Origin of the sequence: Mycobacterium lehmannii, assembly GCF_002245535.1 — a bacterium.
Lineage (GTDB): Bacteria > Actinomycetota > Actinomycetes > Mycobacteriales > Mycobacteriaceae > Mycobacterium > Mycobacterium lehmannii.
In genome coordinates this window covers 170,019-225,997 of the sequence record NZ_NKCN01000002.1, presented here as the reverse complement: position 1 = coordinate 225,997, position 55,979 = coordinate 170,019, and the positions used below count along the sequence as shown (strand labels likewise).

At 67.8% G+C, this 55,979-nt stretch carries 59 protein-coding genes (2 of these 59 cut by a window edge); 24 read left to right on the top strand and 35 right to left on the bottom strand.

Translation table 11 applies throughout. The features are described 5' to 3' along the window. Both CEX87_RS03535 and CEX87_RS03530 read left to right on the top strand, forming a co-directional pair. Positions 1-421, top strand: partial view of an Rv3235 family protein gene (locus CEX87_RS03535; RefSeq protein WP_064426879.1) — the 3' portion only. 101 nt of this gene lie to the left of the window's left edge; 421 of the gene's 522 nt are visible here — the last part of the coding sequence; its start codon lies beyond the left edge, outside the window; its stop codon occupies positions 419-421. Positions 422-437: 16 nt separating this feature from the next. After that, positions 438-911, top strand: a complete 474-nt coding sequence (locus CEX87_RS03530) for an SRPBCC family protein (RefSeq protein ID WP_064394737.1) — start codon at positions 438-440, stop codon at positions 909-911. Here the strand turns inward: CEX87_RS03530 and secA are convergent. The 3 genes from secA to CEX87_RS03515 form a co-directional block, all read right to left on the bottom strand. Then, complete coding sequence (secA, locus tag CEX87_RS03525) at positions 908-3,727, bottom strand: preprotein translocase subunit SecA (RefSeq protein WP_064428564.1); 2,820 nt, start codon at positions 3,725-3,727, stop codon at positions 908-910. The two genes, CEX87_RS03530 and secA, sit on opposite strands and share 4 nt — an antisense overlap. A 164-nt stretch (positions 3,728-3,891) precedes the next feature. Then, positions 3,892-4,527 carry a ribosome hibernation-promoting factor, HPF/YfiA family gene (gene hpf / locus CEX87_RS03520; protein WP_198957156.1) on the bottom strand — a complete coding sequence of 212 codons (636 nt, stop codon included), beginning with the start codon at positions 4,525-4,527 and terminating at the stop codon, positions 3,892-3,894. A gap of 325 nt (positions 4,528-4,852) precedes the next feature. Beyond that, positions 4,853-5,482: a ComF family protein gene (locus CEX87_RS03515; RefSeq protein WP_064428563.1), complete on the bottom strand. Its 630-nt coding sequence runs from the start codon at positions 5,480-5,482 to the stop codon at positions 4,853-4,855. Between the two features lie 51 nt (positions 5,483-5,533). Here CEX87_RS03515 and CEX87_RS03510 point away from each other — a divergent pair, with 51 nt between their 5' ends. Next, entirely contained in the window at positions 5,534-6,841 is a 1,308-nt protein-coding gene (locus CEX87_RS03510; protein ID WP_094286213.1) for a DUF2252 domain-containing protein, read from the top strand. A 108-nt stretch (positions 6,842-6,949) separates the two neighbouring features. Here CEX87_RS03510 and lpqB read toward each other — a convergent pair whose 3' ends face one another. The 6 genes from lpqB to CEX87_RS03485 all read right to left on the bottom strand — a co-directional run bounded on the left by lpqB (position 6,950) and on the right by CEX87_RS03485 (position 13,278). Next, entirely contained in the window at positions 6,950-8,701 is a 1,752-nt protein-coding gene (lpqB, locus tag CEX87_RS03505) for an MtrAB system accessory lipoprotein LpqB (RefSeq protein WP_198957155.1), read from the bottom strand. Between the two features lie 2 nt (positions 8,702-8,703). Continuing rightward, a complete protein-coding gene (mtrB, locus tag CEX87_RS03500; protein ID WP_094285984.1) occupies positions 8,704-10,350 on the bottom strand; it encodes an MtrAB system histidine kinase MtrB in 1,647 nt (548 codons plus the stop codon). Between the two features lie 73 nt (positions 10,351-10,423). After that, on the bottom strand, positions 10,424-11,110 hold the full coding sequence (gene mtrA / locus CEX87_RS03495) for a two-component system response regulator MtrA (protein WP_064345844.1): 687 nt from the start codon (positions 11,108-11,110) through the stop codon (positions 10,424-10,426). A 79-nt stretch (positions 11,111-11,189) separates the two neighbouring features. Then, a complete protein-coding gene (locus CEX87_RS03490; protein WP_094285982.1) occupies positions 11,190-11,822 on the bottom strand; it encodes a dTMP kinase in 633 nt (210 codons plus the stop codon). Then, a complete protein-coding gene (locus CEX87_RS27185) occupies positions 11,816-11,953 on the bottom strand; it encodes a hypothetical protein (RefSeq protein WP_158220757.1) in 138 nt (45 codons plus the stop codon). Before CEX87_RS27185 ends, CEX87_RS03490 begins: the two co-directional genes overlap by 7 nt. A 47-nt stretch (positions 11,954-12,000) precedes the next feature. Next, complete coding sequence (locus CEX87_RS03485) at positions 12,001-13,278, bottom strand: lipase family protein (protein ID WP_066811202.1); 1,278 nt, start codon at positions 13,276-13,278, stop codon at positions 12,001-12,003. 173 nt (positions 13,279-13,451) lie between these two features. Between CEX87_RS03485 and CEX87_RS03480 the strand changes: the two genes are divergently transcribed. Both CEX87_RS03480 and CEX87_RS03475 read left to right on the top strand, forming a co-directional pair. Further along, the gene (locus tag CEX87_RS03480; protein WP_094285980.1) at positions 13,452-14,138 is read left to right on the top strand and encodes a DUF899 domain-containing protein; all 687 of its coding nucleotides are present in this window, start codon (positions 13,452-13,454) and stop codon (positions 14,136-14,138) included. 111 nt (positions 14,139-14,249) lie between these two features. Then, positions 14,250-14,594: a heme-binding protein gene (locus CEX87_RS03475; protein WP_066810369.1), complete on the top strand. Its 345-nt coding sequence runs from the start codon at positions 14,250-14,252 to the stop codon at positions 14,592-14,594. Between the two features lie 88 nt (positions 14,595-14,682). Here the strand turns inward: CEX87_RS03475 and ahcY are convergent, their stop codons facing one another. The 6 genes from ahcY to CEX87_RS03445 form a co-directional block, all read right to left on the bottom strand. After that, positions 14,683-16,140, bottom strand: coding sequence for an adenosylhomocysteinase (ahcY, locus tag CEX87_RS03470; protein WP_064394810.1), 1,458 nt, complete (start codon positions 16,138-16,140; stop codon positions 14,683-14,685). 135 nt (positions 16,141-16,275) lie between these two features. Further along, on the bottom strand, positions 16,276-16,953 hold the full coding sequence (locus CEX87_RS03465) for a TetR/AcrR family transcriptional regulator (protein WP_094285978.1): 678 nt from the start codon (positions 16,951-16,953) through the stop codon (positions 16,276-16,278). A gap of 22 nt (positions 16,954-16,975) precedes the next feature. Beyond that, complete coding sequence (locus CEX87_RS03460; protein WP_064394752.1) at positions 16,976-17,155, bottom strand: rubredoxin; 180 nt, start codon at positions 17,153-17,155, stop codon at positions 16,976-16,978. Positions 17,156-17,181: 26 nt separating this feature from the next. Further along, positions 17,182-17,343 (bottom strand): rubredoxin, encoded by a 162-nt coding sequence (locus CEX87_RS03455; protein WP_064394753.1) that lies wholly within the window; start codon positions 17,341-17,343, stop codon positions 17,182-17,184. Continuing rightward, a complete protein-coding gene (locus CEX87_RS03450) occupies positions 17,340-18,560 on the bottom strand; it encodes an alkane 1-monooxygenase (protein ID WP_064394754.1) in 1,221 nt (406 codons plus the stop codon). The genes CEX87_RS03455 and CEX87_RS03450 overlap by 4 nt, the downstream gene beginning before the upstream one ends. A gap of 188 nt (positions 18,561-18,748) precedes the next feature. Then, positions 18,749-20,215 carry an amino acid permease gene (locus tag CEX87_RS03445; protein WP_064394755.1) on the bottom strand — a complete coding sequence of 489 codons (1,467 nt, stop codon included), beginning with the start codon at positions 20,213-20,215 and terminating at the stop codon, positions 18,749-18,751. Positions 20,216-20,269: 54 nt separating this feature from the next. Between CEX87_RS03445 and CEX87_RS03440 the strand changes: the two genes are divergently transcribed. Both CEX87_RS03440 and CEX87_RS03435 read left to right on the top strand, forming a co-directional pair. After that, on the top strand, positions 20,270-21,640 hold the full coding sequence (locus CEX87_RS03440; protein WP_064426889.1) for an FAD-dependent oxidoreductase: 1,371 nt from the start codon (positions 20,270-20,272) through the stop codon (positions 21,638-21,640). A gap of 43 nt (positions 21,641-21,683) precedes the next feature. Continuing rightward, a complete protein-coding gene (locus CEX87_RS03435; RefSeq protein WP_064417285.1) occupies positions 21,684-22,634 on the top strand; it encodes a DUF808 domain-containing protein in 951 nt (316 codons plus the stop codon). Between the two features lie 3 nt (positions 22,635-22,637). On the opposite strand, the gene manA is transcribed toward CEX87_RS03435, so the two are convergent. The 4 genes from manA to CEX87_RS03415 all read right to left on the bottom strand — a co-directional run bounded on the left by manA (position 22,638) and on the right by CEX87_RS03415 (position 26,859). Continuing rightward, positions 22,638-23,864, bottom strand: a complete 1,227-nt coding sequence (gene manA / locus CEX87_RS03430) for a mannose-6-phosphate isomerase, class I (RefSeq protein WP_064394758.1) — start codon at positions 23,862-23,864, stop codon at positions 22,638-22,640. Positions 23,865-23,868: 4 nt separating this feature from the next. Continuing rightward, a complete protein-coding gene (locus tag CEX87_RS03425) occupies positions 23,869-24,978 on the bottom strand; it encodes a hypothetical protein (RefSeq protein WP_064394759.1) in 1,110 nt (369 codons plus the stop codon). Beyond that, entirely contained in the window at positions 24,975-26,372 is a 1,398-nt protein-coding gene (locus tag CEX87_RS03420) for a phosphomannomutase/phosphoglucomutase (protein ID WP_064394760.1), read from the bottom strand. Before CEX87_RS03420 ends, CEX87_RS03425 begins: the two co-directional genes overlap by 4 nt. 67 nt (positions 26,373-26,439) lie before the next feature. Next, entirely contained in the window at positions 26,440-26,859 is a 420-nt protein-coding gene (locus CEX87_RS03415) for a DUF3499 domain-containing protein (RefSeq protein WP_064345814.1), read from the bottom strand. Positions 26,860-27,016: 157 nt separating this feature from the next. On the opposite strand from CEX87_RS03415, the gene CEX87_RS03410 reads away from it, so the two are divergent. Continuing rightward, complete coding sequence (locus CEX87_RS03410; RefSeq protein WP_064394761.1) at positions 27,017-27,439, top strand: metallopeptidase family protein; 423 nt, start codon at positions 27,017-27,019, stop codon at positions 27,437-27,439. 9 nt (positions 27,440-27,448) lie between these two features. Here the strand turns inward: CEX87_RS03410 and CEX87_RS03405 are convergent, their stop codons facing one another. Continuing rightward, the gene (locus CEX87_RS03405; protein WP_174523632.1) at positions 27,449-27,718 is read right to left on the bottom strand and encodes a WhiB family transcriptional regulator; all 270 of its coding nucleotides are present in this window, start codon (positions 27,716-27,718) and stop codon (positions 27,449-27,451) included. Positions 27,719-28,157: 439 nt separating this feature from the next. Between CEX87_RS03405 and cofD the strand changes: the two genes are divergently transcribed. The 3 genes from cofD to CEX87_RS03390 are packed head-to-tail and all read left to right on the top strand — an operon-like array spanning position 28,158 to position 31,089. After that, positions 28,158-29,177, top strand: a complete 1,020-nt coding sequence (gene cofD, locus CEX87_RS03400) for a 2-phospho-L-lactate transferase (protein ID WP_064394763.1) — start codon at positions 28,158-28,160, stop codon at positions 29,175-29,177. Beyond that, the gene (locus tag CEX87_RS03395; RefSeq protein WP_094285976.1) at positions 29,174-30,556 is read left to right on the top strand and encodes a coenzyme F420-0:L-glutamate ligase; all 1,383 of its coding nucleotides are present in this window, start codon (positions 29,174-29,176) and stop codon (positions 30,554-30,556) included. The genes cofD and CEX87_RS03395 overlap by 4 nt, the downstream gene beginning before the upstream one ends. Further along, positions 30,553-31,089: an NUDIX hydrolase gene (locus CEX87_RS03390; protein ID WP_094285974.1), complete on the top strand. Its 537-nt coding sequence runs from the start codon at positions 30,553-30,555 to the stop codon at positions 31,087-31,089. Before CEX87_RS03395 ends, CEX87_RS03390 begins: the two co-directional genes overlap by 4 nt. Positions 31,090-31,141: 52 nt before the next feature. Here the strand turns inward: CEX87_RS03390 and manB are convergent, their stop codons facing one another. From manB to rfbD, 3 genes are read right to left on the bottom strand one after another with little or no spacing between them, the layout of a single operon-like run. After that, entirely contained in the window at positions 31,142-32,218 is a 1,077-nt protein-coding gene (manB, locus tag CEX87_RS03385) for a mannose-1-phosphate guanylyltransferase (protein WP_064394765.1), read from the bottom strand. Then, positions 32,215-33,102 carry a glycosyltransferase family 2 protein gene (locus tag CEX87_RS03380; protein WP_094285972.1) on the bottom strand — a complete coding sequence of 296 codons (888 nt, stop codon included), beginning with the start codon at positions 33,100-33,102 and terminating at the stop codon, positions 32,215-32,217. The genes manB and CEX87_RS03380 overlap by 4 nt, the downstream gene beginning before the upstream one ends. An 18-nt stretch (positions 33,103-33,120) precedes the next feature. Next, complete coding sequence (gene rfbD, locus CEX87_RS03375; RefSeq protein WP_094286212.1) at positions 33,121-34,011, bottom strand: dTDP-4-dehydrorhamnose reductase; 891 nt, start codon at positions 34,009-34,011, stop codon at positions 33,121-33,123. A gap of 67 nt (positions 34,012-34,078) precedes the next feature. On the opposite strand from rfbD, the gene CEX87_RS03370 reads away from it, so the two are divergent. From CEX87_RS03370 to CEX87_RS03360, 3 genes are all read left to right on the top strand, one after another. Beyond that, positions 34,079-35,545: an LCP family protein gene (locus CEX87_RS03370; protein WP_198957145.1), complete on the top strand. Its 1,467-nt coding sequence runs from the start codon at positions 34,079-34,081 to the stop codon at positions 35,543-35,545. Positions 35,546-35,556: 11 nt separating this feature from the next. Continuing rightward, positions 35,557-36,285 (top strand): TIGR03089 family protein, encoded by a 729-nt coding sequence (locus tag CEX87_RS03365; RefSeq protein WP_094285968.1) that lies wholly within the window; start codon positions 35,557-35,559, stop codon positions 36,283-36,285. A gap of 66 nt (positions 36,286-36,351) precedes the next feature. Beyond that, on the top strand, positions 36,352-37,785 hold the full coding sequence (locus tag CEX87_RS03360; protein ID WP_094285966.1) for a multicopper oxidase family protein: 1,434 nt from the start codon (positions 36,352-36,354) through the stop codon (positions 37,783-37,785). 7 nt (positions 37,786-37,792) lie between these two features. On the opposite strand, the gene CEX87_RS03355 is transcribed toward CEX87_RS03360, so the two are convergent. The 3 genes from CEX87_RS03355 to CEX87_RS03345 are packed head-to-tail and all read right to left on the bottom strand — an operon-like array spanning position 37,793 to position 40,733. Beyond that, the gene (locus CEX87_RS03355; protein WP_066810387.1) at positions 37,793-38,956 is read right to left on the bottom strand and encodes an acyl-CoA dehydrogenase; all 1,164 of its coding nucleotides are present in this window, start codon (positions 38,954-38,956) and stop codon (positions 37,793-37,795) included. A gap of 51 nt (positions 38,957-39,007) precedes the next feature. Continuing rightward, on the bottom strand, positions 39,008-39,520 hold the full coding sequence (gene purE / locus CEX87_RS03350) for a 5-(carboxyamino)imidazole ribonucleotide mutase (RefSeq protein WP_094285964.1): 513 nt from the start codon (positions 39,518-39,520) through the stop codon (positions 39,008-39,010). Further along, the gene (locus CEX87_RS03345; protein WP_269845527.1) at positions 39,513-40,733 is read right to left on the bottom strand and encodes a 5-(carboxyamino)imidazole ribonucleotide synthase; all 1,221 of its coding nucleotides are present in this window, start codon (positions 40,731-40,733) and stop codon (positions 39,513-39,515) included. The genes purE and CEX87_RS03345 overlap by 8 nt, the downstream gene beginning before the upstream one ends. Before the next feature lie 103 nt (positions 40,734-40,836). Between CEX87_RS03345 and CEX87_RS03340 the strand changes: the two genes are divergently transcribed. Further along, positions 40,837-41,514, top strand: coding sequence for a GtrA family protein (locus CEX87_RS03340; protein ID WP_064394773.1), 678 nt, complete (start codon positions 40,837-40,839; stop codon positions 41,512-41,514). On the opposite strand, the gene CEX87_RS03335 is transcribed toward CEX87_RS03340, so the two are convergent. Both CEX87_RS03335 and CEX87_RS03330 read right to left on the bottom strand, forming a co-directional pair. Then, on the bottom strand, positions 41,469-41,987 hold the full coding sequence (locus CEX87_RS03335; RefSeq protein WP_064394774.1) for a PH domain-containing protein: 519 nt from the start codon (positions 41,985-41,987) through the stop codon (positions 41,469-41,471). The two genes, CEX87_RS03340 and CEX87_RS03335, sit on opposite strands and share 46 nt — an antisense overlap. Before the next feature lie 20 nt (positions 41,988-42,007). Next, positions 42,008-42,814, bottom strand: coding sequence for a biotin--[acetyl-CoA-carboxylase] ligase (locus CEX87_RS03330; RefSeq protein WP_094285962.1), 807 nt, complete (start codon positions 42,812-42,814; stop codon positions 42,008-42,010). Positions 42,815-42,958: 144 nt separating this feature from the next. Between CEX87_RS03330 and CEX87_RS03325 the strand changes: the two genes are divergently transcribed. From CEX87_RS03325 to CEX87_RS03295, 7 genes are all read left to right on the top strand, one after another. Then, complete coding sequence (locus tag CEX87_RS03325; RefSeq protein WP_064417293.1) at positions 42,959-44,599, top strand: acyl-CoA carboxylase subunit beta; 1,641 nt, start codon at positions 42,959-42,961, stop codon at positions 44,597-44,599. Between the two features lie 38 nt (positions 44,600-44,637). After that, entirely contained in the window at positions 44,638-44,916 is a 279-nt protein-coding gene (locus CEX87_RS03320) for an acyl-CoA carboxylase epsilon subunit (protein ID WP_094285960.1), read from the top strand. Further along, positions 44,913-45,554: a Maf family protein gene (locus CEX87_RS03315; RefSeq protein ID WP_094285958.1), complete on the top strand. Its 642-nt coding sequence runs from the start codon at positions 44,913-44,915 to the stop codon at positions 45,552-45,554. Before CEX87_RS03320 ends, CEX87_RS03315 begins: the two co-directional genes overlap by 4 nt. Positions 45,555-45,591: 37 nt before the next feature. Continuing rightward, complete coding sequence (locus tag CEX87_RS03310) at positions 45,592-46,488, top strand: sulfurtransferase (protein WP_064394779.1); 897 nt, start codon at positions 45,592-45,594, stop codon at positions 46,486-46,488. Then, positions 46,485-46,898 carry a SufE family protein gene (locus CEX87_RS03305; protein ID WP_064394780.1) on the top strand — a complete coding sequence of 138 codons (414 nt, stop codon included), beginning with the start codon at positions 46,485-46,487 and terminating at the stop codon, positions 46,896-46,898. Before CEX87_RS03310 ends, CEX87_RS03305 begins: the two co-directional genes overlap by 4 nt. A gap of 201 nt (positions 46,899-47,099) precedes the next feature. Then, on the top strand, positions 47,100-48,902 hold the full coding sequence (locus tag CEX87_RS03300; RefSeq protein WP_064417298.1) for an acetyl-CoA carboxylase biotin carboxylase subunit: 1,803 nt from the start codon (positions 47,100-47,102) through the stop codon (positions 48,900-48,902). A 50-nt stretch (positions 48,903-48,952) separates the two neighbouring features. Then, entirely contained in the window at positions 48,953-49,282 is a 330-nt protein-coding gene (locus tag CEX87_RS03295; RefSeq protein ID WP_064394782.1) for a hypothetical protein, read from the top strand. Between the two features lie 27 nt (positions 49,283-49,309). Here CEX87_RS03295 and CEX87_RS03290 read toward each other — a convergent pair whose 3' ends face one another. Next, on the bottom strand, positions 49,310-49,846 hold the full coding sequence (locus CEX87_RS03290; protein WP_064394783.1) for a nucleotidyltransferase family protein: 537 nt from the start codon (positions 49,844-49,846) through the stop codon (positions 49,310-49,312). Positions 49,847-50,130: 284 nt separating this feature from the next. Here CEX87_RS03290 and CEX87_RS03285 point away from each other — a divergent pair, with 284 nt between their 5' ends. Next, positions 50,131-50,568 (top strand): STAS domain-containing protein, encoded by a 438-nt coding sequence (locus CEX87_RS03285; protein ID WP_064394813.1) that lies wholly within the window; start codon positions 50,131-50,133, stop codon positions 50,566-50,568. Here the strand turns inward: CEX87_RS03285 and CEX87_RS03280 are convergent. Both CEX87_RS03280 and CEX87_RS03275 read right to left on the bottom strand, forming a co-directional pair. Next, on the bottom strand, positions 50,539-51,261 hold the full coding sequence (locus CEX87_RS03280) for an RNA polymerase sigma factor SigF (RefSeq protein ID WP_276019014.1): 723 nt from the start codon (positions 51,259-51,261) through the stop codon (positions 50,539-50,541). The genes CEX87_RS03285 and CEX87_RS03280 overlap by 30 nt on opposite strands. A gap of 62 nt (positions 51,262-51,323) precedes the next feature. After that, positions 51,324-51,755 (bottom strand): ATP-binding protein, encoded by a 432-nt coding sequence (locus CEX87_RS03275; RefSeq protein WP_064394785.1) that lies wholly within the window; start codon positions 51,753-51,755, stop codon positions 51,324-51,326. Positions 51,756-52,020: 265 nt separating this feature from the next. Here CEX87_RS03275 and CEX87_RS03270 point away from each other — a divergent pair, with 265 nt between their 5' ends. After that, a complete protein-coding gene (locus tag CEX87_RS03270) occupies positions 52,021-53,040 on the top strand; it encodes a DNA topoisomerase IB (protein WP_094285956.1) in 1,020 nt (339 codons plus the stop codon). Here the strand turns inward: CEX87_RS03270 and CEX87_RS03265 are convergent. The 4 genes in view from CEX87_RS03265 to CEX87_RS03250 are tightly spaced (at most 17 nt apart) and all read right to left on the bottom strand, a layout consistent with a single transcriptional unit that may run on beyond the window. Beyond that, complete coding sequence (locus CEX87_RS03265) at positions 53,034-54,332, bottom strand: UDP-glucose dehydrogenase family protein (RefSeq protein ID WP_064417301.1); 1,299 nt, start codon at positions 54,330-54,332, stop codon at positions 53,034-53,036. The two genes, CEX87_RS03270 and CEX87_RS03265, sit on opposite strands and share 7 nt — an antisense overlap. Continuing rightward, complete coding sequence (locus CEX87_RS03260) at positions 54,329-55,282, bottom strand: glycosyltransferase family 9 protein (RefSeq protein ID WP_233151263.1); 954 nt, start codon at positions 55,280-55,282, stop codon at positions 54,329-54,331. Before CEX87_RS03260 ends, CEX87_RS03265 begins: the two co-directional genes overlap by 4 nt. Continuing rightward, positions 55,273-55,959, bottom strand: a complete 687-nt coding sequence (locus CEX87_RS03255; RefSeq protein WP_064426903.1) for an SDR family oxidoreductase — start codon at positions 55,957-55,959, stop codon at positions 55,273-55,275. Before CEX87_RS03255 ends, CEX87_RS03260 begins: the two co-directional genes overlap by 10 nt. Positions 55,960-55,976: 17 nt before the next feature. Continuing rightward, positions 55,977-55,979, bottom strand: partial view of a PfkB family carbohydrate kinase gene (locus tag CEX87_RS03250; RefSeq protein WP_064417303.1) — the 3' portion only. Its footprint extends 1,353 nt past the window's final position; the window shows 3 of its 1,356 coding nt (coding positions 1,354-1,356); its start codon lies beyond the right edge, outside the window; the stop codon is at positions 55,977-55,979.

The following is a 55,979-nucleotide window of genomic DNA, read 5'->3' as shown; positions in this document are numbered from 1 at the left end:
CGGTGTCGGCGCCTGCCCGCCACCGTCGCCAAAAGCGCTGCGCCGCCGACCATCCGCTGGTGTACACGCTCGGCACCCGCAAGTGCCGGTCCCCGCCGAGCCCGCCCCGCCGCGCGCGGCGGTCGCCTTCGCCGATGCGGCGTTGCGCAGGGTGCTCGAGGTGATCGACCGGCGGCGCCCCGTCGCCCAGTTGCAGCCGCTGTTGGCACCGGCGCTGATCGAAACCGTGCTCGCGTTCACCCGCCACCCGCACTCGACCGTCGCCACCCTGCGCCGGGTCAGGGTGCGCGTGACCGATGACGACGGTCCGGCCGCGGAGGTATTCGGCACTTACAGTCGCGGACAGCGCATCCGCGCGATCGCGGCGCGCATCGCGTACGACGGCCGGCGCTGGCGGGTGGTCGCGCTGCAGATCGGTTGAGCGCTAGCCTGCTCGCGTGCAGGGAGACTCGATCAGCGTGCAGCGCGTCATCAAGGCGCCCCCGGACGCGATCTTCGCCTTACTCGCCGACGCCGGCAGGCATCCGGCCTTCGACGGCTCGGGCACCGTCGCTCACACATCCGGCGAGAAGTCTCAACCTCTCTCTGCCGGTGCGACATTCGGCATGGCGATGCGCGGAAGGCCCGAATCGCTGTTCCTTGGGTACCGGACCACCAACACCGTCGTCGAGTTCGAACCTGACCGCCGCATCGCGTGGAAGACGACGATGGGTCCCCTCGGGCTGATCGGCGGGCGCGTCTGGCGCTACGAGCTCGAACCGACGCCGGAGGGCACGCTGGTGCGTGAAACCTGGGACGTATCCGAGGACCGGCAACGCCTGCTGCTCAAGAGGGGCGGCGCACCCAAGCAAGCCGAAGACGGGATGCGGGCCACGCTGGGCCGGATCGCCGCGCTCGTCGAGCCCTCTTAACGCCTGCGCATCGCCTTCTGCTCACGGGCCTGCTGGCGCGCGGCTTCGCGCCGCTGCTTGCGGGTGCCGCCGCTGGGCGCCGCCTGCCGCGGGGCGCCACTGCCGTTGCCCGACCGCTGCACCTCGGCCGAGCCGTCCTCCGACGGCCCGGTGTAGGTCAGCGGACGCGACTCGTCGTCGATTCCCTTGGCGCGCAGGCCCGTTCCGGTCGGCCGTTCCTTGGTCGCCACCCCACCCTGGGCTTGTGCGGCGGCCTCGGCGAACTCGCTCAGACCGGACGGCGGTGCGACCGGGGCGACGGTCGGCTGCGGCGCGGGTTCGACTGCGACGTTGAACAGGAACCCGACCGACTCCTCCTTGAGCCCCTCGAGCATTCCGATGAACATGTCGTAACCCTCGCGCTGGTACTCGACGAGCGGATCGCGCTGCGCCATCGCCCGCAGCCCGATGCCCTCCTTGAGGTAGTCCATCTCGTAGAGGTGTTCGCGCCACTTGCGGTCCAGCACGTTGAGCAGCACGTTGCGCTCCAACTGGCGCATCGCGCCTTCGCCCGCGATTTCCTCGATCTGCTTCTCCCGCTCGGCGTATGCGCGGTCGGCGTCGGCGATCAACGCCTCCAGCAGTTCCTCGCGCGTCAACTCGCCGGGCTCACCGATCGCGTCGGAGTCGATCAGGTCGTGGTGGTCGATGCCCACGGGGTACAGCTGCCGCAGCGCGGTCCAGAGCTGTTCGAGATCCCAGTCCTCGGAGTAGCCCTCAGCCGTGGCCCCGTCGACGTAGGCGGTGATCACGTCGACGAGCATGTTGCGGGCCTGTTCGGCGAGGTTCTCGCCCTCCAGGATGCGCCTGCGCTCCTCGTAGATGACGACGCGCTGCTTGTTCATCACCTCGTCGTACTTGAGGACGTTCTTGCGGACCTCGAAGTTCTGCTGCTCGACCTGCGTCTGCGCGCTCTTGATGGCGCGGGTGACCATCTTCGCCTCGATCGGCACGTCGTCGGGCAGGTTGAGCCTGGTCAGCAACGCCTCCAGGGTGGCGCCGTTGAACCGTCGCATCAGCTCGTCACCCAGCGACAGGTAGAACCGGGATTCGCCGGGGTCGCCCTGGCGGCCGGAGCGGCCGCGCAACTGGTTGTCGATGCGGCGGGACTCGTGCCGTTCGGTGCCCAGCACGTACAGCCCGCCCGCGGCGATGACGTCCTCGGCCTCGCGCGCGCACTCGGCTTTGACCGCGGACAGCGTCTCGTGCCAGACCTTCTCGTACTCGTCCGGCGTCTCCACCGGGTCCAGGCCGCGTTCGCGCAACCGCTTGTCGGTGAGGAAGTCCGGGTTGCCGCCGAGCACAATGTCGGTACCGCGGCCCGCCATGTTCGTCGCGACGGTGATCGCGCCCAGCCGGCCGGCCTCGGCGATGATCGAGGCCTCCTGCTCGTGGTACTTCGCGTTGAGCACGTTGTGCGGGATTCTGCGCTTGGTGAACTGGCGCGACAGGTACTCCGAGCGCTCCACGCTGGTGGTGCCGATCAGGACCGGCTGCCCCTTCTCGTAGCGCTCGGCGACGTCGTCGACGACCGCGATGTACTTGGCCTCTTCGGTCTTGTAGATCAGGTCGGACTGGTCGGCGCGGATCATCGGCTTGTTGGTCGGGATGGGAACCACGCCGAGCTTGTAGATCTCGTGCAGCTCGGCCGCCTCGGTCTGCGCCGTGCCGGTCATGCCTGCGAGCTTGTCGTAGAGGCGGAAGTAGTTCTGCAGCGTGATCGTGGCCAGGGTCTGGTTCTCGGCCTTGATCTCGACGCGCTCCTTGGCCTCGATGGCCTGGTGCATGCCCTCGTTGTAGCGACGGCCGACCAGCACGCGACCGGTGAATTCGTCGACGATGAGCACGTCACCGTCGCGCACGATGTAGTCCTTGTCGCGCTGGAACAGCTCCTTGGCCTTGAGCGCGTTGTTCAGGTAGCTGACCAGCGGCGAGTTGGCCGCCTCGTAGAGGTTGTCGATGCCCAGCTGGTCCTCGACGAACTCGACGCCGAGTTCGTGCACACCGACGGTGCGCTTGCGGATGTCGACCTCGTAGTGGACGTCCTTTTCCATCAGTGGCACGATCCGCGCGAACTCGGTGTACCACTGCGACGCGCCGTCGGCGGGGCCGGAGATGATCAGCGGGGTGCGGGCCTCGTCGATGAGGATGGAGTCGACCTCGTCGACAATCGCGAAGTTGTGTCCGCGCTGGACCAGGTCGGCCAGGGAGTGCGCCATGTTGTCGCGCAGGTAGTCGAAGCCGAACTCGTTGTTGGTGCCGTACGTGATGTCGGCGGCGTAGGCGGTCCGCCGCTGGTCAGGGGTCATCTGCGCCAGGATCACGTCGACCTCCAGGCCGAGGAAGCGGTGCACACGGCCCATCCACTCGGCGTCGCGCCTGGCCAGGTAGTCGTTCACGGTGACGATGTGCACGCCCTTGCCCGACAGTGCGTTGAGGTAGGCCGGGAGCACGCCGGTCAGCGTCTTACCCTCACCGGTCTTCATCTCGGCGACGTTGCCGAAGTGCAGCGCCGCGCCGCCCATCAACTGCACCTTGAACGGCTTCTGGTCGAGCACTCGCCAGGCCGCCTCGCGGGCGACGGCGAACGCTTCGGGCAGCAGGTCGTCAAGGCTTTCGCCGTTGTCCACGCGCTTTTTGAACTCGTCGGTCTTGGCCCGCAGTTCAGCGTCGGTCAGCTTCTCGACGTCGCCTTCCAGGGAGTCGACGTAGTCGGCCACCCCCTTGAGGCGTTTGACCATCCGGCCCTCGCCGAGACGCAGCAACTTTTGAAGCACGCTAGTTCCCCTATGGGTTTGGAAGTCTTGAGCTCAACCCATGGTAGGCGACATGCACCCAGACCCGGCCCAGCTGCGTCAGGCCGGGCGAAATAGTGGTCGGTCCGGTTCGGGTGAGCCGGACCGACCACGCGGCTCAGGCGAGCCGAATTAAGCCTCCCGGCTCAGGCGAGCCGAATTAAGCCGTAGTCGTAGGCGTGCCTGCGGTAGACCACGGAGGGCAGGTCGCTCTCCTTGTCATGAAAGAGAAAGAAGTCGTGGCCGACCAGTTCCATCTGCGACAGCGCGTCGTCGACAGTCATCGGGGTGGCCGGGTGCTCCTTGATCCGCACGATGCGTCCGGGCTCGTGCTCGTCGAGCGCCGCGCCGTCGTGTTCGGGCGGCGTCGCGGTCAGCGGCTCGGGTGGTGCGGTGACCGCGGTGGCCTTGGCGACCGATACCGGGGTCTTGTCGCCATAGTGGATCTTGCGGCGATCACGCGCACGGCGCAGCCGCTCGGCGAGCTTGTCCACCGCTGATTCCATCGCGCCGTAGAAGCTGTCGGCACAGGCTTCGGCGCGGACCACCGGGCCGCGGCCACGTGCGGTGATCTCCACGTGTTGGCAGTACTTGCGTTGACGTCGGTTCCGCTCGTGGTCGAGCTCGACGTCGAACAGATAGATCGTGCGGTCGAATCGTTCCAGGCGTGACAGTTTCTCTGCGACGTACGTGCGGAAGTGGTCGGGGATCTCGACGTTGCGGCCGGTGACCGCGACTTCGGCGCGCGGTCGCGTTTCGGGCGTTTCGTCCTCGATCACCATCGTTCGGGAGTCCAGGGATTGGCTTGACATGCTTGGCAACTCGTTTCTTCGGCGTCCGCACGCGTGAGCGTGCCCGGGTTGTCGTGATCCGCACCGACGGGGCTTTGCATGTCTCGCCGCTCGCCGGTGCAAGGTGTCGTCTACTCACCTCCTACCGCGTCGGCGATGCTGGCGCTTCGTATCTGAGCGCCGGCCGTGAGTCATTCACGGGTGTTGAAGCCGACGGTAGCCGCGTTCACCCGGTAGTGCCAGTGAATCCGGGTACCTGTTTCCAGTTCTTCACCTCGGTCTGATATGTGAGCCTGGATTCGGCCTCGCGGCGCGGTCACGCGTTTGCCACAACCAGCACGGCCGCCACGCGCGCCCCAACGGTGTGCAGCACGCGAACCGACTCGGCGGCGGTGGCGCCGGTGGTGACGATGTCGTCGACGACGAGTACTTCGTCCGCGACGGGCCGCACGACCCGGACCCGCCCGCCGATGTTGCGCTGTCGATCGGCGGTGGACAACCCGACCGAATCCGCCACGAGAGCGCGTGTGCGCAGCGCCTGGACGACGCCCACCCCCGGCAGGTCGGCGGCGGCGGTACGGGCCATCCGGGTCACCGGGTCGCCGCCGCGGCGCCGGGCCGACCACCGGCGGGTCGGTGCGGGGACCACCGTCAGCGGGGTATCGAGAAGACCCCAGGTCAGCAGGTGGGACAGGCCGGCCCGCAGCGCGCCGGCGAGTGGGCGCAGCAGATCGGTTCGGCCATGCTCCTTGACCGCGATGACGGCTGCTCGCCGCGGCCCCGCGTAACGGCCCAGGGAGTACACCGGGACGCCGGGATCCACGCGCGGCGAGACGAGGTGCGGATCGTCTGCCCTGACCGTCAGAGTCGCCGCGCACGCCGCGCACCACCGCGTCGACGGTGCGCCGCAGCCGCCGCACTGCAGCGGGAGAACGAGATCGAGCACGCGGTCAGTGTGACGGTGATCGGTGACACCGGGATGGGGTACTCCGTGGGCATGCAGGACCAACGGGAGCCATGGATCGTCGATTGCCTGGTGAGCGCGTTCGCCGATCTGATGAAGGCCGATCCAGATGCGTTCCGGACCAAGTTCCGCAAGATGGCGGCCGAGCCCTTCGCCTTCTACCGCGGCAGCGCCTGTGTCTTCTACGGCGACGTCGCCGCGCGCGAGGACCGCTGGGCCGACGAGCGCACCAGCCGGGTGTGGATCCAGGGCGATCTGCACACCGAGAACTTCGGCACCTACATGGACGGCGAAGGCACGCTGATCTTCGACGTCAACGACTTCGACGAGGCCTACATCGGTCACTTCACCTGGGACCTGCAGCGGTTCGCGGCCAGTGTCGCGCTGATGTGTTGGCAGAAAGCACTTTCCGACCATGAAATCAGCAGGCTGATCGACACGTTCGTGCGTTCCTACGTCGACCAGGTGCGGTGGTTCCTCCAAGCCGACGACGACACGAGCTTCTCACTGAACCTCGACACCGCCCGGGGCGCCGTCCTGACTACGTTGCAGAGCGCCCGGTTGTCGACGCGAGCCGAGATGCTGGACCGCCTCACCGTCGTCGATGACTGGGACCGACGGTTCCGCGACGCCGCGGGCGTGCGACGACTCGGTGACGCCGAACGCGAGAAAGTCGAGGCCGCCTTCGCCAGGTACCTCGACACCATTCCGAAAACCAAACGCTTCCAAGGCATCACCTACGACATCAAGGATGTCATCGGTAAGTCGGGGCACGGTATCGGCAGCGCGGGTCTGCCGACTTACACCGTGCTGATCGAGGGATTCAACCAGGCCCTGGACAACGACGCGGTGCTGTCGATGAAGCAGGGCAACGTGGCAGCGCCCAGCCGCGTCGTCGATGCCGGCAGCCTGGGCCGGCATTTCCGACACCACGGTCATCGCACCGCCTTGTCACAACGCGCGCTGCAGGCACACGCCGATCCGCTGCTCGGCTACACCGACATCGACGACGTCGGCTTCGTCGTCAGCGAAATATCGCCGTACGAGACGGATCTGGACTGGAGCGAGTTGACCGAACCGGACGAATTGGCCGAAGTGATCGCGCAGTTGGGGCGCGCGGTGGCCAAAGTCCACTGTGTCGGGGACGCCGACAGCGACCAGCAGGTGGTGGAATTCCAAACCGAGGAGGCGATCGACGCGGTCATCGGCAACCATGTCGACGAGTTCTCGGCCGACCTCGTGACGTTCGGGCGGGAGTACGCCCGCGTCGTGCGCGACGATCATCGTCATTTCGTGGAAGCGTTTCGCGAAGGGCGCATCCCGGGGGTCTCATCGATCTGACTGCAGCACGTCAACAGCAGCGGAGAGTGTTTCACGCGAGATCCTGCGGGAGGGTCCGTTATCTCGCCGGTTTCACGACCCTGGTGTGGAAATCGGCGCTGGCATCGCTCAGCCCGGCAGCACGGGTTCGGCGCCGGGCACCAGCAGCGGACGCACCTCGGCCCACGCCGGATCGTCCTCGGCCACCGAACCGGACAGCTGCACGACCCCGCGGGCATCGGCCACGTACACCGTCGACGGGTTGGCCGCCACGGTGGTGACCGGCATCAGCAGGTTGCGGCTCGGCCCGTCGGAGTTGACGCCGTCGAGGTTGACGTACGAGACCGGATGCGCAGGATCGGTGCGGCTCACCACGATGTCGTCGCCGGTGCGCCATGACAGCGACACCACGGTGTTGCCCAGGCCGTAGCCCAGCCGTCGCGGGTAGATCAGCGCGTAGCCGCCGCCGGGGGTCTGTTCGACACCGGCCAGGACCACCCGGCCGTCGATCACCATCGCCGCGCGGGTGCCGTCGCGTGACAGCTGCAGTTCGGTGATCACGCCGGGAAACCTGCTCGACACCAGCGTGGAGTCGACCGGTATGCGCGCCGGCTGGCCCGACGCGTCCTGGATGACGCGCACGACGTTGTTGCCGTCGATCACCACCCAGACCGCGTTGTCGAGCGACCAGCTCGGCCGCGACAGGCTTCGCGCGTCCAACACCTGCGACGCGGCCCCGCCGAGCGTCCCCACCCACATCGACGACGCCATATCGGGTGCGCCCGGACGCACCGTGACGATCGAGGCCACCTCCTGCCCGCTTCGGGACACCGCCGCCGCGGTCTGGTTCGGCATCTGCCCGAACTGCCCGGGAACCCGCGGCGCCCGTCGGCCGTCGAGCGCGACGAGCGAACCGCCCACCAACGCGTGCAGACCGGCGGCCACTCCCGAGGCCGCGCCGGGGTCGGTGGCCGCCACGTCGGAGGTCTTCCATCCGTCGACGAAGCGGTCGTCTAAGGCGGCGCCGTCGGCGTTGATCACGTACGGCCCATTCACCCCCGCACGGGACAGCGTCCAGATGAGTTGCGCCGCAAGCAGTTGCCTGCTGTGCGGATCGGTGGTCGACAGATTGTCCAGATCGATCCTGGCGCCGCCGTAGCCGCGGCCGACACCCATCTTGCCGCCGTCGGCGCGCGTCACCGGGCCCCGCAGTTTCAGCGGCGGTTCGAGGAGGTTGCGGACGGTCTTGGCCATCTCCGGTCGCGGCCCGGCGATCAGCTTGCTCACCAGTTCGGTGGCCAACTGGTCGGGATCGGACACCGCGACATAGCGCGGATCGGGCACCACGGTGCTGCCGGTCGGGTCGACGAAATACAGGGTGTTGCGCCGGTAGGTGGCCTGGAACTGTTGCCAGTCGAGGAAGACGCCGTTGGGCAGTTTGTCGATGCGCCAACCGTCGGCGGTCTTGACCAGTTCGATCGGCCCCGGGTCGGGCAGCGCGCCCTCGCCCGTCTCGAAAACCCCCATGTCCGACAGCGATCCGAGGATGTCGGCGCGCATGGTCACCGACACCCGGTCGGGGCCGCGCGTCTCGATGAACACCACGTTGTCGATCAGCAGCGCGCTGCCCGCGTCATCCCACGCTTGCGACGCGGATTCGGTCAGAAATTGGCGCGCGGCCAGATGCCGGTTCGCGGGATCTGCGGTGGCTTTGAGGAATTCGCGCAGCAACACGTCGGGATCCATGCCCGGAGTCGGCTTGGGCAGGCTCGGCGGGGCGGGCCGGTCGACGGTTCCGATCGCTTGCGGCGAGGACGAACTGGGCACGCCTGCACAGCCGGTGAGAACCAACGCCAGCACGCTCAGGACTGCCAGCAGGATTCTCACACGGACTCCTGCGCGGGTTCGCGATCGCGGCTGCGCGGCGGGACATCCTCGGGCCCAACGGGTTTGAGCGGCAGCGGGCTGGTGGTCACCTTGTGCCCGCGGACGAGCGGCAGCGTGAGACGGAAGCAGGCGCCGTTACCCGGCTCACCCCAGGCCTCCAGCCTGCCCTGGTGCAGGCGGGCGTCCTCGATGCTGATCGCCAGACCGAGACCTGTGCCGCCGGAACGACGCACCCGCGAGGGGTCCGACCGCCAGAACCTGCTGAATACCAGCTTCTCCTCGCCGGGCCGCAGCCCCACCCCGTGGTCGCGGACGGTGACGGCGACGGTGTCGTCGTCGGCGGCCATCCGGATGCGGACAGGTTTGTGCTCGGCGTGGTCGATGGCGTTGGCGATGAGGTTACGCAGGATGCGCTCCACGCGCCGCGGGTCGACCTCGGCGATGACTTCCTCGGAGGGCATGTCGACGACGAGTTCGACGTCGGCGTCTTGAGCCAGGTGCCCAACGTTGTCCAACGCGCTTCGCACCGTCGACCGCAGATCCAGCGACTCGACCGACAGCTCGGCGACACCGGCGTCGTGGCGGGAGATCTCCAACAGATCGTTGAGCAACGTCTCGAACCGGTCGAGCTCGTTGACCATCAGCTCGGTGGACCGGCGCAGCGCGGGATCGAGGTCCTCGCTGTGGTCGTAGATCAGGTCGGCGGCCATGCGCACTGTCGTCAGCGGGGTGCGCAGTTCGTGGCTGACGTCGGAGGTGAACCGGCGCTGCAGGTTCCCGAACTCCTCGAGTTGGGTGATCTGGCGGTGCAGGCTCTCGGCCATGTCGTTGAACGAGACGGCGAGGCGGGCCATGTCGTCCTCGCCGCGCACCGGCATGCGTTCGGTGAGGTGGCCTTCGGCGAACCGTTCGGCGATGCGCGACGCGGAGCGCACCGGCAGCACGATCTGGCGCGCCACCAGCAAGGCGATCGCGGCGAGCAGGCCGAGCAGCACCACGCCGCCGGTGGCCATCGTCCCGCGCACCAGCGCGATCGTGGACTCCTCGTTGTTGAGCGGGAAGATCAGGTAGAGCTCGAGATTGGTCACCGATGACGACGTCGGACTGCCGACGATCAGCGCGGGCCCGGAGAAGCTGTCGGTGTGCACGGTCGCGTACTGATAGCTGACCTGGCCTGCCTTGACGAACTCCCGCAGCGTGTTGGGCACCTGCTGGACCGGGCCTGCCGCGGTCGCCGCACGCGGCCCGTCACCGGGCACCACCAGAACCGCGTCGTAGGTGCCCGCGAGGCCCGGCTCGGCGTCAGCGCTGCGATCGATCAGCGTGTTGCGCGCCAACTGCAGGCTGCTGTCGAGCGAGCGGGTTTCCTCACCACCGACGATTCCGCTGACTGTGGTGCGTGCGCGGTCGATCTGCTCGGTGGCCGCGCGGACCTTGACCTCGAGGATGCGATCGGTGATCTGGCTGGTCAGCACGAATCCGAGCACCAGGATCACGGCCAGCGACAGGCCCAACGTCAACGAGACGACACGCAGCTGCAAGGAGCGCCGCCACGCCAGACTCAACGCCCGGCCCAGCGCTCCCAGCCCCCGCACCAGCGGCGCCGAGCGCCGATGGATGCGTCGTCTGGAGCTGAAGATCACGGCGCCCGCCGAGCGGTCAACACGGCGACCGCCAAGCGGTCGGGATCACGACCACGGCCGACAGCCGTGCATGTCACGGCGGTCCGGCCTTGTACCCCACTCCTCGAACGGTGAGCACCACCTGCGGGTTCTCCGGGTCCTTCTCGACCTTGGCCCGCAACCGTTGGACATGCACGTTCACCAAACGGGTGTCCGCGGGGTGTCGATAACCCCACACCTGTTCGAGCAGCACATCACGAGTAAACACCTGCCGCGGTTTGCGCGCCAACGCCACCAACAGGTCGAACTCCAGCGGGGTCAGCGAGATCTGCTCGCCCTGACGGGTGACCTTGTGCGCGGGCACGTCGATGTCGACGTCGCCGATCGACAGCATCTCGGCGGGCTCGTCCTCGTTGCGCCGCAGCCGGGCCCGCACACGGGCGACGAGCTCTTTGGGCTTGAACGGCTTCATCACGTAGTCGTCGGCGCCGGACTCCAGGCCCAGTACGACGTCGACCGTGTCGGTCTTGGCGGTCAGCATGACGATCGGCACGCCGGAATCCGCGCGGAGCACACGGCAGACGTCGATGCCGTTCATGCCGGGCAGCATCAGGTCGAGAAGGACCAGATCGGGCCGCAGCTCGCGGACCGCGGTCAGCGCTTGGGTGCCGTCGCCGATGACGGCGGTGTCGAAGCCTTCGCCCCGCAGCACGATGGTGAGCATCTCGGCGAGCGACGGGTCATCGTCGACAACCAGAATCCTTTGCCTCATGGAGACCATGGTGTCACCGAATTGCGATAAACCCCGGCTACCACACGGCGCGTTTCGCGCTTTGACCGGCGAATGGCGCCGAACGGGGCTAGTGAGCGTCCAGTTCGGCGGCGAGCGCGACCGGATCGACGTCGGGTCCGGCGACCTTCCAGCGTCCGCACCACTGCGATGCGGCCAGTGCGGCGTAGACGTCGGAAGTGCGTTGCTGCAGCCCGCCGTCGCGCTCGTAGGCGTCTTTGGCCCGGTCCACCTCGGTGTTGGCGCGCTGCTCGGCGCGCTGGGCCGCCAGTTCTATGGGCACGGCCAGCAGCACCTGTGCGTCCGGCCGCGGAAGCGCGAGGCGCTCGTACTCCAGGGCGCGCACCCACTCGACGACCTCGCCGTCGGCGTCCTGGCGAAGGCGCGCGGCGCTGTACGCGGCGTTGGACGCGACATAGCGGTCCAGGATGACGACGTCGTGGGTGTCCTGCAGGCGCTCGATCTCGCCTCGGGCGCGGGCACGGTCGAGCGCGAACAACACCGCCATCGCGTACACGGAGTCGGCGAGGTCACCGTGGGACCCGTGCAGCGCCTCGGCGGCCACGTCGGCCTCCACCGACTGGCCGTAGCGCGGAAACGCCAGGCTCGTCACCGTCCTGCCCTCGGCTTCCAACGCGGTTCGAAGTCCGTTGGTCAAGGTGCGCTTACCCGCTCCGTCGACCCCCTCGATGACCATCAGCACGGCTGTGAGACTAGCTTTGCCCAGTCGCCGCCCGCGGCATCAGACGTCGTGTGCTGTCGGATCGGCGGCTCCTCGATGAGCATGCGCAGCACCCGCAGCACGATGGCGGCGTGCGGCCGGCCCCTGACCATTTGGCGACCTCGTCGGTGCCGTAGTGCGCCGAGCGGTCTACGCCGCGTCAGAACCGCCCGCAGTTAGACGCTGTCGGCACACCCTTGAATCGGTCCGCGATCCACTGCATGGCGGGTTCACCGTCGACCAGCATGGGCAGGCCGTGGTTGACCATCGCCTTGTTGAGGAACGGCGGTTGCTCGTTGGTGCGCGCCTCGACGTCTGCGCCCTGGGCACACCAGTCGCGACCCATCTGCATCGCCGGCGCCCACGGGACCAGCGGGTCGTACCGGTTGGCGTTGATGAGTACGGGCGCATTGGGTTTCGTGCGACCCAGCTTCTGCTCGTCGAACAGCGACTTGAACGGCTCCTGCTCGACGAGTTCGAAGATGTCCTGATTGAAGTACGGCTGCAGGTGCCGGAACATGAACTTCGTCAGCGTCTCTGCGACGCACTGGTCCTGCACCTTGAAGAGCATGTCGGCGCCGCGCGGTGTCAGCGTCGCCCGGATCGCCGCCTCGTGTTCGGGGTAGGCCGTCATCACCCCGTTCAGCGCATAACCCACCGCTCCGATCAGCATGCTGCCGTCGATGAACGGGAACAGCGCCTTCAGGTCGGCGGGCGGCGCCCCAGCGTAGGAACCGACCACGTCGAGTTCGGGGGCGTAGCTCTCGGCCATCTCCGCGGCCGATGCCGCCGCCCCCCCGCCTTGTGAGTAACCCCAGAACGCCAGCGGGCCGTCGGGGGCCAGCGAGGTGCCGGGCAGGGTCTTGGCGGCGCGGGCGGCGTCGAGCATCGCGTGGCCCTGCGACACCCGGTTCGCGTAGGTGTGCAGCCCCGGGGTGCCTAGGCCTTCATAGTCGGTCATGACGATCGCGAACCCGCGCGCGACCATCGTCGCGACGAACAACTCCTCGTAGTTGAACGCGATGTCGAGGTACGGCGACCAGTGGATGCCCTGATTGAACTGCCGCGACGGCGCGCACTGGTCGCCCTGGCCCTGGGTGCCGGGACCGTAGACGATCAGCGGGCGCGGCCCGCCGAACGGCCACGGCGCGTGCGGTTCGAAGTACGTGCCGGTGACGACGTTCGGGTTTCCCCGAGCGTCGTTGCTGAGGTACATGATTCGTGTGCCGTCGGCCATGATCATGCCGAGTTGGCCGGACGGTTCGAGCACCAGGCGCGACGGCTCCGTGCGGACCAGATCGCCGGGCTTGCCCGGCGGCAGCGGATCCGGCGGCGTGTAGAACGCCTGGTATTCGTCCTCGTTGAAATAGGGGTGGTGATGGTCGATGGTCGGGTCGTCGGCCGCCGCCGGCACCGGGGTCCCGAAGGAAACGACCATGAGGGCAATCGCGATTCCGACGATGCGACCCACCGATCGGACGTTAGCAACGAAAATCGTTTCATGACGCCTGTTTCCGGCTCAAGCATCGCGCCATGGCGGTCGAGCGATGAGTTCGGGCGCCGGCGCGGGTCTCCTTAGCCGAACCCTTTCGTGACGAGGAGGCAGTGGGTATGACGACTCATGCGGTCGGGACGCGTGAACAGTGGCGAACGGCCTACGAGCGGCAGCTGGCCAACGAGAAGGAGCTGACTCGCAGGGCCACCGAGCTGGCGCAGCAGCGGCAGGCGCTGCCGTGGGTGCGCGTGGACAAGCTGTACGAGTTCGACACCACCGCGGGACGTCGCACGCTCGCCGAGCTGTTCGACGGCAGATCACAGTTGATCGTGCGGCACTTCATGCACGGGCCGAAGACACCGGAGGGCTGCCCGGGATGCACCTTCGAAACCGACAACCTGGTCGGCGCGGTGGCTCACCTCGCGCGGCGCGACGTCACCTTCATCCTGTCGTCGCGCTCGCCGTTGCCGGTGTTGACCGCGTACAAGCAGCGGATGGGCTGGGACATCGAGTGGGTGTCGTCGGGCGGCAGCGATTTCGACGCCGACTTCTTCAGCTACATGCACGTCCCGACGCCGCGCCGCGACTTCGGATCGGGCAGCGGCAGCATGCTCGACGTGATGGAGCTGATGGCGCTAAGCTGTTTCGCGCTGGAGGACGGCGTCGTCTACCACACCTACTCGACCTACGATCGCGGCACCGAAGCGCTTAACGCCACCTGGCAGCTGTTGGACCGGGCGCCCAAAGGCCGCGGCGAGGACTTCTCCGACTGGCCGCGCAAGCGCGACGAATATCCGGCGTAGCGAAGCTTGAGGGTTGCTGCACGCCTCCTGTGAACCTGCTTGGGAGCCAGCGCATCAGCAATCACCCGGTTCCACACTGGCAGTCACACCCTGACCGAAGGAGCCCGTCCGATGTTCGGAACCCGTAGGGCGTACCCGCTCTCGTTGGCCGTCGTGGCCGGCGCCGCGCTGCTCGGCTTGCCCCCGTTGGCCAACGCCGAGCCGGCGAACTGCACCAGCGCCGATCTCGAAGGCGTCCGCGCCGGGGTCGACGCGTCAACGTCGGCCTACTTATTCACCCATCCTGACCTCAACGGCTTCATGAGCACCCTCAGAGGCATGTCGCGTGAGGGGGTGGCCGAGCAGGTGAGGGGATACATGGCCAGCCATCCGCAGGAGAACGCCGAGATGGCGCGTATCCGGCAGCCGCTGATGGATCTGAAGAACCACTGCGGAGGCTTGGACCCGACACCCTGAACCACTGCAGCACAACCCGTTCGGGGCCGACGCCCGAGAAACGAAAGCCCCCGGCACGCGGATGTGCCGGGGGACCTTCGGGTGACGCTCAGTAGCGGTAGTGCTCGGGCTTGTACGGGCCCTCGACGTCGACACCGATGTACTCGGCCTGCTCCTTGGTGAGGCGAGTGAGAGTGCCACCCAGTGCTTCCACGTGGATCTTGGCGACCTTCTCGTCGAGGTGCTTGGCCAACCGGTAGACCGCGTTGTCGTACTCGTCGTTCTTGGTCCACAGCTCGATCTGCGCGATGACCTGGTTGGAGAAGCTGTTGCTCATCACGAACGACGGGTGGCCGGTCGCGTTACCCAGGTTGAGCAGCCGGCCCTCGGACAGCACCACGATCGACTTGCCGTTGTCGAAGATCCACTGGTCGACCTGCGGCTTGATGTTGAGCTTCTTGGCGCCCGAGCGCTCGAGGGCGGCCATGTCGATCTCGTTGTCGAAGTGGCCGATGTTGCCCAGGATCGCCTGGTCCTTCATCGCGCGCATGTGGTCGAGCGTGATGATGTCCTTGTTGCCCGTCGAGGTGATGACGATGTCGGCCTCGCCGATGGCCTGCTCGACGGTGACCACGTCGAAGCCGTCCATCAGCGCCTGCAGCGCGTTGATCGGGTCGATCTCGGTAACCGACACCCGCGCGCCCTGGCCTGCCAGCGACTCCGCGCAGCCCTTGCCGACGTCGCCGTAGCCGCAGATCAGCACCTTCTTGCCGCCGATCAGCACGTCCGTGCCGCGGTTGATGCCGTCGATCAGCGAGTGCCGGGTGCCGTACTTGTTGTCGAACTTGCTCTTGGTGACCGAGTCGTTGACGTTGATCGCCGGGAACGGCAGCTCACCGACGGCCTCGAACTGGTAGAGGCGCAGCACGCCGGTCGTCGTCTCCTCGGTGACGCCCTTGACCGACTCGGCGATCTTCGTCCACTTCGTCTTGTCGGTCTCGAAGCGCTCGCGCAGCACACCGAGGAAGACCTTCCACTCCGCCGGATCGTCGTCCTCGGCGGGCGGGACCACACCCTGCTTCTCGTACTGTGCGCCGCGCAGCACCATCATCGTGGCGTCGCCGCCGTCGTCGAGGATCATGTTGGCCGGCTCGCCCTCCCAGGTGAGCATCTGCTCGGCGGCCCACCAGTACTCCTCGAGCGTCTCGCCCTTCCACGCGAACACCGGGGTGCCCTTCGGCTCCTCCGGCGTGCCGTGCGGGCCGACGACGACGGCCGCGGCGGCGTGATCCTGGGTGGAGAAGATGTTGCACGACGCCCAGCGGACGTCGGCGCCCAGCGCCGTCAGCGTCTCGATCAGCACCGCCGTCTGCACGGTCATGTGCAGCGAGCCCGAGATCCGCGCGCCCTTGAGCGGCTGCACATCGTGGTACTCCTCGCGCAGCGCCATCAAACCGGGCATCTCGTGCTCGGCCAGGCGGATCTCCTTGCGGCCGAAGTCGGCCAGTGACAGGTCGGCGACCTTGTAGTCGATCCCGTTGCGGGAGTCGGCCTTCAGCTCAGTCATGTAGAGCCCCTTTTCATTCGTCATTGCCTATGAGCGCACAGATGTGCGCACGGCGACATCCATGTAGACATCCAAAGCCTGCGGGCTCGCGGGACAGGCGCTTGTGCGGTGAAACCGGCCGTGGCGCTCTGACAGCTAAGGAATATCGATAACACCGTAGCGTTCGGCGAAGGGCGTCATCAATCGGGCCAGGTCACGGGCCACGTCGTGCCCCCGGGCGGGCGATGCGCTGGGGTCGGCTTCCGGCGGCATCGAGACGTAGCTCATCGCGAGCCGGACGATGGCCCTGGCCAGCACTCCGGCGTCCTCTTCGCTGGTCTTCACCCAGCTGTCGACGAACGTCTGCGTCAGCCGCCGACTGCAGTGGATGATGATCGGACCGCTGTCGGTGGTGATGAGCTGCAGCAGATCGGGCTTGGCCTCGCCGGTCAGCAACGAGATCACCAGCGGGTCGGCTGCCGACTCGGCGAAGAAGTCGCGGAAGCCCTGGCTGAACGCGGCGAAGACGTCGCCGACGTTGCCCGCGATGGCGTCGTCGATCTGGTCGACGAGCCGGTCGGCAAGGCGCATCGCGTACGCCTGCGCCAGCCCCTGGCGCGAGCCGAACTCGTTGTAGATGGTCTGCCTGCTGATGCCTGCCGCCTTGGCGACGTCGGCCAGGGTGATCGCCGACCAGTCGCGGGTGAGCAGCAGTTCGCGCATGCCGTCCAGAATGGAATCGCGTAGCAGCACCCTCGACGCTTCGGCGTACGGGATGCGCTGCGCGGTCCGGCGCGGGCTGTTCACACGCGCGAGACTATTCCTTTCCTCCATCGCTTCGCTCGCCCAGGCATCGTCACGGACGGGCGACCTCGACCATCTCGAAGTCGGACTTGGCCGCGCCGCAGTCCGGGCAACTCCAGTCATCGGGAATGTCGTCCCACCGTGTGCCCGGGGCGATCCCGTCCTCGGGCCAGCCCTTCTCCTCGTCGTACTCGAATCCGCACTGCACGCAGACGAACAGTTTGTAATCCATCTGTTGTTCCTCTTCTCGGGTTGGGGTCATACCGGTTCGAAGTCAACCTTCTCCCGCACGGCGCAATCGGGGCAGCACCAGTCGTCGGGAATCTCACTGAACGGCGTGCCGGGCGAAAAGCCCTCGCGCGGTGCACCTTTGGCTTCGTCGTAGACGTAGTCACAACCCGGGCAGCGGTAGGCGGTCACTGGACCGTTCCCGCGTACCGTGCCATCACCTTGTCGCGCATCCGCGGGTGGATGTTGACGCGGGCGATGTCGCCGTCGTAGTGGTCGAGCACCCGGTGGTCCATCACCTTGCGCCACAGCGGCGGGAAGTACGTCAGCGCGATCATCGACGCGTAACCGCTCGGCAGGTTCGGCGCACCCTCCATGCTGCGCAGCGTCTGGTAGCGCCGGGTCGGGTTGGCGTGGTGATCGCTGTGGCGCTGCAGGTGATACAGGAACAGGTTGGTCACGATGTGATCGGAGTTCCAACTGTGCGCCGGCGCGCAGCGCTCGTAGCGGCCGGACTCGAGTTTCTGGCGCAGCAGCCCGTAGTGCTCGAGATAGTTCACCGTCTCCAGCAGCGTGAAGCCGAACACCGCCGAGATGACGATGTAGGGAATCAAGGCCCAGCCGAAGACCGCGATCAGCGCACCGTAGAACACGGCCGACATCGCCCAGGCGTTGAGGACGTCGTTGGACCAGTGCCACTTACTCTTGCCTGCGCGCTCGAGCCGCTTGGCCTCCAGCTCCCACGCCGACCTCAGTGATCCGAAGACGCTGCGCGGCAGGAACTCCCAGAACGTCTCACCGAAACGGGCCGATGCGGGATCCTCGGGGGTCGCGACGCGGACGTGGTGTCCGCGGTTGTGCTCGATGTAGAAGTGGCCGTAGCAGGTCTGCGCCAGCGTGATCTTGGCCAGCCACCGTTCCAGCGAGTCCTTCTTGTGCCCCATCTCGTGGGCGGTGTTGATGCCGACTCCGCCGAGCAGGCCGACCGACAGCGCCAGGCCGATCTTGGCGGGCCAGCCCAGTCCCCCGTCGAAGCCGAGCCAACTCAGATCCGACGCGGTGAACAGATAGGCGCCGACGATCACGCTGGCGTACTGGAACGGGATGTAGGCGTAGGTGCAGTAGCGGTAGTACTTGTCGTTCTCCAACCGCTCCATCACCTCGTCGGGCGGGTTCTGCCCGTCCGGCCCGAACTTCAGATCCAGTGCAGGCAGCAGGATGTAGAGCAGGATCGGCCCGATCCAGAACGGCACTTGCGCGGCGGCGTGCCAGCCCCACTGGTTGAACGCCCACACCAGCGGCAGCATGACGAACAGCGCCGTCGGCGCGATCAAGCCCATCAGCCACAGGTAGCGCTTCCTGTCCCGCCACTGAGCGATGTCCGGTTCCGGTGTCGTCTGCGTGGTCATTGCCCGCCTCCTGGAGTGAGTGCCATCACGTCTTGAGTTTGACTATAAGGGCCAATTTGTCTGCTGTCTAGACACACGAGCATTGTTTGTAAAGCAATCTTGGCGCCCGACGTCGCGCGAGGGCTCCACCTTGTACGGTTTGAGCCCCCGATGGCGTACCAGGCGAGCGCTCGCGCAGGTGTGGCGGGCTACGCCGAGAGTGTCTGGCTTTCGCGGCGGCCGAGCACCGAGTGACGACGGCCGTACAGGAAGTAGATGACCACACCGACCGCCATCCAGATCAGGAAACGGATCCACGTCAGCGCGGTGAGGTTCAGCATCAACCACACGCACGCCACGATCGAGGCGATCGGCAACCACGGCACGCCCGGCACCCGGAAGCCACGCTCCAAGTCGGGCCGGGAGCGTCGAAGCACGATCACGCCCGCGGACACCAGCACGAACGCGAACAGCGTCCCGATGTTGACCATCTCCTCGAGCTTGCCGATCGGGAACACCGACGCGGTGATGGCCACCAGCACGCCGACGATCAGCGTGATGCGCACCGGCGTGCCGTGACGTCCGGTCTTGGCCAGCTCACGCGGAATCAAGCCGTCGCGCGACATCGCGAAGAACACCCGCGTCTGGCCGAGCACCAGCACGATCACCACCGTCGTCAGACCCGCGAGCGCACCGATCGAGATCACCTTTGCCGCCCAGTCGATCCCGTTGGCGCTGAACGCCGTTGCGAGGTTGGCCTTCTCCCCCGCCTCGCGCAGTTCGGTGTAGTGCACCATGCCGGTCAACACCAGGGCCACCGCGACGTAGAGCACCGTGACGATCCCGAGCGAGGCCAGGATGCCGCGGGAGACGTCGCGCTGCGGGTTCTTGGTCTCCTCCGCAGTGGTGGCCACGACGTCGAACCCGATGAACGCGAAGAACACGATGGAGGCGCCGGCCAACAAGCCGTACCACCCGTAGCTGCTGCCCTCGGCGCCGGTGATCAGCGAGAGCAGCGACTGGTCGGTGCCCCGTCCGCCTTCCCCGGGTTCGGCCGGCGGCACGAAGGGCGAATAGTTGGCCGCCTTGATGTAAAACGCCCCGACGGCGACCACGAGCAGCACTACGGCCACCTTGATCACGGTGATCGCCAGGCTGACCCCGGCTGAGAGCTTCGTCCCCAAGGCCAGGATGGTGGTGACGAACGCGATGATCAGCAGTGCGCCCCAATCCAATTGCACCACACCGAAATCCGCTGTCCCGCCGCCGAACTCGAACACCTCGCCGAGGTAACTCGACCACCCCTTAGCGACCACCGCCGACGCGACCGCGAACTCGAGGATCAGGTCCCAGCCGATGATCCAGGCGATGAACTCGCCGAACGTCGCGTAGGAGAACGTGTAGGCGCTGCCCGCGACCGGAACCGTGGAGGCGAACTCCGCGTAACACAGCGCGGCCAGCCCGCAGGCGATCGCGGCGAGGACGAACGAGATGGAGATCGCGGGGCCGGTGATGTTACCGGCGGTCGAGGCGGTGATCGTGAAGATGCCCGCCCCGATCACGACGGACACCCCGAACACGGTGAGGTCCCACCAGTTCAGGTCCTTGCGTAACCGGGTGTCGGGGTCATCGGTGTCGGCGATCGACTGCTCCACCGACTTCGTCCGCCGAGCCATCGCACGTCCTCCCGTTGGGTCCGTTCCGGCAATCTACCGAGTACCGTGCACCCAATGGGGCGGAGTTATAAACACGTGGCCGTCATCGGGGGCAGTCTCGCGGGCATGTGCGCGGCCCGGGTCCTCTCGGACGTCAGCGATCGGATCACCATCTACGAACGCGACGACCTACCCGATGATCCCGCCAACCGCGCGGCCGTACCGCAAGGCCGCCACGTGCATCTGCTGATGGCCCGCGGCGCCGCGGAGTTCGAAAGCCACTTCCCCGGCCTGCTCGCCGACATGGTCGCCGACGGGGTGCCGATCCTGGAGAACCGGCCCGACTGCATCCACTTCGGCGCGGCCGGCCACGTGCTCGGCACCGCACACCGGTTGCGCGACGAGTTCACCGCCTACGTGCCCAGCAGGCCGCAACTCGAATGGCAGATCCGCAAGCGGGTGAAGCACATCGACAACGTCGACTTCGTGCACGCCGGCGTCCTCGAACCCGTCTACGACGCCGCGCGGGAGCGGGTGACCGGTGTGCTGCTCGATTCGGGTCAGATCGTCGACGCCGATCTGGTGGTCGACGCCGCCGGCCGAGGCACCCGCCTGCCCGCGTGGCTCGAGAAGTGGGGTTACTCGCGGCCGGCCGAGGAAACGGTCGACGTCGGCATCGCCTACGCCAGCCACCAATTCCACGTCCCCGAGGGCCTACTGGCCGAGAAGGTGGTGGTCGCAGGCGCTTCGCGAGAACAACCGCTCGGCATCGGCATGCTGTTCTACGAGGACGGCAACTGGAACGTCACAGCCTTCGGTGTAGGCAAGGTGCCGCCGCCACATACCGTCGAGCAGATCCTCGACCTGGCCGACGAGATCCTGCCACCGCACGTGTCGTCCGCGCTGCGCCAGGCCACCCCACTGGGCGAGACCGCGTTTCACCGGTATCCGACGAGTCGGTGGCGCCGCTACGACACCCTGGAACGCTTCCCGGCAGGCATCATCCCGTTCGGCGACGCCGTGGTCAGCTTCAACCCGACATTCGGCCAGGGTATGACGATGACGGCGATCCAGGCCGGCAACCTGCGATCCGTGCTGGCGTCCGGCGATCCGGACGTGGCCGGTCGTCTCGCGAAGGCGACCGCCAAGACGACGTGGCCGGTCTGGGTGATGACGGCCATCGGCGACCTGACGCTGCACAACGCGACCGGCGAAGCCAAGTGGTGGTACAAGCCGGTCGGCGGGCTGTTCGATCAGTTTCTCGGCGCCGCGGAGACCGATCCCGTTCTCGCCGAATGGTTTCTGCGCCGGTTCAGCCTGCTCGACAGCCTCTACATGGTGCCGTCGCCGCGACTGGTGGGCCGCACCATCCGGCACAACCTGCGGCTGTGGCTGGCCGAGAAGCGCGCGGGCAAACAAGCGGTCATGGTGCCTCAATCGGCGTGAACCTCGCGCAAGCGGGTAATTTCGTGGCCATGACGGAGACGCGATGAGCGCGGGACTGTTCGGGCTTCTCGACGACGTCGCGGTGCTGGCACGGTTGGCCGCCGCATCGGTCGACGACATCGGGGCGGCCGCGGGGCGGGCGACCGCCAAGGCGGCGGGCGTCGTCATCGACGACACCGCCGTGACGCCGCAGTACGTTCACGGGCTGGCCGCAGAGCGCGAACTGCCGATCATCAAGCGCATCGCGATCGGCTCCCTGCGCAACAAGCTGCTGTTCATCCTTCCCGCCGCGCTGTTGCTGAGCCAGTTCCTGCCATGGCTGCTGACGCCGCTGCTCATGCTCGGCGCGACGTATCTGTGCTACGAGGGCGCCGAGAAGGTGTGGGGCCGTATCCGGGGCCACGACCACCATGCCGCGCCCGTCGCGGAGGTGGGCGAGGACGCCGAGAAGTACATGGTGACCGGCGCCATCCGCACCGATTTCATCCTGTCGGCGGAGATCATGGTGATCGCGCTGAACGAGGTGGCCGATCAGTCCTTCTGGCCGCGGCTGATCATCCTGATCGTCGTGGCGATCGTGATCACGATCGCGGTGTACGGCGTGGTAGCCGGCATCGTGAAGATGGACGACATCGGGCTACGACTGGCTCAACGCAGTTCGACGTTCGCGCAGAAGATCGGCCGCGGCCTGGTGGCCGGGATGCCGAAACTGCTTGCGGCGCTGTCACTCATCGGCACGGTCGCGATGCTGTGGGTTGGCGGCCACATCCTGCTGCTGGGAACCGACGAGTTGGGTTGGCACCTGCCGTACGGCTTCGTGCACCACCTCGAGGAGATCGTCCGCGATGCCGTGGGCGGCATCGGCGGCGTGCTGGCGTGGCTGGTGAACACGGCCGCGTCGGCGGTCATCGGCCTGGTGGTCGGCGCGATCGTCGTCGCGGTGGTGCATGTGTTGCCGTTCGGCCGCCGCCCCAAGGAGGACGCGGCGCACTGAGCGTTAGATGCCGACCGTGGCGCGGAAAAGCTTCGTCGGTTCGGTGGCCGCCAGCCGGATCGGCCCCTCGTCGGCGGGAACCCACGCCGCAGATCCCCGGGTCAGCGTGACGGTGCCGCCCTTGGCGTGCACCACCGTCGAACCCTCGGCGCACAGCAACAGCTGCGGACCGTCGTGCCGCGTGGGCGCGTCGATCTCGTAACCGAGCCTCTCGGCGTCGATGTCGAGCACCGACAGCGAAAACTCCTGAGCCGGGGTGCGGTACACCCATTCGATGCCGTCTTCGACGTTTTCGGGCCGGACCACCACGTCTTCGGCGGGCGTGAAGTCGAGCACCCGCAACAACTCGGGGACATCGACGTGCTTGGGCGTCAGCCCACCGCGTAACACGTTGTCGGAGTTGGCCATCACCTCGACGCCGACGCCGCTGAGATAGGTGTGCAGGTTACCCGCGGGCAGGTAGATGCCTTCGCCAGGACTCAGGGTGATGCGGTTCAGCAACAGGGACGCCAGCACACCGGCGTCACCGGGATACCGTTCGCCGAGTTCAAGCACCGTCTTCGCCTCGGCCGCGAATTCGTCTCTGCCCGAACACACGTAGTGGATGGCCCCGTCGATCACCGCGGGCACCAGAACATCGAGATCGGGTTGGGGCGCGGTGATCCAGGTCGTGAACAACGCGCGCAGTCCGTCGCCGTCCGGTTGGCCGGAGAGCAGGTTGACGAACGGATCAAGATCGCTGACCTCGAGCGCACGCATCAACTCAATGGTTCGGGGCACCGGCCGGAAACCGGCGAGCGCCTCGAACGGCCGCACGGCCACGATCAATTCGGGCTTGTGGCTGGGGTCGCGGTAGTTGCGGTTGGGCGCCGAGACCGGGATACCGAGCCTGTTCTCCCGTTCATAGCCCTCGACCGCCTGCTCGGCGCTGGGATGCGCCTGCAGCGACAGCGGCTCGTCAGCGGCCAGCACCTTGACCAGAAACGGCAGCGCCTCGCCGAAGCGCGCGCAGACCGCCGCGCCCAACTGCCCCTCGGGATCGTCACGCAGCGCATCCAGCAGCGAAAGCTCACCGGCTTCGGTCTCCAACATGGCAGGGTCACCGGGATGGGCGCCGAACCAGAGCTCGGCTTCGGGATGTGCTGTGGGACTGGGCTTTCCAGTGAACTCGGCAATGTCGGTGCGCGAACCCCAGGCATAGGTCCGCACCGCTCCGCGTAGCAAGTGCACTTGGCTAACCTCGAACTAGTTTCAGGTAGACGGCGGTCATCTCCAAGCGGACGGCGAGCATGGCCAACTGTTGCTCCATGCTGCCCGCCGCCGTCGACGCGTCCGGCACCGCTGCTGCCTCCGGCAGTTCCGGCACGTCCTGGGCGCTGATCACATCGACATCGTCCAGATCCGCGGCCCGGGCGGCGACGATCGGCTGCTCGGCATCGGTGGTGAGCACGAATGTGCGCATCCGCCGGGGAAGCGGACCGTCGATCTGTTCGTCGTGGAACATCGACTGCTCCCGGTCCGCCGCCGACGTGCCCCCCATGCCGCCGCGCAGCACGACGAGCGCATCGGCGAAGCCGGCGGCGGCGACGACCCGATGGGCGACGCGCAACATGGTGGCCGCGCAGTGCCGGGCCAGCGCCAGCGTCGCCGCGCTGTCGCCGGCCAGCACCACTTCGCGCTCCGACATCCGTTCGGCCAGTGTCTTGGCCGGATTGGTGAACAGCTCTCGGTTCGCGCTGTTGCGAAGCGCCTCGGCGTCGAGTTCGTCGGCCATCGCGTCGAGATCGACGTGCATGGTGGGGTCGACGACGTCGAGGGTGGCCAGGCCTGCGGCGAGGTAGCGAACGAACCCGAACTCATCGGGCACCCACACCCTGGGCGACAGCACCGCCGCCCGACCGGCCGCGACGTCGCGCAGCGGCCCTTCATACGGCGCGGCGACCACGATGCGCGCCCCGCGGCGCACTCCGGTGGCGGCCGCGTTCACCAGAGCGGGATCGCCCGGGTCGTCGCCCGCGACGACCAAGACATCCAATGGGCCGATCCACGGCGGCACCTCGGAGGCGACGACGATGGGTGCGGCCACCGATCCGCCCCATGCCGAAGCGAGCAGCGATCCGGCGGTTTCCGCATTGCCGCGACCGGCGACCCAGATCACCGTCCGCGGTGTCCCGTCGGTGCGCAGAGAATCGAGTTCGCCCTCCGCGAGCGCGGCGGCGGTGGCACGCACCTGGGCGCCCGCCATCGACGCGGCGCGCAGCTGGCCGTCGCGGTCGGCGCCGAGCAGTGCGTCGACGTCGTCGAGGTCGATGATCGCGGCCGAAGGAGACGGCCCGGTGGTCACGTGACCACCTCGGAGTTGGACGGGAGTCGCCCACGGACGGTGTCGGAGACCTGTCCGACGATCCGGTCGACCTCGTCGGTGGTGCGGGCTTCGACGTTGAGTCGCAGCAGCGGTTCGGTGTTGGACATGCGCAGGTTGAACCAGGTGCCCTCGCCGAGGTCGACGGTCACACCGTCGAGGTGGTCGATGGAGTGGATCCGGTTGCCGAACGCCTTGAGCACCTCGTCGACGCATCGCTCGGCGTCGGTGACGGTGAAGTTGATCTCGCCGGACGCCTCGTAGCGCTGGTAGTCGGCCATGATCTCCGACAGCGGCCGGTCTTGTTCGCCGAGCGCGGCCAACACGTGGAGGGCGGCCAGCATTCCGGAGTCGGCGCCCCAGAAGTCGCGGAAGTAGTAGTGCGCCGAATGTTCTCCGCCGAAGATCGCGCCGGTCTCGGCCATCAGCGCCTTGATATAGGAATGCCCGACGCGGCTGCGAACCGGCGTACCGCCGCGCTCCGTCACCAGTTCGGGCACTGCCCGCGAGGTGATCAGGTTGTGAATCACCGTGGCGCCGATCTCCCTGCCGAGTTCCCGCGCGGCGACCAACGCGGTCACCGCTGACGGCGAGACCGGATGCCCTTTCTCGTCGACGACGAAACACCGGTCGGCGTCTCCGTCGAACGCCAGGCCGATATCGGCGCCGGTCTGCACGACGAAGGCCTGAAGATCGGTCAGGTTCGCCGGATCCAGCGGGTTGGCTTCGTGATTGGGGAACGTGCCGTCGAGTTCGAAGTACAGCGGCGCCAGCGTGATACCCGAGATCGGCCCCAGCACCGCGGGCGTGGTGTGGCCCGCCATGCCGTTGCCCGCGTCGACGGCGACCTTGAGCGGTCGCAGGTCGGCAAGGCTCACCAGCGAGCGCAGGAACTCGCCGTAGTCGGCCAACACGTCGCGGTCGTTGATCGTGCCGTGCGCACCGTCGTAGCCGGGGACGCCGGCGATGACCTCTTCGGCGATGGTCGACAGGCCGGTGTCCTTGCCCACGGGTTTGGCGCCGGCGCGACAGAGCTTGATGCCGTTGTAGGCGGCCGGGTTGTGGCTCGCGGTGAACATCGCGCCGGGGCAGTCCATGAGGCCCGACGCGAAGTACAGCTGGTCTGTCGAGGCGAGTCCGATCCTCACCACGTCGAGGCCCTGGGCGGTCACGCCATCGGCGAACGCGTCCGCCAGTGCGGGTGAGCTGGCCCGCATGTCGTAGCCGACGACGACCTGCGAGGCGCTGTCTCGGACGAGGCGGGCGAAGGCGCCGCCCACGTCGGCGACGAACGACTCGTCGAGTTCCGTACCGACCAGGCCGCGCACGTCATAAGCCTTGATGACGCGATGAACCGCCGCGGCGGGCCGGGACATTAGGACTCCTTGTGACACGGACTACTACTGGCGCCAGCCTAACGGTCCGGACAGACGTGCACGTCGGCTAGTCGGTGGGGTCCGGCAGCACCCGCAGATGGCCGCGGCGGCGGCCGTTGGACTCGGGTCGCCTGGCAGGCGGCGCCATCAGCGAGCCGCCGGGTGCACCGGTGACGGGGTCGGAGAACCCGGTCGCCATCCGGTTGATCGGCGGAGCGACGTCGCGCCCCTCTCGGACCGCATCGGCCAGCGCGACGAGGTCGTCTTCGTCCGGATGTGAGGGCAGCGGGCCGGCGTGCCGCACCAGTTCCCAGCCGCGGGGCGCGGTGACGCGGCCGGCGTGCACGACGCACAGGTCCCATGAATGCGGTTCGGCCACCGTCGCGAGGGGGCCGACGACCGCCGTGGAGTCGGCGTAGACGAATGTCAGCGTCGCGACCGCATAGTGCGGACACCCGGGCCGGCAGCAGCGACGGGGAACGTTCACAGCGGAAGGCTATCGTGGCCGCACTCCGCATGCCGCCGGACACGCGCAGCCTGCCGACGGCCGATCTCGAACCGTTACGATCCAGTTCATCGCGCACGAAAGGAGCACCCAAGCGGTGGCCAAGCGTGGACACATGCGCGCGCGCCGGGGTCGCGGGATGCGCGGGCCCTTACTCCCCCCGACCGTGCCAGGCTGGCGCAGTCGCGCCGAGAGGTTCGACATGGCGGTGCTGGAGGCCTACGAGCCGATCGAGCGGCGTTGGCAGGACCGGCTGGCGACACTGGACGTCGCGGTGGACGAGATACCACGCATTGCGCCCAAGGATCCCGACAGTGTGCAGTGGCCGCCGGAAGTGATCGCCGACGGGCCGATCGCGCTGGCCCGGCTGATCCCGGCGGGCGTGGACGTCAGGGGGAACGCCACACGCGCGCGAATTGTGCTGTTTCGCAAACCAATCGAGCGGCGGGCCAAGGATTCAGTCGAGCTCGAGGAGCTGCTGCATGAAATCCTGGTGGCTCAGGTCGCCACATATCTGGGCGTCGAGCCTTCCGTCATCGACCCGACGATCGACGACGACTGATCTCGCGGCTCAGATGATTCCGCGCTTGAGGCGGCGACGCTCGCGCTCGGACAGGCCGCCCCAGATACCGAAGCGCTCGTCATGCGCCAACGCGTAATCCAGGCAGGCGTCGCGCACCTCGCAGCCCTGGCAGATGCGCTTGGCTTCGCGCGTCGAGCCGCCCTTCTCCGGAAAGAACGCCTCGGGGTCGGTTTGGGCGCACAGCGCCTTCTCCTGCCAGAGTTCGTCCTCCGGTGTCAGTGCCGGCGCCACCTCGATCGGGTCGGGCACCAAACTCAGTTGGGGACGCCGGGGCGTCTCAACCGGTGCCGGTTCCGAATGGGCGTGCGGCGCGCTGTCTACTGAGCCGAAGACTCGGCTGTCGAACCGAACCAGACGATCGAAATCGCCGTACTCAAAAGACATCTTCCGCCTCCTCACCTGGTCTCGTTGATCCCCTATAAGTGGCCCGCAGAGATGCGGAACACTTCCAATTCGAACAAGTGATCGAATCTCGGTCTGCGGCACCGGAACCGGATGGCCTACCGGGAAATGACACTGCTGTGATTACACACGCGTCAGTCGCCCTGGTCAAGCTCTAGAACAGGAATTCATACCATTCCGTGATCGAAATACGGCGAGTCGTGACCTCGGCGTGTCCATCACACTCCCGCCCACCGGCCCGGGCCGCCGCTCCTGCCCGTACCGAATTCGGTTGGACGGCCTACGCTCGGTCGATGTGAAGGTCACCGTACTGGTCGGCGGCGTCGGCGGCGCCCGCTTCCTGCTTGGCGTGCAACATCTGTTGGGGCTTGGGCAGTTTGGTGGCGCCAAAGGTACTGCTGGGACTGATGATACTGCTGAGCACGAATTGACTGCAGTGGTCAATGTGGGTGACGACGCGTGGATGTTCGGCGTGCGGATCTGTCCGGACCTCGACACCTGCATGTACACCCTCGGCGGAGGTATCGATCCCGAACGCGGCTGGGGACATCGCAACGAAACCTGGCATGCCAAGGAGGAACTCGCGGCCTACGGCGTGCAGCCCGACTGGTTCGGCCTCGGAGACCGGGACCTGGCGACACATCTCGTGCGCAGCCAGATGTTGCGCGCGGGCTATCCGCTGTCGCAGGTGACCGAGGCGCTGTGTGCGCGATGGGCCCCCGGGGCCAGGCTGCTGCCCGCCAGTGACGACCGGAGCGAAACCCACGTCGTCATTACCGATCCCGGACCCGGCGAGTACGCAGGCGAGAAACGTGCCATCCACTTTCAGGAGTGGTGGGTGCGATACCGGGCGAAAGTACCAACGCACAGCTTCGCTTTCGTCGGCGCCGAAAAGGCCACTGCCGGACCCGGCGTCGCCGAGGCCATCGAAGCCGCCGACGTCGTGCTCATCGCGCCGTCCAACCCGGTGGTGAGCATCGGCGCGATCCTGGCCGTACCCGGTATCCGCGGCGCGCTGCGTTCCACACCGGCGCCGGTCATCGGCTACTCCCCGATCATCGGCGGAAAGCCGTTGCGCGGCATGGCCGATGAATGCCTGTCGGTGATCGGCGTGCCGAGCACGTCCGAAGCCGTGGGCAAACACTACGGCGCGCGCTCCGGTGTCGGCATCCTCGACGGCTGGTTGGTGCACGAGGGAGACGGCGCGGCGATCGACGGTGTCGACGTGCGTGCGGTGCCACTGCTCATGACCGACCCCGAGGTCACCGCCGAGATGGTTCGCGCCGGAATGGATTTGGCAGGCGTGAAGCCATGAGCGGCGGCGACCCCGGCTCAACGGCGCCCCCGAGCGGCGACCATGGCTCGGCCGCCGCGGTGGAGCTGCTGCCCATTGCGGGGTTGCCCGAGTTCCGCCCCGGCGACGACCTTGCCTCGGCGATCGCCGAGGCCGCGCCGTGGCTGCGTGACGACGACATCGTCGTGGTCACCAGCAAGGTGATGTCGAAGTGCGAGGGCCGCATCGTCGATGCGCCGATCGACCCCGAGGAGCGCGACGTGCTGCGGCGCAGGCTCATCGACGCCGAGGCGGTCCGCGTGCTGGCGCGCAAGGGCCGCACGTTGATCACCGAGAACGCGATCGGGCTGGTTCAGGCCGCAGCTGGTGTCGACGGCTCCAACGTCGACTCCGCCGAACTCGCGCTGCTGCCAACCGATCCCGACGCCAGCGCCGCGGCACTGGCGTCCGCGCTGCGCGAGCGGCTCGGCGTGACGGTCGGCGTCGTCGTCACCGACACCATGGGCCGGGCCTGGCGCAACGGGCAGACCGACGTGGCGATCGGCGCGGCCGGCGTGACCGTGCTGCACGGTTACGGCGGTTCGGTCGACCGGCACGGCAACGAACTGATCGTCACCGAGATCGCGGTGGCCGACGAGATCGCCGCGGCAGCGGATCTGGTGAAGGGCAAGCTGACCGACATCCCGGTCGCGGTGGTGCGCGGGTTACGGCTGCCCGACGACGGTTCCACCGCGCGCCGGCTGGTGCGGGCGGGCGAGGAGGACCTGTTCTGGCTCGGCACCGAGGAGGCCATCGCGCTCGGCAGGAGTCAGGCGCAGCTGTTGCGCCGATCGGTGCGGCAGTTCACGGCCGAGCCCGTAGATCCGGAGCTGGTGGAATCCGCTGTCGCCGAGGCCCTCACGGCGCCGGCGCCGCATCACACCCGACCGGTGCGGTTCGTGTGGTTACAGGATCCCGCCCGACGGAAGGTCCTGCTCGATCGGATGAAGGACAAGTGGCGCGCCGACCTCACCGCCGACGGGCGTGCCGCCGACGCCGTCGAGCGTCGCGTCGAACGCGGCCGGATCCTCTACGACGCACCGGAGGTCGTCATCCCGTTTTTGGTGCCCGACGGCGCGCACGACTATCCGGACGCCGACCGCACGGCCGCAGAGCACACGATGTTCACCGTCGCGGTCGGCGCGGCGGTGCAGGCGCTTCTGGTGGCGTTGGCGGTGCGGGGTGTCGGGAGCTGCTGGATCGGGTCGACGATCTTCGCCCCCGACATCGTCCGTGAGGAGCTCGACCTGCCCGAGGACTGGGAACCGTTGGGCGCGATCGCGATCGGCTACGCGCAGGACGGGCCGCCGTCCGGCCCGCGGCCTCCCGTGCCGACCGACGGACTGCTGGTGCGCAAGTGAGCCTGCACGCATCAGCGGTGGAGGTGCTGAGCCGTTGGCGCGCACCGGATCCCGCACAGGACACCCTGCGGCACGCGGTGTTGGCGTTCTTGGCGGCCCGACCCGACGGTTGCCTGCGTGAATGCGTCGCGGGCCACGTCACCGGGTCGGCCCTCGTGCTCGACCACACCGGGACCCACGCACTGCTGACACTGCACCCCCGGTTCGGGCGATGGCTGCAACTCGGCGGGCATTGCGAGCCGACCGATCCCGATGTCGTGACGGCCGCACTGCGAGAGGCCACCGAGGAGTCCGGCATCGGTGGTCTCACGATCGACCCGACCATGGCCGCGCTGCACGTCCACCCCGTCACGTGCTCGCTGGGGGTGCCGACGCGTCACCTCGACATGCAGTTCATCGTCCACGCGCCCGCCGACGCCGAAATCGCCATCAGCAACGAGTCTTTGGACCTGCGGTGGTGGCCGTTGGACGCGCTGCCCGAGGATTGCGATTTCGGTCTCACACAGTTGGCGGCGGCCGCCCGCGCCAGGTGATTTCGGTGTCATCCGTTGCGCTCAGCGCAACCAACGACACCGAAATCGCGGGCTAGACGTCGGTCGAGAACCGGATCCCGCCGTCGGGAATCGTCACCCCCGGCCACACCCGTGCACCGCGCAACAGCTCGCAGCGGGCACCGATGTCGGCGCCGTCGCCGATCACACCGTCGCGGATCAGCGCGCGCGGGCCGATGCGGGCACCGAACCCGACGATCGAGCGTTCGATCACCGCGCCGGCGCCCACCCGCGCGCCGTCGAAGATGACCGCGCCGTCCAACCGTGCGCCCCCGGCGATCTCGGCGCCGCGACCGACCACCGCGCCACCAATCAACAGCGCCCCTGGTGCGACGCTGGCGCCGTCGTGCACCAGCTTTTCCCCGCGGTGCCCGCCGAGCGCAGGCGACGGCGCGATACCGCGTACCAGATCCGCCGATCCCCGTACGAAATCCTCCGGTGTGCCCATGTCGCGCCAGTAGGTGGAATCGACGTAGCCGCACACCCGGAGCCCGTCGGAAAGCAGGCCCGGGAACACCTCGCGTTCGACCGAAAGCGCCCGACCCTTGGGTATGCGCTCGATCACCTCGCGCTTGAACACGTAGCAGCCGGCGTTGATCTGATCGGTCGGCGGGTCTTGGGTCTTCTCGAGGAAGGCGGTCACCATGCCGTCGGAATCGGTTGGCACGCAACCGAACGCCCGAGGGTCACCGACACGCACCAGGTGCAGCGTCACGTCGGCGGCGTTGTCCTCATGCGAGTCCAGCAGCGCGCGAAGGTCGGCACCCGACAACACGTCGCCGTTGAACACCAGCGCGGTGTCGTGGCGCAGCTTCCCCGTGACGTTGGCGATGCCGCCGCCGGTGCCCAGCGGTTCGGTCTCGACGACGTATTCGATCTGCAGGCCGAATTTGGATCCGTCGCCGAACTCGGACTCGAACACCGCGGCCTTGTACGACGTGCCCAGCACGACATGCTCGATACCGGCCTCGGCGATGCGCGACAACAGGTGCGTCAGAAACGGCAAGCCGGCCGTCGGCAGCATCGGCTTGGGCGCGGACAGGGTCAGCGGCCGCAGCCGGGTGCCCAAGCCACCGACGAGGATGACGGCGTCGACGTGTGCGGGATTCACTTGCGCCGTCCTTTCGCCCGGTTGCGTCGTGAGTTGCGGACCACCAGGCCCGCACGTGCGGCGAGCGAGCTTCGGATCGTCCACCGCAGCGGACCCTGCCACCACCTGGGGTATCGATCCGCGAGGAAAGTGTAGGTGCTGGTGTGATGGGCGGCCAAGTTGCGCGCGGGGTCCTTGCCGGTCGCGTGACCCTTGTCGTGCAAAACCTCGGCCGCCGGCACATACACGTTCTGCCAGCCCGCCCGCGAGAGTCGATCACCGAGGTCGACGTCCTCCATGTACATGAAGTAGCGCTCGTCGAAGCCCGAGATCTCCTCGAACGCGGACCGGCGCAGCAACAGACACGATCCCGACAGCCAGCCGACGGCGCGTTCGCTGGGCTCCCGGCGCTCCTGGCGGTATTCGGCGGTCCACGGGTTGGACTTCCAGAACGGCCCCACGACGGCGTGCATCCCGCCGCGCACGAGGCTGGGCTGGTGCCGCGCCGACGGGTACACCGCACCGTCCGGGTCGCGGATCAGCGGGCCGAGCGAACCCGCGTGCGGCCAGCGGGCAGCGGCCTCCAGCAGGATGTCGATGCTGCGCGGACCCCACTGCACGTCGGGGTTGGCCACGATGAAGAAGTCGTTGTTGTCCGACTCCGTCAGGTACTCCGCGACTGCGCGGTTCACCGCGCTGCCGTATCCGAGATTGCCGCCGGTGGGCAGCAATCGGACGTTGGGATAGCGTGCGAGCGCCTCTTCGGGTGCGCCGTCGGTCGAGCCGTTGTCGGCCATCACCACTGTCACCGGCCGGTCGGTGGCGTGCGACAGCGTCGCCAGGAACCGGTTGAGGTGTGGACCCGGCGAGTACGTCACAGTGACGACCACCAACTCGTCACTCATGTGCCACCCGTTCCGAACTCACGGCGTCGAGGGTATCGGGCCGCCACGCCCGTACCGCGACAGCGCATCCGCGAGCGCCTCGCGCCACGGTCGCAGCGGGGTGAGGCCGGCATCGGCGGACCGCCGGCCCGACAGCGCGGTGTACGTCGGACGCTGCGCGGGCCGTGGGTTTTCGGCGCCGGCGACGGGCCGCACCCGCCCGGGGTCTGCGCCGACGGCCTCGAAGATCGCGCGCGCCTGGTCGTAGCGGCTGGCCTCCCCGTCGTTGGCGGCGTGCAGCACCGGTGCACTGATCGCGCCGTCGGCGATCTCCAGCAGCGCCGCGGCGAGGTCACCGGCGTAGGTCGGGGATGCGGTCTGGTCGGCCACCGCCTCGACCGTGTCGTCGCCGGCCGCCTTTCGGCGCATGGTCGCGGCGACGTCCGTACCGTCGCCGCCTTCGTACACCCACGACGTGCGCACGACGTGCGCGCCGGGCAGGGCGGCCAACACCGCCCGCTCCCCAGCGAGTTTGGTGCGGCCGTAGACGTTCACCGGCGCGGTCTCTTCGTCGATCTCATACGGGCGGCGCGCTGTGCCGGAGAACACGTAGTCGGTCGAGATGTGGATCAGGCGGGCGCCGACGGCCGCGCACGCCCGCGCGAGGTGAGCCGGTCCGTCGGCATTGACCGCGTGCGCACGGTCCTGTTCGGTCTCGGCCGCGTCCACGTTGGTGTACGCGGCGCAGTTGATCACCACGTCACTGGATTCGATGACACGCTGGGCGGCCGCCGCATCGGTGATGTCGAGCTCCGACGACGTCAGCGCCAGCACCTCGCGGCCCTGCTGGCGGGCCTGAGCTGCGAGAACCCGACCGACCATGCCGCCTGCACCGGGAATGACGATCCGGCCCGGCCCGCGAGAAGTCATGGTCACGAGTCTGGCACGCCGAGGCGCGCTACCCGCTTCGTGCCCGTCTCGCCAGTAGCCTGGGCTGATGCCCGGTCGAATGCTCCGTGTCATCGCCGTGTCCGCGGCCTTGGCGATCGTGGTCGGTACGGGCGTCGCGTGGGGCAAGATCCGCTCGTTCGAATCCGGCATCAACCACATCTCGTCGATCGCGCTGGGCGAGGGCGGCGAAGACGGCGCGATCGACATCCTGCTCGTCGGCATGGATAGCCGCACCGACGCGCACGGGAATCCTCTATCCCAGGAGGAACTGGCGACGCTGCGGGCGGGCGACGACGAAGCCACCAACACCGACACGATCATCTTGATCCGCGTCCCCAACAACGGAAAATCCGCGACCGCCATCTCGATCCCGCGCGACTCCTATGTCGAGGCACCGGGCATCGGCAAGATGAAGATCAACGGCGTATACGGCTCGGAACATCTCGAGAAGATGACCGAGCTCGTCGAGCAGAAGGGCGTGGACCCGGCCGAAGCCGAACCGCAGGCCAAGGAAGCCGGGCGCGAGGCCCTGATCAAGACGGTGGCCAACCTCACCGGCGTCACCGTCGACCACTACGCCGAGATCGGGCTGCTGGGCTTCGCGTTGATCACCGACGCCCTCGGTGGCGTCAACGTGTGCTTGAAAGAGCCCGTGTACGAACCCCTTTCGGGAGCCGACTTTCCTGCGGGCTGGCAGAAGCTCAACGGTCCGCAGGCGCTGAGCTTCGTCCGGCAGCGCCACGATCTGCCACGCGGCGACCTCGACCGGGTGACGCGCCAGCAGGCGGTGATGGCTTCCCTTGCGCACGAGGTGATCTCCGGTAAGACGCTGTCGAGTCCGGCCACCTTGAACCGGCTGCAGGACGCCGTGCAGCGCTCCGTCGTGCTCTCCGACGGTTGGGACGTCATGCAATTCGCCGAGCACCTGCAGAAGCTGGCCGCGGGCAACGTCGCGTTCGCCACCATTCCGGTGCTGCAGGAGAACGGCTGGAGCGACGACGGGATGCAGAGCGTCGTGCGCGTGGACCCCAGTGAGGTCAAGAGCTGGGTCGAAGGCCTGTTGCACGATCAGGGCGAAGGAAAGACCGAGGAGATCGCCTACACGCCCGACAAGACCACCGTCGAGGTGGTCAACGCCACCGAGGTCAACGGCCTGGCCGCCGCGGTGTCGCAGGTGCTGACCAACAAGGGGTTCACCCCCGGTGCGACGGGCAACCACGAGGGCGACCCGGTGGCCACCACCCAGGTTCGCGCCAACAAGGCCGATGACCTTGGCGCACAGGCTGTCTCGAAGGACCTGGGCGAGTTGGCGATCGTCGAGGACCCGTCGGTGGCCCCGGGGCACGTTCGCGTGGTGCTGGCCGACGACTACACCGGTCCGGGTTCGGGCCTGGACGGCAGCAACGTTCCGACGCTGACCACCGGTTCGGTGGCCGTCGGTTCGACCGAGACCGCTCCGCCCCCGTCGCCGATCCTGACCGCCGGATCCGACGACCCGGAGTGCGTCAACTAACGTCGACGAGCGTGACGACCGTCAGTGGGGCAATCCTCGACCCGCTCATGGCCTCGGACCCCGCAGGCCCCCGCATCACCTACTACGACGACGCAACCGGCGAACGCATCGAGTTGTCCACCGCCACGCTCGCGAACTGGGCCGCCAAGACCGCCAACCTGTTACGCGATGAGTTGGGCGCAGGCCCGTCGTCTCGCATCGCGGTCCTGCTGCCCGCACACTGGCAGAGTGCCGCCGTGTTCTTCGGTATCTGGTGGATCGGTGCCGAGGTGGTGCTCGGGGACGCTTCGGTGGACTCCGCCGACGTCGCGCTGTGCACCGCGGACCGGTTGGCCGAGGCCGACGAGGCCGTCGGGATGGGCAGCGGAATAGGCGAGGTCGCGGTGCTGTCGCTGGATCCGTTCGGCAAGCCCGCGGCCGATCTGCCGGTCGGTGTCACCGACTACGCCACCGCGGTGCGGGTACACGGCGACCAGATCTCACCGGAGCGCATGCCCGGCCCCGCGCTCAACGGCCGCGGCGTCGACGAGGTACTCGCCGCGGCCCGCCAGTCCGCCGCGGCACAGGGTTTCACCGCATCCGACCGGGTGCTGTCCAGCGCCGGATGGGATACCGCCGACGAGCTCGTCGACCACATGCTGGCCGTCTTCGCCGTCGGCGCCTCGCTCGTGCAGGTGGCCAATGCCGATGCCGCGCTGGCCGACCGCCGCAGGGCCACCGAGAAGGTCACCAAGGGCTGAGAAGTCGTTCCGGCGAAATGGGGCTTTCGCCGACGCTGAAGCCCCCGCAGTGCCACGCTGGAGGGCGTGATCGGCCGGCGCGAATTCTTCGTGCTGTCGGCGGGCGTGGCGGCCGCCGTCGTGGGCGGCTGTTCGTCGAAGACGCCCGAGCCCGCGTCGGCCGATCGGGCCTCGGGGCCGGGGTTCGACATCACGTTCACCCCTGCCGAAGTTGACGTCGACCTCGGCGGAGTCACCGTCCGCACCTGGGCGTACGGCGACCGGGTGCCCGGCCCGGAGATCCGGATCCGCAGAGGCGACAGGATGCGCGCACAACTGGACAACGGGTTGCCCGCCCCGACCACCATCCACTGGCACGGTCTGGCCATCCCCAACGCCATGGACGGCGTGCCCGTGTTGACGCAGCCCGCCGTGCCCGCGGGCCAGTCGTTCACCTACGACATCGTCGTGCCCGACGCCGGGACGTACTGGTACCACTCCCATGAGGGCACCCAACTCGACCGCGGGCTTTACGGCCCGCTGATCATCGAAGACCCCGCCGACGGCGCCGACTACGACGACGAACTCGTCGTCGTGCTCGACGATTGGGTCGACGGCACCGGCCGCACCCCCGACCAGGTCCTTGCCGAACTGAACAAGGCGGGCATGCCGGCGATGCCGAACATCCCGGACGCCGGCATCACCCCGGCCACCCCGCTCGGCGACGACGGCGGCGACGTCACCTACCCCTACTACGTCATCAACGGACGGGTGACCGCCGATCCGCAGGTCGTCGATTATCGTGCCGGACAACGCATCCGGCTACGTGTTATCAACGCCGGTTCGGACACCGCGTTCCAGGTCGGCGTGCCCGGACACCCGCTGCGGGTGATCGCGACCGACGGGTTCCCGGTCGAGTCCAGGCAGGCCGATTCGGTCATCCTCGGGATGGGAGAACGGGCCGATGCGATCGTCACCCTGCAGGCGTCGGCGCCGGTCATCGCCGCGGCGTACCGCAAGGAGGGCTACGCGCGGCTCGACATGCGCGTCAACAACAAGGCAGGCACGGGCAACATCGACGACTACGTCGCGACGCTGCGGACTCAGCCTCCGCTCGACACCGCGACGCTGGCGGCCACACCCGAGGTGAACCTGCCCGACCGCGCCGCCCAGCAGGTCATCGACATGCGGTTGGCCGGTCCGGTCGACGGCTACAGCTGGACGATCAACGGAAAGCGCTACGACCCGCCCCGCGACGGATACGCGGTCACACGTGACCAGCGCGTGCGCATCCGCTATGTCAACGAGTCGAAGATGTTCCACCCCATGCACTTACACGGCCACACGTTCCAGGTGATGGGGGCCGACGGCCCGCGGGCCCGCAAGGACACGGTGCTCGTCGCGCCGCTGCGCACCGTCGACATCGACTTCGACACCGACAACCCCGGGCGGTGGATCACCCACTGCCACAACACATATCACCTCGAAGCGGGGATGGGCACCTTCATCGAGTACACCTGAGCGGGGCCTATTTCAGCAGCGCGCGGGACATCACCACGCGCTGAATCTGGTTGGTGCCCTCGTAGATCTGGGTGATCTTGGCGTCGCGCATCATCCGCTCGACCGGGAAGTCGGTGGTGTAGCCGTAACCGCCGAACAGTTGGACCGCGTTCGTGGTGACCTCCATCGCGACATCGGAGGCCAAGCACTTCGACGCCGAGGAGATGAACCCGAGTTCGGACTCACCGCGTTCGGCCCTGGCGGCGGCGGAGTACACCGTCAACCGCGCGGCCTCGATCTTCATCGCCATGTCGGCGAGCATGAACTGCACCGCCTGGAAGTCGGCGATCGGCCTGCCGAACTGTTTGCGCTCCTTGACATATGCGATCGACGCGTCGAGCGCGCCCTGCGCGATGCCGACCGCCTGCGCACCGATCGTCGGCCGAGTGTGGTCCAAGGTGGCCAGCGCGGTCTTGAAACCGGTGCCCTCCTCGCCGATGATCCGGTCGGCGGGGATCCGGCAGTCCTCGAAGTACAACTCCGTGGTGGGCGATCCCTTGATGCCCATCTTCTTCTCCTTGGCGCCGATGGAGAAGCCGGGATCGTCGCGGTGCACGACGAACGCCGAGATGCCGTTGGCCTTCTTGTCGGGATCGGTCACCGCCATCACCGTGTACCACGTCGACTGGCCGCCGTTGGAGATCCAGCACTTGGCGCCGTTGAGCACCCACTCGTCGCCCTCACGGCGGGCCCTGGTGCGCATCGATGCGGCGTCGCTGCCGGCCTCACGCTCGGACAGCGCGTACGACGCGACGGCTTCACCGGCGGCGATCGACGGCAGCACCTGTTTCTTGAGTTCCTCGCTGCCGCGCAGCAACAGACCCATGGTGCCCAGCTTGTTGCAGATCGGGATCAGCGACGACGACGCGCACACCCGCGCGACCTCTTCGATCACGATGCACGCCGCGATCGAGTCGCCGCCCTGACCGCCGTACTCCTCGGGGATGTGGATGGCGGCCATCCCCGACGAGGTCAGCGCCGCCAGCGCCTCGTCGGTGTAGCGCGCCTTCTCGTCGACGTCGGCCGCGTGCGGGGCGATCTCCTTCTCGCAGAGGTCGCGCAGCACCGCACGCAGTTCGTTGTGCTCGTCGGAGAGCTGAAAGAGGTCGAATGACGGGTTGCCGATGGCCATGAAAAACTCCTTGCTACTCGCCGGTAACCCTACTCCCGCGGATCCGGCACCCTATTCGCCGAGGAGGCGGTCGCGCAGCGCCGCATCCTTCTGCAGAACCGTGTCGTGCAGGTCGGCTTGGAACTGTACGACCCGCTTGCGCAGCGCCGCATCCGCCGACCCGAGGATCCGCACCGCCAGCAAGCCCGCGTTGCGGGCGCCGCCGATCGACACCGTGGCCACCGGCACGCCTGCGGGCATCTGCGCGATCGACAGCAGCGAGTCCAAGCCGTCGAGCTTGGCCAGCGGCACCGGCACGCCGATGACGGGCAGCGGGGTCGCCGAGGCCACCATGCCCGGCAGATGCGCCGCGCCGCCCGCCCCGGCGATGATCACCTCGATCCCGCGGTCCGCGGCGCTCTGGGCGTACTCGAGCATGCGGACCGGCGTGCGGTGTGCGGAGACCACGCCGACCTCGAAGGGCACCTCGAACTCGGCAAGCGCGTGCGCGGCGTCCTCCATCACCGACCAGTCGCTGTCGCTGCCCATGATCAGGCCGACCCGCGGCGCAGCAGCACTACTCATGTGGATCCCATCCGTCCGTCCATTCCGCGTGCGACAACCAGTGTGCCGCTCTGGCCGCGCGTTCGCGCACATCGGCGACGAACGCGTCGTCGTCAAGAGAACCGGCGGGCGCGCCGAGAACGTTGACGTGACCGATCTTTCGGCCGGGCCGCTCGGCCTTGCCGTACAGATGCACCTTCGCGTCGGGCATCCTGGCGAACAGGTGGTGCAGCCGCTCGTCCATCGCCATCGCCGGTGTCTGTTGTGCGCCAAGCACATTGGCCATCACCGTGACCGGGACGACCTGTGCGGTGTCGCCGAGCGGATAGTCGAGGACCGCACGCAGGTGCTGTTCGAACTGGCTGGTCTGCGCGCCGTCCATGGTCCAGTGCCCGGAGTTGTGCGGGCGCATGGCGAGCTCGTTGACGAGCAGGGCGCCTTCGACGGTTTCGAACAACTCGACGGCCAGCACCCCGACGACTCCAAGTTCGGAGGCCAGCCGCAAGCCCAATTGCCCTGCCGCTGAGCGCAACTCGTCATCAAGGCCCGGTGCCGGTGCAATCACCTCGACGCAGATGCCGTCGCGCTGCACGGTTTCCACCACCGGCCACGCCGCGCCCTGCCCGAACGGCGAACGCGCGACCAGGGCCGCCAGTTCGCGCCGCATTGCGACCCTCTCCTCCACCATCACGTCCGCCCCGCCGTCCAGGTAGCGCTGAGCGGCCTCGCGCGCCTCGGCGAGGTCGCCGGCCAGCGTGACCCCACGGCCGTCGTAACCGCCGCGCACCGTCTTGACCACGACGGGACCTTCGATCCGTGCGGCGAACGCGTCGATGTCGGACAGGTCGTCGACCGCCGCGAACCGCGGCACCGGCGCGCCGAGCGCCTCGAGCCTGCGGCGCATCACCAGCTTGTCCTGGGCGTGGATCAGCGCCGACGGCGGAGGAGCCACGTTGACACCGTCGGCCAGCAGCTTTTCCAGCAGTTCGGCGGGCACGTGCTCGTGGTCGAAGGTCAGCGCGTCGGCGCCGGAGGCGGCACGGCGCAACGCGTCGAGATCGGTGTGTGTGCCCAACACCACATCCGGGCTCACCTGCGCGGCCGGGTCGCCGGCGTCCACGGCGAGGACGCGCAGCGTCTGGCCGAGCGCGATCGCGGCCTGATGGGTCATCCTGGCAAGCTGACCACCGCCGACCATGGCCACCACCGGCGGCCCTTTGGGGTTCTGTGACACGTCTTCATGGTGTCATGTCCACGGCGCCGGGTCGGTTCCGATGCACCGGCTGCGACCTGCATGAGTACACGTAGAGTGCGGTATTTCCGTACACTGCCCTGTTGTGTCCTTTACCGATGCGACGATCGCACGGCTGCCCCGCCCGGTACGGCCGTACTTCGAGCGGCATCATGAACTGATCAAGTTCGCGATCGTCGGCGCGACGACGTTCCTCATCGACACATCGGTCTTTTACACGCTCAAGCTGACGGTGCTCGAGCCCAAGCCGGTCACGGCGAAGATCATCGCGGGCATCGTCGCGGTGATCGCGTCCTACATCCTCAACCGCGAGTGGAGCTTCCGCGACCGCGGCGGCCGCGAGCGTCATCACGAGGCGCTGCTGTTCTTCGGCGTCAGCGGGGTCGGCGTGCTGTTGAGCATGGCCCCGCTGTGGATCTCCAGCTACGTGCTGATGCTGCGGGTGCCCGAAGTCAGCCTGACCGTGGAGAACATCGCCGACTTCATCTCGGCCTACATCATCGGCAACCTGCTGCAGATGGCGTTCCGGTTCTGGGCGTTCCGGCGCTGGGTGTTCCCCGACGAATTCGGCCGCAACCCGGACCGGGCGATGGAGTCGCTTACCGCGGGCGGGCTCGCCGAACTCCTCGAGGACCACCACGAAGGGGTCACCGCCGAGCACGCCGAAGGCAACGTCACCCCGCTGCGCCGCCCCGGCCGACGCGCCCGCGGCGCCGCTCAGCTCGGCGACTCCTCCGAGCCCAGGGTGTCGAAGACCTCGTGATACAGCAGCGAGTGGACCCGCTCCACTCGCGGGATGTCGTCGAACGCGATCGGGTCTTGGGCCGCTGACTCGATGATCAATGTGCCGGTCCGCAACATGCGGTCCAGCAATCCGTGGCGGAACTCGACGCTGTTGATCCGCGCCAGCGGGATGTCGATTCCCGACCGGGTCAGCACCCCGTGCCGGAACATCACCCGGCGGTCGGTGATCACGAAGTGCGTCGTCCACCAACTCAGGAACGGCCAGATCGTCAGCCACCCGATGATCACCAGCCAGATCGCGCCGATCACGATCAGCACGACGTTGCGGGCGGTCTGATCCCACTCCATGGTGTTGACATATCCGGCGCCGAACGCGGCCAGCGCGGTCACCAGCAGCAATACCAGGACCGGCCCGATCAGCCGCTTCCAATGCGGATGGCGGTGCAAGACCACCTGCTCGTCCGAGGCGAGCACATTGTCGGGATAACCCATGCGATGACCTTAGAGCGAAATCACTGGTCGGGCCGCAGATGGACGATGTCGCCTGCGGAGACGATCACCGACCGGCCGTCGGCATCGATGACCAGCCGACCCTGCTCGTCGACGTCTCGCGCCACGCCGACGACCTGCTGATCGCCGGGCAGCAGCGCGCGGACCCGCCGGCCCAGCGTGAGGCTGCGGGCGCGATAGTTGGCGGCAAGGCCGGCGTCGGCGCCCGCTGCCCGAGCCCACGATTCGACGCGGTTGCCCAGCTCGTGCAGCAGGCGTACGACCAGGCGCTGCCGGTCGGGTGCCGGGACACCGAGGTCCACCAGCGAGGTGGCCCCCTCGACGCCGACGTCCTCACCGCGCAGCGAGACGTTGAGCCCGACGCCGAGCACGACGGCCTGTTGACCGCCCGCGACCTCGGCCAGGATTCCGGCCAGCTTGCCGCCTCCGGCGAGTACGTCGTTGGGCCACTTCAGGCCGGCCGTGACACCGGTGTCGGCGACCGCGTCGACGACGGCCACGCCGGTCGCCAGCGGCAGCCAGCCCCAGGCGGAGCTGGGCACCTCGGTCCCGTCGAGGCCCACCGACATCGTGATCTGCGCGAACGGCACCGCCGACCAGCTGCGGCCCCGGCGGCCACGGCCCGCGGTCTGGTTCTCGGCGATCAGCACCGCGCCGGCGATGTCCTCGCCGCCCCCGGCACGTGCGATCAAGTCGGCGTTGGTCGACCCGGTCTCGGCCACCACGTCGATGCGCCGCCACGCGCGCGAACCGGCGAAGACCTGCTCGCGCAGCGCCTCGACGTCGAGCGGAGCCGGGTGCGCGGTCATCGGAATCGGACTCCCATCTCCAAGACGCGTTCGGCCCTCACTACTACCACCGACGGGTCGGCGCGCGGTGCGCGAGGCGTCCTTAAGGGGACCTTAAGGACGCGCCGTCGGTCGCGCGCCGGTCGTTCGTTAGCATCGACCACCATGACCTCCGTTCAGAAGCCGTCGGTCGAGCCGTCAGGCGAACACGAGATCGACATCCACACCACCGCGGGCAAGCTGGCCGATCTGCGCAGGCGCGCCGAGGAGACCTTGCACCCGGTCGGCGAGGAAGCGGTCGAGAAGACACACGCCAAGGGCAAGCTCACCGCTCGTGAACGCATCCTGGCGCTGCTCGACGAGGGCTCGTTCGTCGAACTGGACGCGTTGGCCCGCCACCGCAGCACCAACTTCGGGATGGAGGCCAACCGCCCGCTCGGCGACGGCGTGGTGACCGGTTACGGCACCATCGACGGCCGCGAAGTGTGCATCTTCAGCCAGGACGCGACGGTCTTCGGCGGCAGCCTCGGCGAGGTGTACGGCGAGAAGATCGTCAAGGTGCAGGAATTGGCGATCAAGACCGGCAGGCCGTTGATCGGCATCAACGACGGTGCGGGCGCGCGCATCCAAGAGGGCGTGGTCTCACTTGGCTTGTACAGCAACATCTTCCATAACAACATCCTGGCCTCCGGCGTGATCCCGCAGATCTCGCTGATCATGGGCGCAGCGGCGGGCGGCCACGTGTACTCCCCCGCGCTGACCGACTTCGTGATCATGGTCGACCAGACCAGCCAGATGTTCATCACCGGACCCGACGTCATCAAGACCGTCACCGGTGAAGAGGTGACGATGGAGGAACTCGGCGGCGCGCACACCCACATGTCGAAGTCGGGGCTGGCGCACTACGTGGCCTCCGGCGAGCAGGATGCGTTCGACTATGTGCGCGAACTGCTCTCGTACCTGCCGAGCAACAACTACGCCGACCCGCCGCGCTACCCGGAGGCGGTTCCCGAGGGGCCGATCGAGGACAACCTCACCGACGAGGACATCGAGCTGGACACGCTGATTCCGGACTCCCCGAACCAGCCTTACGACATGCACGAGGTCATCACCCGCATTCTCGACGAGGACGAGTTCCTCGAGGTGCAGGCCGGTTACGCGCAGAACATCATCGTCGGGTTCGGCCGCATCGAGGGCCGCCCGGTCGGCATCGTGGCCAACCAGCCGACACAGTTCGCCGGCTGCCTGGACATCAACGCCTCGGAGAAGGCGGCGCGGTTCATCCGGACCTGCGACTGCTTCAACGTCCCGATCGTGATGCTGGTCGACGTGCCGGGCTTCTTGCCGGGTACCGGCCAGGAGTACAACGGCATCATCCGGCGCGGGGCCAAGCTGCTCTATGCCTACGGGGAGGCCACCGTCGCCAAGATCACCGTGATCACCCGCAAGGCCTACGGCGGCGCCTACTGCGTCATGGGGTCCAAGGAGATGGGCGCCGACGTGAACGTCGCCTGGCCGACCGCGCAGATCGCGGTGATGGGCGCTTCCGGCGCCGTCGGCTTCGTGTACCGCAGCAAGCTCAAGGAGGCGGCCAAGAACGGCGAGGATGTCGACGCGCTGCGTCTGGAGCTGCAGCAGGAGTACGAGGACACCCTGGTCAACCCGTACATCGCGGCCGAACGCGGGTACGTCGACGCGGTGATCCCGCCGTCGCACACGCGCGGTTACGTCGCGAACGCGCTGCGGTTGCTGGAACGCAAGATCACGCAGATTCCGCCCAAGAAGCACGGGAACATTCCCCTGTGAGCGGGGCGAACAATTCAACGCCTGTGAGCGGCGATTCAATGACCGAGGGCGGCGTGGAGGCGGAAGTGACGGTGACCGACGAGCAGAGCGCCGCCCAGCAGGATCACGAGGCGCACATCCAGGTCGTCAGGGGTGAGCCGAGCCAGGACGAGCTCGCCGCGCTGATCGCGGTGCTGGCCGCCGCGTCGAGCGTGCCGTCCGAATCGCGCGAGCAGGAAGAGAACCTCTGGGGTCATCCCGTCGACCGGCTGCGGTACACGCCCTTCAGCTGGCAGCGGGTGACGCTCGTGGAACGGGCACACATGCGCCGTCGATGACGCGCGTCGTCCTCGCCTCGGCGTCCCCCGGTCGTCGAAAAGTCCTGCGGCAGGCCGGAATCGATCCGCTGATCGTGGTGTCCGGCGTCGACGAGGACGCCGTCGTCGCCGGGCTCGCCGCCGCGGCGACACCCGCGCAAGTGACGGTCGCCCTCGCCACGGCCAAGGCCGACGCCGTCGTCGCCGGACTCGATCCGGCAGTCCGTGCCGACTGCGTCGTGATCGGCTGCGATTCCATGCTTTTCCGCGACGGGACATTGGCGGGCAAACCCGCCTCTGCCGAGGCCGCACTCGCCGGCTGGCAGCAGATGGCCGGCTCCTCCGGTCGGCTCCACACGGGTCACTGCATGATCCGCTTGCAGGACAACGGCATTGTGTGCCGGCTGGCCGAAGCCGAGGCCACCACCGTGCACTTCGCGGTGCCGTCGAGGGCCGATCTCGAGGCCTACGTCGCCAGCGGCGAGCCGACGGCGGTGGCGGGCGGCTTCACCCTCGACGGTTTGGGCGGCTGGTTCATCGAGGGCGTGGACGGCGACCCGTCATCGGTGATCGGCATCGGACTGCCCCTGGTCCGCGGCATGTTCGAGCGCGCCGGGCTGTCGCTGGCCGACCTCTGGCGCGATAACCCGGTCACCTGACCCCACGGGGCACGCCTGCCTCGGTAGGCTCGGGTTCGTGCCTCTACCTGCCGATCCAGACCCTGCCCTGCAGTCATACGCCCATCCCGAACGCCTGGTCACCGCCGATTGGTTGTCGGCCAACCTGGGCAGGCCGGGACTGGCCATCGTGGAGTCCGACGAGGACGTGCTGCTCTACGACACCGGTCACATACCGGGTGCGGTCAAGATCGACTGGCACACCGACCTAAACGACCCGCACGTGCGCGACTACATCACCGGCGAACAGTTCGCCGACCTGATGAACCGCAAGGGCATCGCCCGCGACGACACCGTGGTGATCTACGGCGACAAGAGCAACTGGTGGGCGGCATATGCCCTCTGGGTGTTCACGCTGTTCGGCCACCCGGACGTCCGGCTCCTCAACGGGGGCCGCGACCTGTGGATCTCCGACGGCCGGGAAACCACGCTCGACGTGCCGAGCAAGACCAGCACCGGCTACCCCGTCGTGGAGCGCGACGACGCGCCGATCCGCGCGTTCAAGGAGGACGTTCTCGACGCGCTCGGAAAGGCGCCTCTGATCGACGTCCGCTCGCCGCAGGAGTACACCGGGGAACGCACCCACATGCCCGACTACCCCGAGGAGGGCGCGCTCCGGGGCGGCCACATACCGACCGCTCGGTCGATTCCGTGGGCCAAGGCTGCTGACGACAGTGGCCGGTTCCGCAGCCGTGCCGAGCTCGAGGATTTGTACGGCTTTTTGACCCCCGACGACGAGACGATCGTCTACTGCCGCATCGGTGAGCGTTCGAGCCACACCTGGTTCGTGCTGACCCACCTGCTGGGGCTGCCCGGCGTCCGCAATTACGACGGTTCGTGGACCGAATGGGGCAACGCCGTCCGGGTGCCGGTCACCGCCGGGCCCGAACCAGGGGAGGTGCCGGGCTCCTCATGAGGGCAATGCCGGCCGCGCTGGCGGAGGTGGTGACGGACTTCAAGGAGGTGCAGGGTCAGGACAAGCTGCAACTGCTCCTGGAGTTCGCCAACGAGTTGCCTCCGCTGCCCGCCGACCTCGAAGAGACCGCGATGGAACCGGTGCCCGAATGCCAATCACCGCTGTTCCTCCACGTCGACGCCGACAATCGCGAGCATGTCCGGCTGTACTTCAGCGCGCCCGCCGAAGCGCCGACGACGCGTGGGTTCGCCGCCATCCTGGCCGCGGGGCTCGATGATCTCTCCGCCGACGAGATCCTGGCCGTGCCCGACGACTTCTACTCCGAACTGGGGCTCGCCGCCCTGATCAGCCCGCTGCGGTTGCGCGGGATGTCGGCGATGCTGGCCCGCATCAAGAAGCGGCTGCGCTGACGCGCTTGGGCCGAGCGATCACCTGTGCAGAATTCCGGGGGGCTGAATCCGTACCTGGATGAACGCTCACGGATGTGTGGGGCAGCCCCGGTTTATTACTCGCGGGTAAGGGACCGGCTCGCCGAGACCTCAGCAGGGCCGCATAAACTCCCTCCGTTACATTCTTAAAGACGTTTCTTAGACATGCCACCAGGAGGCGCAGTGCCCAGTCACGCCAGCTCGAAGATCTCCAAGGTGCTGGTCGCCAACCGCGGGGAGATCGCGGTCCGGGTGATCAGGGCCGCCAAGGACGCCGGGCTGCAGAGCGTGGCGGTGTACGCCGAACCCGATGCCGACGCTCCTCACGTACGACTCGCCGATGAGGCGTTCGCACTGGGCGGGCAGACCTCCGCGGAGTCGTACCTGGTGTTCGAGAAGCTGCTCGACGCCGCCGAGAAGTCCGGAGCCAACGCGATTCACCCGGGCTACGGGTTCCTGTCCGAGAACGCTGATTTCGCACAGGCGGTCCTCGACGCCGGCCTGATCTGGATCGGGCCCAGCCCGCAGTCGATCCGCGACCTCGGTGACAAGGTGACCGCCCGCCACATCGCCGCGCGCGCCCAGGCGCCGCTGGTGCCGGGCACCTCGGATCCGGTCAAGGACGCCGACGAGGTCGTCGCGTTCGCCAAGGAGTACGGCGTGCCGGTCGCGATCAAGGCCGCGTTCGGCGGCGGCGGCCGCGGCATGAAGGTGGCCCGCACCATCGAAGAGATCCCTGAGCTGTACGACTCGGCGGTCCGCGAGGCCGTCGCGGCGTTCGGCCGCGGTGAGTGCTTCGTCGAGCGCTACCTCGACAAGCCCCGCCACGTCGAGGCTCAGGTGATCGCCGACCAGCACGGCAACGTCGTCGTCGCGGGCACCCGCGACTGCTCGCTGCAGCGCCGCTTCCAGAAGCTGGTCGAGGAGGCGCCGGCGCCGTTCCTGACCGACGCTCAGCGCAAGGAGATCCACGAGTCGGCCAAGCGCATCTGCAAGGAGGCCGGCTACTACGGCGCAGGCACTGTCGAGTACCTCGTCGGCCAGGACGGGCTGATCTCGTTCCTCGAGGTGAACACCCGTCTGCAGGTGGAGCATCCGGTGACCGAGGAGACCTCGGGCATCGACCTGGTGCGCCAGCAGTTCCGCATCGCCAACGGCGAACCGCTCGACATCACCGAGGACCCGACGCCTCGCGGCCACTCCATCGAGTTCCGCATCAACGGTGAGGACGCGGGTCGCGGCTTCCTGCCCGCCCCCGGCCCTGTCACCACGTTCGTGCCGCCTACCGGCCCCGGTGTGCGGCTGGACTCCGGCGTCGAGAGCGGTTCGGTCATCGGCGGCCAGTTCGACTCGATGCTGGCCAAGCTGATCGTCACCGGCGCCAACCGCCAAGAGGCCCTCGAGCGGTCCCGTCGCGCGCTGGACGAGTTCACCGTCGAAGGGCTGGCCACGGTCATCCCGTTCCACCGGGCGGTCGTGTCCGATCCCGCGTTCATCGGCGACGACAACGGCTTCACCGTGCACACACGCTGGATCGAAACCGAGTGGGACAACACGATCGAGCCGTTCACCGGCGGCGATCCGATCGAGGAAGAGGACACCGTCCCGCGGCAGACCGTGGTCGTCGAGGTCGGCGGCCGCCGGCTGGAGGTGTCGCTGCCCGGCGATCTCGCGCTCGGTGGCGGCGGCGGTGCGGGCGGCGCCGGTTCCAATGTCGTGCGCAAGAAGCCCAAGGCCCGCAAGCGTGGCGGCGGCGGCGGAGCGGCGGCCTCCGGCGATGCCGTGACCGCGCCGATGCAGGGCACCGTGGTCAAGGTCGCCGTCGAGGAGGGCCAGGAGGTCTCCGCCGGTGACCTCGTCGTCGTTCTCGAGGCGATGAAGATGGAGAACCCGGTCACCGCGCACAAGGACGGCACGATCACCGGCTTGGCGGTCGAGCCCGGCGCGGCGATCACCCAGGGCACCGTCCTCGCCGAGATCAAGTGATTTCGGTGCGCAACCGATCGCGCAGCGAGCGTTAGCGCACCGAAGTCGCCATGGAGCCCGTCGAAATCAACGCCGGCGCATGGTATTTGCGCGCGCCGCGCGATGACGAGCTGATCGACGACGCCCCCGCGCTCGCCGAGATGGGTGAGACCGATCCCGGTTACATCGCTCGTTGCCGCGCGCAGTGGTTGTCCGACACCGCATACACCTGGGCGGTGTGTGAACCGACCACCGGCGAGATGCTGGCCGAGATCAGGATCGACCCGCAGGCCGCGGTGGTGCACACGCGATTTCGCGACGGCTACGCCGATGCGGCCGCGATCGCCGAGCACTCCGTACGCCGCTTCGCGACGGCGATGCTGGGCCTCACGGTCACCTGATTGCCGGCTCGCCGGCGTGACCTGACATCACCTGACGTCGATGTCGCGACCCGTCGCCAGATCGGCACAATCGACCGCAACGACGTCGTCGCGCGCTGCCAGAAACGAGCGCGCGCCCTCGTCGCCGTGGACCTCTTCGAGCAGCGCGGCCCAGTGCCTGCGCGCGATCACCACGGGGTGGCCAGGCGATTGCCCGTAGCGTGCGCGCGCGATACCCGACTCCGACGCCACCGCCGCGTCCACCACCCGACCCACGACGTCCGCTCCGACATCGGGTGTGTCGACGGTGTGCAGCACGGCGTAATCGGCCTCGACCGCCGAGAGCCCGGCCCGCAGCGATGCCGACAACCCGTCCGCCCAGGCCTCGGCGAACACAGCGCGCGCAGGCCGGGGAACCTCGACCACCGCCGCACCCAGCACCACCACCACATCGCCACATCCGCCGTCCCTCAAGGCGTTGACCGCGGCTCTGAGCCATTCACCTTGAGCTGCAAGCACTTTGGGCATCCCGTAGCGGGTGCCCGCGCCTGCGGCCAGCACCACACCGGTGACCTTCAGCGTCATCGCGCACCCACTCTCCGATGTGACTCTAGTTTCGTCAAATTTGTCATGAAGTCAGGGTTTTGACCGCTGTGACCAGCGGTTACGGCGGCGGTCTTGATAGCGATTGTGCATGGTCAGTTAGCAGCGTAGGGTTCAGTCCAGGTTGAGTTCACAGCCGAGCTGGAACGTCATCGACGTGCAAGGGCAGAACTCCCCGCCTCTGCTGCGACGGCTTTGAATACGCAGGGCCCAAATTTTTGACGTGAACCACAGTACGAATGAGACATTCACTGATGGAGTCACACATGTCTAATCCCGATTTATCAGTCGCTGTACAAGCGCAGTCCGACGAGACTCGCGACTGCCACACCGCGCACTTCGTGACCCGCCGGGTGCAGCCGGACACCGCGATCGTCAGCGCCCACGGTGAGATCGACGCCGCGAACTCCCAGGAGTTCGTCGACTACGCGATGCGCCACGCCACAGAGCTCGAGCGCATCGTCGTCGACCTGTCGGGCGTCGAATTCTTCGGCACCGCAGGGTTCTCCGCGCTGCACACGCTCAACGTGCGCACCGCAGGCGAGAAGATCGAGTGGGCGCTGTTGCCGAGTGCATCGGTCAGCCGCTTGTTGCGGATCTGCGATCCTGATGCTGCATTGCCCGTCTGCGACAGCATCGAGACAGCGCTCGCGGATGGCAAGAGCACCAAGCCCCTACTGCAACTGGTCCCGGAGTCGAGTTAGGGATTTCGCGAGCAGACGCGACACGTGCATCTGCGAGATACCAACGCGCTCAGCGATTTGCGTCTGGGTGAGTGACTCGAAGAAGCGCAGCAGCAACACGGTGCGTTCGCGTTCGGGCAGCGCAGCGAGCAAGGGCCGCAACGCTTCCCGGTTCTCGATCTGGTCAAGACCCAGGTCGACGTCGCCCAGTGTATCGGCGATCGCGGGGGCATCCTCGGTTCCGCTGCCGCCGCTGTCGATCGACAGCGTGTTGTAGGAGCTTCCGGCCACCAGGCCCTCGACGACCTCGTCGCGGTCCATGCCCAGCTCGGCCGCCAGCTCTGACGCGGTCGGGGCGCGGCCGAGGCGCTGCGACAACTCCGCGGTGGCGGCGCCGAGTCGCAGATGGAGCTCCTTGAGCCGCCGGGGCACCTTGACCGACCAACTGTTGTCGCGGAAGTGCCGTCGGACCTCGCCCATGATGGTGGGCACCGCGAACGAGACGAAGTCCGAGCCGGCCTCGACGTCGAAGCGGATCACCGCATTCACCAGCCCGACACGGGCGACCTGCACGAGATCCTCGCGTGGCTCACCGCGCCCGTCGAAGCGCCGCGCGATGTGGTCGGCCAAAGGAAGGCAACGCTCGACGATGCGGTCGCGCTGCCGCTGGAACTTCGGCGAGTCCTCCGGCACGTTCTTCAGCTCGCGGAACATGTCGGCGACATCCGCGTACTCAGAGTTCGAACGCGACGACGAACCCTGTGACGTCGACGGCGTCACTGCAGCGTCGCTCGTCTCGTCGTCATGGAGATCCCGAACACCTGGGCGTTCTCGGGCCCCTGCCCGTTCTCGAAGGTCTTCACTTCATCGGTCAGCGAACTCAGCACGTGCCAGCTGAAGCTACCGGGCGCCAGGATGTCGGAACTCTTACACGTGGTGGACGCATCGATGACGACCGCGTCGTCGCGTGGGTCGATGACGAGCAGCAGTACGGAGTTGGGTACCGCGGATCGAATCAGCCTGGTGCAGGCCTCGTCGACCGCGAGACGCAGGTCGGCGACCGCATCGAAGTCCAGGTCTTCGAAGGTCGCCACCGCGGCGACCAGGGTGCGCAGCACCGCAAGGTTCTCGAGTTCGGCGGCGACCCGGAGTTCCACCGACCGCGCGCCGTGCCCGTGCCCATTGTTCTTGTTGGCGACGTCGGCCATTTGACCTCCCGGCAATGTCGAAGCGAGATTACCCCAGGTCGGATCCCACCTAACCACGAGTACTCCGGTGATCCCCGAACGACGACGTGTGCGGGACGCCGGCGCGGGTATTTATCCGGTCATGGAGAAGTTCCCACCCCGCGCGCGACGCCTCGGGCCGACAAAACAGCGAACCCGACTGTGACGAGCGGCATTTTGACGGCGCGACAAAGTAAGACTTCTCCATGGTGGGGGTTCTTTACCCCTGTGCGCTCGGGGTCCAAACATGCGACTTCGCCGTAGCGTCGTCAGCGGTCCCGGCCTGCGCCGGTTGCGCCGCGGACGCGGGTTCTCCTACCACCATGCCGACGAGAGCCCGGTCACCGACGAGAAGACCCTGCAACGCATCAAGGAGCTCGTCATCCCGCCCGCCTGGAAGAAGGTGTGGATCTGCCCGCATCCCAACGGGCACATCCAGGCGGTGGGCACCGACGCCGCGGGCCGGCGCCAATACCTGTACCACCAGAGGTGGCAGGAGGAGCGCAACGAGGAGAAGTTCGACCGGGTCCTGGAGATGTCTGCCGCGCTGCCCGAGATGCGCAGGCGCATCGCGGCGGACTTGCGTAGCCGCGGCCTGCACCGCGACCGGGTGCTGGCACTCGCGCTGCACCTGGCCGATCTCGGCTTCTTCCGCTCGGGCTCGGAGCAGTACGCCGAGGAAAACAACTCGTACGGCATCGCCACACTGCGCTGTGAACACGTGACGCTGCAGCGCAACGCGATCGAGTTCGACTTCCCCGCCAAGAGCGGGGTGCGACGAACGCTGCTGATCGACGACCCCGAAGCGGTCCGCTCGGTACGGGCTCTGTTGCGCCGCCCCGAACGCACCGAGCGGTTACTGGTGTGCCGCAGCGGTTCGAGCTGGATCGACATCCACGCCGACGACCTGAACACACGGTTCAAGGAGCTCGTCGGGGATCGGTACACGGTCAAGGACCTGCGAACGTGGCACGGCACGGTGCTGGCCGCAGCGGCGTTCGTCGATGCCGACCCGCCGGTCAACAAGACTGTGATCAAGCGCGTCGAGACCGCCGTGATGAAGGAGGTCGCCGAGGAACTCGGCAACACTCCCGCGGTGGCCCGAGGTTCCTACGTCGACCCGCGAGTCGTGCAGGCCTACGAGTCCGAGCTCACCATCGCCTCGGCCGCCCGCCGTGCCGCGAAGATGAAGACTTTGGCCGAACGGCAGGAGGTGCTCGACCGCGGCACGGCCCGCCTCATCCGCAAGGTCGCCAAAGGTCAGTAACCAGACGGGCTCCCGTTGCCCAGATAGGTCAGCCCGAAATCGGTGAGCAGCGCTGCATCGAGCAGGTTGCGGGTATCGACGACGACGGCTCCCGGCGCGTGCTCGGCGATCAGGGCCCAGTCCAGTTCGCGAAACTCCGGCCACTCGGTGAGCACCACGATGGCGTCGGCGTCTTTTGCCGCCAGATACGGATCGTCGACGGCGACGATCGACGACCCCCGCAACCGCGACTGATCCATCGCCGGGAGCCTCGGGTCGTATCCGGTGACCTGCGCCCCGGTCCCGACCAGATCGGCGCAGATCGTCAGCGCCGGTGAATCACGCAGGTCACTGGTACCGGCCTTGAACGTCAGACCCAGCGCGGTGATCCGGGCCCGGCCGAGCGGAGTGGCCATGGACCGGGCCAGCGTCGACGCGATCCGCGCGGCCTGCGTGGCGTTCGTCAAGCGAGCCGATTCGATCTCCGGCAGGCCCACGCCCGCCACCCTGCCGGTGTGCAGGATGGCCGCGGTGTCCTTCGGCAGGCAAGATCCGCCCCACCCCGGTCCCGGTTGCAAAAAGTGCGCACCGATGCGCACGTCGGCTCCCATGCAGCGGGTGACGTCGGCGATGTCGGCGCCCATCCGGGCGCACAGCCGGGCCAGCGAGTTGGCGTAGGAGATCTTCACCGCGAGAAATGCATTGCTGGCGTACTTCGCCAACTCCGCGCTTTCCGGGCTCATCCGGAAAATCTGCGCGTGGTTTCCGTACACGCGCGACACCAGCTCGGCGGCTTCGTCGTCTTCGGCGCCGATCACGATGCGGTCGGGGTTACGGAAGTCGTATACGGCGTGGCTCTCGCGGAGGAACTCGGGATTGGAGACCCCGCGAATTCCGGCCTGCCGCAACCGCTGTTCGACCCGCCGGGTGGTGCCGACCGGAACCGTCGACTTGAGCACCAGCACCGAACCCGGTCGCAGCACGGTGGCGAGTTGCTCGACCGCCGCGTCGACCGCCGACAGGTCCGCCGATCCGTCGGATCCGCTCGGCGTCGGCACGCAGATGAACACCACGTCGCACTCGGCCAGATCCGGATATTCGACAGTGAATTCGAGCGTCCCGGAGTCCAATCCGTGACAAAGTAGCTCGGCCAGGCCGGGCTCGTCCAGCAGGGGAACACCGCTGCGGAGCTGCGCGACGCGGCGGGCGTCGACGTCGACGCACACCGTGTCGTGACCACGTTCGGCCAGACACACCGCGGTCGTCAGGCCGACGTAGCCCGCACCGATCACCCCGACTCGGATGGTGTTCATGCACAGTCCTTCAACAAGCTCTCGGTGGCGGCGAGTACGCGACCGACCGTGATCAGCAGCAGCCCCCGGTGCGGTTGGTCGGCGTGCGGATCGCCCTTGTCACCGGCCCACACCGCGATGTGCGGACCCGCTCCCCTCGGGCCCCACCGGTTCGGCGGTGTCGGACCGAACAGCAGCACCGACGGCGTGCCGGTCGCGGTCGCGATGTGTCCGACGCCGGTGTCACCACAGATCAACAAGCGGCAATCGTGGATCAGCGCGACGAGTTCGAGCAGGCCGAGAGTGCCTGCGAGCACGCTGGATCGGGGCAACCGCGCGGCGTCAGCCACTGACCGGGCAAGGTCGACTTCACTGTCGTCGCCGGTGATGACCACGTCGTGGCCCCGGTTTCGCAGCGCGGCGGCGACCTGTCCGAAACGATCCGCTGGCCACCGCCGCGCGGCGGATGCGGCGCCCGGGTGGATCACCACCGTCGACGAGCGGTTCGGATAGCCGTCCGGCCGCTGGATCGCCAGATCCTGTGAATCACAGGTGATTCCGACCCACTCGAGCAGCGCACACCAGCGGTCGACCTCGTGCAGTTCGGCCCGCCACGGTGGGCCGTCGACCCCCGGATATGCGGGATGCCGGTGACTGATCAGGGTTCGGGGCCGTATCGCGAGCAGATCGGCGATGCTTTCGGGGCCGGAGCCGTGCAGGTTGACCGCGAGTGCGGGCGGGTCGCTGCGGGGACGCAGCCGGCCGAGGCCGGGTGTGGGATCGAGCTCGTCGACCGCACCGGTGAGCATCACCAGATCGCGGTAGCGTTCCGGGGCGGCGAGCACGATGTGGGCGTCGGGGTGTGCCCGCCGCAGCCCACGCAGCGCCGGAATCCCGGTGAGCAGATCCCCGAGGCCCAGCGCCCGCAGGACCACGATGGTCTCAGGGATGGCCTCCGGGTTCACGGCCACGAAGACTCCGTGGACGCGCACACCACCAGCTCACGCACCTCGCACCCGGCCGGCTGAGCCAGGGCGAACACGACGGTGTCGGCAACGTGTTCGGGCCGGTTGAGCTTTGCGTCCGGCGGCGGCTTGTACTGCTCGTCGCGGCTGTCGAAGAACGCCGTGTGCATACCGCCGGGGATCAGCGTCGTGACACCGACGTCCCCCGCCAGTTCCGCGGCCAACGCGCGGGAGAATCCGATGACCCCGAACTTGGAGGCGCAGTACGCGGTCGCGTCGCTGACGGCCTTGATCCCCAAAGTCGATGCGCACGTGACGATCCGGCCGCCGGTGTCCTTCAGGTACGGCAACGCCGAGCGGATCACCGCCGCGGTGCCCAGCAGGTTGACGTGGATGACGCGTTCCCAGTCCTTGACCGCGACATCGGCGAGCTTGCCGCACATGTCGGTGCCTCCGGCGGTGAACACGCCGTGGACCTGACCGCCGACGTGATCGGCCAGTTCACGTACCGCCGCCTCCACCGCCTCGGTGTCGGCGAGATCGGCCCGCGCGAAGGCCACACCCGGTTTCGGATCGTTGCGGTCGATCACCAGCGGCGTACCGCCCTGGCGCGCAACGGCTTCCACCGTGGCCGCCCCGAGTCCCGACGCGCCGCCGGTGATGATGATGTTGCCCAGAGCCATTGAGAGTTCCTTTCGGTTCA

What these genes read in the sequence shown, in the direction of transcription:
- CEX87_RS03355 (WP_066810387.1), bottom strand. Translation starts at nt 38,956, where the DNA reads ATGGCCATCGGCAACCCGTCATTCGACCTCTTTCAGCTCTCCGACGAG.
- CEX87_RS03395 (WP_094285976.1), top strand. Translation starts at nt 29,174, where the DNA reads ATGAGCGGCGGCGACCCCGGCTCAACGGCGCCCCCGAGCGGCGACCAT.
- CEX87_RS03330 (WP_094285962.1), bottom strand. Translation starts at nt 42,814, where the DNA reads ATGACCGCGCACCCGGCTCCGCTCGACGTCGAGGCGCTGCGCGAGCAG.
- CEX87_RS03480 (WP_094285980.1), top strand. Translation starts at nt 13,452, where the DNA reads ATGACGACTCATGCGGTCGGGACGCGTGAACAGTGGCGAACGGCCTAC.
- ahcY (WP_064394810.1), bottom strand. Translation starts at nt 16,140, where the DNA reads ATGACTGAGCTGAAGGCCGACTCCCGCAACGGGATCGACTACAAGGTC.
- CEX87_RS03510 (WP_094286213.1), top strand. Translation starts at nt 5,534, where the DNA reads ATGCAGGACCAACGGGAGCCATGGATCGTCGATTGCCTGGTGAGCGCG.
- CEX87_RS03460 (WP_064394752.1), bottom strand. Translation starts at nt 17,155, where the DNA reads ATGGATTACAAACTGTTCGTCTGCGTGCAGTGCGGATTCGAGTACGAC.
- CEX87_RS03410 (WP_064394761.1), top strand. Translation starts at nt 27,017, where the DNA reads ATGCGCGGGCCCTTACTCCCCCCGACCGTGCCAGGCTGGCGCAGTCGC.
- CEX87_RS03440 (WP_064426889.1), top strand. Translation starts at nt 20,270, where the DNA reads ATGGGGCGGAGTTATAAACACGTGGCCGTCATCGGGGGCAGTCTCGCG.
- CEX87_RS03435 (WP_064417285.1), top strand. Translation starts at nt 21,684, where the DNA reads ATGAGCGCGGGACTGTTCGGGCTTCTCGACGACGTCGCGGTGCTGGCA.
- CEX87_RS03380 (WP_094285972.1), bottom strand. Translation starts at nt 33,102, where the DNA reads ATGAGTGACGAGTTGGTGGTCGTCACTGTGACGTACTCGCCGGGTCCA.
- CEX87_RS03370 (WP_198957145.1), top strand. Translation starts at nt 34,079, where the DNA reads ATGCCCGGTCGAATGCTCCGTGTCATCGCCGTGTCCGCGGCCTTGGCG.
- hpf (WP_198957156.1), bottom strand. Translation starts at nt 4,527, where the DNA reads ATGGTGATCGAGGACGAAACGCCCGAAACGCGACCGCGCGCCGAAGTC.
- CEX87_RS03450 (WP_064394754.1), bottom strand. Translation starts at nt 18,560, where the DNA reads ATGACCACGCAGACGACACCGGAACCGGACATCGCTCAGTGGCGGGAC.
- CEX87_RS03275 (WP_064394785.1), bottom strand. Translation starts at nt 51,755, where the DNA reads ATGGCCGACGTCGCCAACAAGAACAATGGGCACGGGCACGGCGCGCGG.
- purE (WP_094285964.1), bottom strand. Translation starts at nt 39,520, where the DNA reads ATGAGTAGTGCTGCTGCGCCGCGGGTCGGCCTGATCATGGGCAGCGAC.
- CEX87_RS03265 (WP_064417301.1), bottom strand. Translation starts at nt 54,332, where the DNA reads ATGAACACCATCCGAGTCGGGGTGATCGGTGCGGGCTACGTCGGCCTG.
- CEX87_RS27185 (WP_158220757.1), bottom strand. Translation starts at nt 11,953, where the DNA reads ATGGTCAGGGGCCGGCCGCACGCCGCCATCGTGCTGCGGGTGCTGCGC.
- CEX87_RS03255 (WP_064426903.1), bottom strand. Translation starts at nt 55,959, where the DNA reads ATGGCTCTGGGCAACATCATCATCACCGGCGGCGCGTCGGGACTCGGG.
- CEX87_RS03325 (WP_064417293.1), top strand. Translation starts at nt 42,959, where the DNA reads ATGACCTCCGTTCAGAAGCCGTCGGTCGAGCCGTCAGGCGAACACGAG.
- CEX87_RS03335 (WP_064394774.1), bottom strand. Translation starts at nt 41,987, where the DNA reads ATGGGTTATCCCGACAATGTGCTCGCCTCGGACGAGCAGGTGGTCTTG.
- CEX87_RS03285 (WP_064394813.1), top strand. Translation starts at nt 50,131, where the DNA reads ATGTCTAATCCCGATTTATCAGTCGCTGTACAAGCGCAGTCCGACGAG.
- CEX87_RS03290 (WP_064394783.1), bottom strand. Translation starts at nt 49,846, where the DNA reads ATGACGCTGAAGGTCACCGGTGTGGTGCTGGCCGCAGGCGCGGGCACC.
- CEX87_RS03445 (WP_064394755.1), bottom strand. Translation starts at nt 20,215, where the DNA reads ATGGCTCGGCGGACGAAGTCGGTGGAGCAGTCGATCGCCGACACCGAT.
- rfbD (WP_094286212.1), bottom strand. Translation starts at nt 34,011, where the DNA reads ATGACTTCTCGCGGGCCGGGCCGGATCGTCATTCCCGGTGCAGGCGGC.
- CEX87_RS03270 (WP_094285956.1), top strand. Translation starts at nt 52,021, where the DNA reads ATGCGACTTCGCCGTAGCGTCGTCAGCGGTCCCGGCCTGCGCCGGTTG.
- CEX87_RS03320 (WP_094285960.1), top strand. Translation starts at nt 44,638, where the DNA reads ATGACCGAGGGCGGCGTGGAGGCGGAAGTGACGGTGACCGACGAGCAG.
- CEX87_RS03475 (WP_066810369.1), top strand. Translation starts at nt 14,250, where the DNA reads ATGTTCGGAACCCGTAGGGCGTACCCGCTCTCGTTGGCCGTCGTGGCC.
- CEX87_RS03485 (WP_066811202.1), bottom strand. Translation starts at nt 13,278, where the DNA reads ATGGTCGTTTCCTTCGGGACCCCGGTGCCGGCGGCGGCCGACGACCCG.
- mtrA (WP_064345844.1), bottom strand. Translation starts at nt 11,110, where the DNA reads ATGGTCTCCATGAGGCAAAGGATTCTGGTTGTCGACGATGACCCGTCG.
- CEX87_RS03420 (WP_064394760.1), bottom strand. Translation starts at nt 26,372, where the DNA reads ATGTCCCGGCCCGCCGCGGCGGTTCATCGCGTCATCAAGGCTTATGAC.
- CEX87_RS03295 (WP_064394782.1), top strand. Translation starts at nt 48,953, where the DNA reads ATGGAGCCCGTCGAAATCAACGCCGGCGCATGGTATTTGCGCGCGCCG.
- CEX87_RS03315 (WP_094285958.1), top strand. Translation starts at nt 44,913, where the DNA reads ATGACGCGCGTCGTCCTCGCCTCGGCGTCCCCCGGTCGTCGAAAAGTC.
- CEX87_RS03465 (WP_094285978.1), bottom strand. Translation starts at nt 16,953, where the DNA reads ATGGAGGAAAGGAATAGTCTCGCGCGTGTGAACAGCCCGCGCCGGACC.
- CEX87_RS03280 (WP_276019014.1), bottom strand. Translation starts at nt 51,261, where the DNA reads ATGTTCCGCGAGCTGAAGAACGTGCCGGAGGACTCGCCGAAGTTCCAG.
- CEX87_RS03305 (WP_064394780.1), top strand. Translation starts at nt 46,485, where the DNA reads ATGAGGGCAATGCCGGCCGCGCTGGCGGAGGTGGTGACGGACTTCAAG.